51 protein-coding genes, 3 pseudogenes and 1 riboswitch (2 of these 55 running past the window's edge) are annotated in these 57,671 nt (G+C 30.7%); of the genes and pseudogenes, 42 read left to right on the forward strand and 12 right to left on the reverse strand.

Annotated elements, in window-relative coordinates:
• The 4 genes from MY490_RS09510 to MY490_RS09525 all read left to right on the forward strand — a co-directional run.
• Window positions 1–1,807 carry the 3' portion of an ABC transporter ATP-binding protein gene (locus MY490_RS09510; RefSeq protein WP_248268966.1) on the forward strand. The gene continues 428 nt to the left of window position 1, outside the view, so the window shows 1,807 of its 2,235 coding nt (coding positions 429–2,235); its start codon lies off the left edge, out of view; it ends in the stop codon at window positions 1,805–1,807.
• The gene (locus tag MY490_RS09515; protein ID WP_432707050.1) at window positions 1,804–3,678 is read left to right on the forward strand and encodes an ABC transporter ATP-binding protein; all 1,875 of its coding nucleotides are present in this window, start codon (window positions 1,804–1,806) and stop codon (window positions 3,676–3,678) included. The genes MY490_RS09510 and MY490_RS09515 overlap by 4 nt, the downstream gene beginning before the upstream one ends.
• A 125-nt stretch (window positions 3,679–3,803) precedes the next feature.
• Window positions 3,804–4,331: a hypothetical protein gene (locus tag MY490_RS09520; RefSeq protein ID WP_248268967.1), complete on the forward strand. Its 528-nt coding sequence runs from the start codon at window positions 3,804–3,806 to the stop codon at window positions 4,329–4,331.
• Window positions 4,332–5,564, forward strand: coding sequence for a DEAD/DEAH box helicase (locus MY490_RS09525; protein WP_248268968.1), 1,233 nt, complete (start codon window positions 4,332–4,334; stop codon window positions 5,562–5,564). It abuts the gene before it with no gap.
• A gap of 38 nt (window positions 5,565–5,602) precedes the next feature.
• Here the strand turns inward: MY490_RS09525 and MY490_RS09530 are convergent, their stop codons facing one another.
• Window positions 5,603–6,547, reverse strand: coding sequence for an MBL fold metallo-hydrolase (locus MY490_RS09530; RefSeq protein WP_348983788.1), 945 nt, complete (start codon window positions 6,545–6,547; stop codon window positions 5,603–5,605).
• A gap of 167 nt (window positions 6,548–6,714) precedes the next feature.
• Between MY490_RS09530 and MY490_RS09535 the strand changes: the two genes are divergently transcribed.
• Complete coding sequence (locus tag MY490_RS09535; RefSeq protein WP_248268970.1) at window positions 6,715–7,197, forward strand: glutathione peroxidase; 483 nt, start codon at window positions 6,715–6,717, stop codon at window positions 7,195–7,197.
• Between the two features lie 158 nt (window positions 7,198–7,355).
• Here the strand turns inward: MY490_RS09535 and MY490_RS09540 are convergent, their stop codons facing one another.
• The gene (locus MY490_RS09540) at window positions 7,356–9,584 is read right to left on the reverse strand and encodes an alpha-galactosidase (RefSeq protein WP_248268971.1); all 2,229 of its coding nucleotides are present in this window, start codon (window positions 9,582–9,584) and stop codon (window positions 7,356–7,358) included.
• Window positions 9,585–9,987: 403 nt separating this feature from the next.
• On the opposite strand from MY490_RS09540, the gene MY490_RS09545 reads away from it, so the two are divergent.
• The 14 genes and pseudogenes from MY490_RS09545 (at window position 9,988) to MY490_RS09610 (ending at window position 22,574) form a co-directional block, all read left to right on the forward strand.
• On the forward strand, window positions 9,988–11,613 hold the full coding sequence (locus MY490_RS09545; RefSeq protein ID WP_248269349.1) for a DUF6044 family protein: 1,626 nt from the start codon (window positions 9,988–9,990) through the stop codon (window positions 11,611–11,613).
• Between the two features lie 25 nt (window positions 11,614–11,638).
• Window positions 11,639–12,616, forward strand: a complete 978-nt coding sequence (locus MY490_RS09550; RefSeq protein ID WP_248268972.1) for a glycosyltransferase family 2 protein — start codon at window positions 11,639–11,641, stop codon at window positions 12,614–12,616.
• Window positions 12,617–12,618: 2 nt separating this feature from the next.
• The gene (locus tag MY490_RS09555; RefSeq protein ID WP_248268973.1) at window positions 12,619–13,056 is read left to right on the forward strand and encodes a GtrA family protein; all 438 of its coding nucleotides are present in this window, start codon (window positions 12,619–12,621) and stop codon (window positions 13,054–13,056) included.
• Between the two features lie 538 nt (window positions 13,057–13,594).
• Window positions 13,595–14,242 carry an HD domain-containing protein gene (locus MY490_RS09560; protein WP_248268974.1) on the forward strand — a complete coding sequence of 216 codons (648 nt, stop codon included), beginning with the start codon at window positions 13,595–13,597 and terminating at the stop codon, window positions 14,240–14,242.
• The gene (locus MY490_RS09565; RefSeq protein ID WP_248268975.1) at window positions 14,239–16,128 is read left to right on the forward strand and encodes an ABC-F family ATP-binding cassette domain-containing protein; all 1,890 of its coding nucleotides are present in this window, start codon (window positions 14,239–14,241) and stop codon (window positions 16,126–16,128) included. Before MY490_RS09560 ends, MY490_RS09565 begins: the two co-directional genes overlap by 4 nt.
• 164 nt (window positions 16,129–16,292) lie before the next feature.
• Entirely contained in the window at window positions 16,293–16,682 is a 390-nt protein-coding gene (locus MY490_RS09570) for a single-stranded DNA-binding protein (RefSeq protein WP_248268976.1), read from the forward strand.
• A gap of 55 nt (window positions 16,683–16,737) precedes the next feature.
• Window positions 16,738–17,892: a conserved virulence factor C family protein gene (locus tag MY490_RS09575; RefSeq protein WP_248268977.1), complete on the forward strand. Its 1,155-nt coding sequence runs from the start codon at window positions 16,738–16,740 to the stop codon at window positions 17,890–17,892.
• On the forward strand, window positions 17,892–18,320 hold the full coding sequence (locus MY490_RS09580; RefSeq protein WP_248268978.1) for a BrxA/BrxB family bacilliredoxin: 429 nt from the start codon (window positions 17,892–17,894) through the stop codon (window positions 18,318–18,320). The genes MY490_RS09575 and MY490_RS09580 overlap by 1 nt, the downstream gene beginning before the upstream one ends.
• A 212-nt stretch (window positions 18,321–18,532) precedes the next feature.
• Window positions 18,533–19,324 carry a class I SAM-dependent methyltransferase gene (locus MY490_RS09585; RefSeq protein WP_248268979.1) on the forward strand — a complete coding sequence of 264 codons (792 nt, stop codon included), beginning with the start codon at window positions 18,533–18,535 and terminating at the stop codon, window positions 19,322–19,324.
• A gap of 23 nt (window positions 19,325–19,347) precedes the next feature.
• Window positions 19,348–19,845 (forward strand): annotated as a pseudogene (gene thyA, locus MY490_RS09590) (thymidylate synthase); the annotation flags it as partial.
• A gap of 332 nt (window positions 19,846–20,177) precedes the next feature.
• Window positions 20,178–20,477: a thymidylate synthase gene (gene thyA, locus MY490_RS09595; RefSeq protein WP_432707051.1), complete on the forward strand. Its 300-nt coding sequence runs from the start codon at window positions 20,178–20,180 to the stop codon at window positions 20,475–20,477.
• The gene (locus tag MY490_RS09600) at window positions 20,474–20,956 is read left to right on the forward strand and encodes a dihydrofolate reductase (protein ID WP_248268980.1); all 483 of its coding nucleotides are present in this window, start codon (window positions 20,474–20,476) and stop codon (window positions 20,954–20,956) included. Before thyA (MY490_RS09595) ends, MY490_RS09600 begins: the two co-directional genes overlap by 4 nt.
• A gap of 110 nt (window positions 20,957–21,066) precedes the next feature.
• Entirely contained in the window at window positions 21,067–21,723 is a 657-nt protein-coding gene (locus MY490_RS09605) for an FMN-dependent NADH-azoreductase (protein ID WP_129688791.1), read from the forward strand.
• Between the two features lie 143 nt (window positions 21,724–21,866).
• Window positions 21,867–22,574, forward strand: coding sequence for a lysophospholipid acyltransferase family protein (locus MY490_RS09610; protein WP_248268981.1), 708 nt, complete (start codon window positions 21,867–21,869; stop codon window positions 22,572–22,574).
• A 35-nt stretch (window positions 22,575–22,609) separates the two neighbouring features.
• Here MY490_RS09610 and trhA read toward each other — a convergent pair.
• Window positions 22,610–23,235: pseudogene (gene trhA, locus MY490_RS09615) on the reverse strand (PAQR family membrane homeostasis protein TrhA).
• A gap of 205 nt (window positions 23,236–23,440) precedes the next feature.
• Here trhA and iadA point away from each other — a divergent pair.
• The 4 genes from iadA (at window position 23,441) to MY490_RS09635 (ending at window position 27,399) form a co-directional block, all read left to right on the forward strand.
• Window positions 23,441–24,607 (forward strand): beta-aspartyl-peptidase, encoded by a 1,167-nt coding sequence (gene iadA / locus MY490_RS09620; RefSeq protein WP_248268982.1) that lies wholly within the window; start codon window positions 23,441–23,443, stop codon window positions 24,605–24,607.
• A gap of 295 nt (window positions 24,608–24,902) precedes the next feature.
• Window positions 24,903–25,973, forward strand: coding sequence for a BMP family lipoprotein (locus MY490_RS09625; protein WP_248268983.1), 1,071 nt, complete (start codon window positions 24,903–24,905; stop codon window positions 25,971–25,973).
• 152 nt (window positions 25,974–26,125) lie between these two features.
• Complete coding sequence (locus MY490_RS09630; protein WP_025672166.1) at window positions 26,126–26,311, forward strand: twin-arginine translocase TatA/TatE family subunit; 186 nt, start codon at window positions 26,126–26,128, stop codon at window positions 26,309–26,311.
• Between the two features lie 245 nt (window positions 26,312–26,556).
• Window positions 26,557–27,399 (forward strand): DegV family protein, encoded by an 843-nt coding sequence (locus MY490_RS09635; protein ID WP_248268984.1) that lies wholly within the window; start codon window positions 26,557–26,559, stop codon window positions 27,397–27,399.
• Window positions 27,400–27,444: 45 nt separating this feature from the next.
• On the opposite strand, the gene MY490_RS09640 is transcribed toward MY490_RS09635, so the two are convergent.
• Window positions 27,445–28,398 carry an MBL fold metallo-hydrolase gene (locus tag MY490_RS09640; protein WP_248268985.1) on the reverse strand — a complete coding sequence of 318 codons (954 nt, stop codon included), beginning with the start codon at window positions 28,396–28,398 and terminating at the stop codon, window positions 27,445–27,447.
• A 170-nt stretch (window positions 28,399–28,568) separates the two neighbouring features.
• On the opposite strand from MY490_RS09640, the gene MY490_RS09645 reads away from it, so the two are divergent.
• Window positions 28,569–29,153, forward strand: a complete 585-nt coding sequence (locus MY490_RS09645; protein WP_282439853.1) for an SCO family protein — start codon at window positions 28,569–28,571, stop codon at window positions 29,151–29,153.
• A 709-nt stretch (window positions 29,154–29,862) separates the two neighbouring features.
• On the opposite strand, the gene MY490_RS09650 is transcribed toward MY490_RS09645, so the two are convergent.
• Complete coding sequence (locus MY490_RS09650) at window positions 29,863–30,348, reverse strand: Hsp20/alpha crystallin family protein (RefSeq protein ID WP_248268986.1); 486 nt, start codon at window positions 30,346–30,348, stop codon at window positions 29,863–29,865.
• A gap of 155 nt (window positions 30,349–30,503) precedes the next feature.
• Between MY490_RS09650 and MY490_RS09655 the strand changes: the two genes are divergently transcribed.
• From MY490_RS09655 to MY490_RS09670, 4 genes are all read left to right on the forward strand, one after another.
• Window positions 30,504–30,989 (forward strand): GNAT family N-acetyltransferase, encoded by a 486-nt coding sequence (locus MY490_RS09655; protein ID WP_248268987.1) that lies wholly within the window; start codon window positions 30,504–30,506, stop codon window positions 30,987–30,989.
• 330 nt (window positions 30,990–31,319) lie between these two features.
• Window positions 31,320–33,233, forward strand: a complete 1,914-nt coding sequence (locus tag MY490_RS09660; RefSeq protein WP_248268988.1) for a hypothetical protein — start codon at window positions 31,320–31,322, stop codon at window positions 33,231–33,233.
• Window positions 33,223–35,094, forward strand: a complete 1,872-nt coding sequence (locus tag MY490_RS09665; protein WP_248268989.1) for a hypothetical protein — start codon at window positions 33,223–33,225, stop codon at window positions 35,092–35,094. The genes MY490_RS09660 and MY490_RS09665 overlap by 11 nt, the downstream gene beginning before the upstream one ends.
• 374 nt (window positions 35,095–35,468) lie before the next feature.
• A complete protein-coding gene (locus MY490_RS09670) occupies window positions 35,469–36,026 on the forward strand; it encodes a hypothetical protein (RefSeq protein WP_248268990.1) in 558 nt (185 codons plus the stop codon).
• Between the two features lie 45 nt (window positions 36,027–36,071).
• Here MY490_RS09670 and MY490_RS09675 read toward each other — a convergent pair whose 3' ends face one another.
• Window positions 36,072–36,263, reverse strand: a complete 192-nt coding sequence (locus tag MY490_RS09675) for a hypothetical protein (RefSeq protein WP_248268991.1) — start codon at window positions 36,261–36,263, stop codon at window positions 36,072–36,074.
• A gap of 137 nt (window positions 36,264–36,400) precedes the next feature.
• Complete coding sequence (locus tag MY490_RS09680) at window positions 36,401–36,862, reverse strand: MerR family transcriptional regulator (RefSeq protein ID WP_248268992.1); 462 nt, start codon at window positions 36,860–36,862, stop codon at window positions 36,401–36,403.
• A gap of 503 nt (window positions 36,863–37,365) precedes the next feature.
• Here MY490_RS09680 and MY490_RS09685 point away from each other — a divergent pair.
• Complete coding sequence (locus tag MY490_RS09685) at window positions 37,366–38,706, forward strand: hemolysin family protein (protein ID WP_248268993.1); 1,341 nt, start codon at window positions 37,366–37,368, stop codon at window positions 38,704–38,706.
• A 63-nt stretch (window positions 38,707–38,769) separates the two neighbouring features.
• Here the strand turns inward: MY490_RS09685 and MY490_RS09690 are convergent, their stop codons facing one another.
• On the reverse strand, window positions 38,770–39,159 hold the full coding sequence (locus tag MY490_RS09690) for a YueI family protein (RefSeq protein ID WP_248268994.1): 390 nt from the start codon (window positions 39,157–39,159) through the stop codon (window positions 38,770–38,772).
• Window positions 39,160–39,469: 310 nt separating this feature from the next.
• Here MY490_RS09690 and MY490_RS09695 point away from each other — a divergent pair, with 310 nt between their 5' ends.
• The 4 genes from MY490_RS09695 (at window position 39,470) to MY490_RS09710 (ending at window position 45,461) form a co-directional block, all read left to right on the forward strand.
• Window positions 39,470–40,591, forward strand: a complete 1,122-nt coding sequence (locus MY490_RS09695; protein ID WP_432707052.1) for a histidine kinase N-terminal domain-containing protein — start codon at window positions 39,470–39,472, stop codon at window positions 40,589–40,591.
• Window positions 40,592–41,020: 429 nt separating this feature from the next.
• Entirely contained in the window at window positions 41,021–41,476 is a 456-nt protein-coding gene (locus tag MY490_RS09700; RefSeq protein ID WP_248268996.1) for a helix-turn-helix domain-containing protein, read from the forward strand.
• Between the two features lie 198 nt (window positions 41,477–41,674).
• Complete coding sequence (locus tag MY490_RS09705; RefSeq protein ID WP_248268997.1) at window positions 41,675–44,221, forward strand: DUF2339 domain-containing protein; 2,547 nt, start codon at window positions 41,675–41,677, stop codon at window positions 44,219–44,221.
• Entirely contained in the window at window positions 44,196–45,461 is a 1,266-nt protein-coding gene (locus MY490_RS09710; protein ID WP_248268998.1) for a DUF3999 domain-containing protein, read from the forward strand. Before MY490_RS09705 ends, MY490_RS09710 begins: the two co-directional genes overlap by 26 nt.
• Before the next feature lie 386 nt (window positions 45,462–45,847).
• Here MY490_RS09710 and MY490_RS09715 read toward each other — a convergent pair whose 3' ends face one another.
• Window positions 45,848–46,603, reverse strand: a complete 756-nt coding sequence (locus MY490_RS09715; RefSeq protein WP_248268999.1) for a DUF4397 domain-containing protein — start codon at window positions 46,601–46,603, stop codon at window positions 45,848–45,850.
• 238 nt (window positions 46,604–46,841) lie between these two features.
• Window positions 46,842–46,944: riboswitch (purine riboswitch) on the forward strand.
• 32 nt (window positions 46,945–46,976) lie between these two features.
• Here MY490_RS09715 and ade point away from each other — a divergent pair.
• On the forward strand, window positions 46,977–48,698 hold the full coding sequence (gene ade, locus MY490_RS09720) for an adenine deaminase (RefSeq protein ID WP_248269000.1): 1,722 nt from the start codon (window positions 46,977–46,979) through the stop codon (window positions 48,696–48,698).
• Between the two features lie 512 nt (window positions 48,699–49,210).
• Entirely contained in the window at window positions 49,211–49,438 is a 228-nt protein-coding gene (locus MY490_RS09725) for a hypothetical protein (protein ID WP_248269001.1), read from the forward strand.
• Window positions 49,439–49,674: 236 nt separating this feature from the next.
• Here MY490_RS09725 and MY490_RS09730 read toward each other — a convergent pair whose 3' ends face one another.
• Entirely contained in the window at window positions 49,675–49,899 is a 225-nt protein-coding gene (locus tag MY490_RS09730; protein WP_248269002.1) for a hypothetical protein, read from the reverse strand.
• 172 nt (window positions 49,900–50,071) lie between these two features.
• Window positions 50,072–50,302, reverse strand: a complete 231-nt coding sequence (locus MY490_RS09735; RefSeq protein ID WP_248269003.1) for a hypothetical protein — start codon at window positions 50,300–50,302, stop codon at window positions 50,072–50,074.
• 345 nt (window positions 50,303–50,647) lie between these two features.
• On the opposite strand from MY490_RS09735, the gene MY490_RS22315 reads away from it, so the two are divergent.
• The 3 genes from MY490_RS22315 (at window position 50,648) to MY490_RS09745 (ending at window position 52,869) form a co-directional block, all read left to right on the forward strand.
• Window positions 50,648–50,704, forward strand: a complete 57-nt coding sequence (locus tag MY490_RS22315; protein ID WP_432707069.1) for a hypothetical protein — start codon at window positions 50,648–50,650, stop codon at window positions 50,702–50,704.
• A gap of 129 nt (window positions 50,705–50,833) precedes the next feature.
• Window positions 50,834–52,189 carry an NAD(P)/FAD-dependent oxidoreductase gene (locus tag MY490_RS09740; protein WP_248269004.1) on the forward strand — a complete coding sequence of 452 codons (1,356 nt, stop codon included), beginning with the start codon at window positions 50,834–50,836 and terminating at the stop codon, window positions 52,187–52,189.
• 29 nt (window positions 52,190–52,218) lie between these two features.
• Window positions 52,219–52,869: a histidine phosphatase family protein gene (locus MY490_RS09745; RefSeq protein ID WP_248269005.1), complete on the forward strand. Its 651-nt coding sequence runs from the start codon at window positions 52,219–52,221 to the stop codon at window positions 52,867–52,869.
• 81 nt (window positions 52,870–52,950) lie between these two features.
• Here MY490_RS09745 and MY490_RS09750 read toward each other — a convergent pair whose 3' ends face one another.
• Window positions 52,951–53,904 carry an LCP family protein gene (locus MY490_RS09750; protein WP_248269006.1) on the reverse strand — a complete coding sequence of 318 codons (954 nt, stop codon included), beginning with the start codon at window positions 53,902–53,904 and terminating at the stop codon, window positions 52,951–52,953.
• 404 nt (window positions 53,905–54,308) lie between these two features.
• On the opposite strand from MY490_RS09750, the gene MY490_RS09755 reads away from it, so the two are divergent.
• From MY490_RS09755 to MY490_RS09770, 4 genes and pseudogenes are all read left to right on the forward strand, one after another.
• On the forward strand, window positions 54,309–55,880 hold the full coding sequence (locus MY490_RS09755; RefSeq protein ID WP_248269007.1) for an L-lactate permease: 1,572 nt from the start codon (window positions 54,309–54,311) through the stop codon (window positions 55,878–55,880).
• A gap of 201 nt (window positions 55,881–56,081) precedes the next feature.
• A complete protein-coding gene (locus MY490_RS09760) occupies window positions 56,082–56,210 on the forward strand; it encodes a YjcZ family sporulation protein (RefSeq protein WP_088010572.1) in 129 nt (42 codons plus the stop codon).
• A gap of 205 nt (window positions 56,211–56,415) precedes the next feature.
• Window positions 56,416–57,420 (forward strand): annotated as a pseudogene (locus MY490_RS09765) (KamA family radical SAM protein); the annotation flags it as partial.
• Window positions 57,421–57,530: 110 nt separating this feature from the next.
• Window positions 57,531–57,671: the 5' end (the start) of a recombinase family protein gene (locus MY490_RS09770; RefSeq protein WP_248269008.1), read on the forward strand. Its footprint extends 1,446 nt past the window's final position; only the first 141 of its 1,587 coding nucleotides appear in the window; its start codon is at window positions 57,531–57,533; its stop codon lies beyond the right edge, outside the window.

Raw genomic sequence — 57,671 nt, forward strand, 5'->3', positions numbered from 1 at the left:
AGTAAGTCATGCACAAACTAGTAGTACGCCGCGTTCAAATAATATTAATTTAACAAAACTATATGAGTTGCAACCACTGTTTGATAAACTTCCCAAAAATGTGATACTAAATGCGCATAATAAAGCACTTTCATCAGATAAAACCTTACTAACTCAAAGTGGTATTCTGATGACGAAAGCATTTTATACTGAACTAGGCGTTAATTTACATAAAGTAGGAAGTTTATATATCGTTAAAATAGGATTGATTATGATTGCGATTGCTTTACTTGGAGGAATAGCAACAGTCTTAGTCAGCTTTTTGTCCTCAAAAATTGCCTCTGGTGTTGCTAGAAATTTACGTAATGATGTTTTCAAAAAAATTGAAAGCTTTTCAAACAACGAATTTGATAAATTTTCAACGGCATCTCTGATTACAAGATGTACAAATGATGTAATGCAAATTCAAACTCTTTTAATGATGGGGATCCGCATGCTTTGTTACGCACCAATAATGGGGATTGGTGGAATCATAATGGCGATTAATAAATCTGCTTCGATGAGCTGGATTATTGCATTAGCTGTTATCGTTCTACTTTCTTTAATTATTGTAATCATGACAGTTGCTATTCCAAAGTTTAAATTAATTCAAAAGCTAATCGATAAGTTAAACCTTGTTTCAAGAGAAAATTTAACGGGCTTGATGGTAATTAGGGCTTTTGGAAATGCTTCACATGAAAAAACGAGATTCCAAGAGGTAAACAGCGAATTAACAAAAACGAATTTATTTGTAAATCGAATCATGACAATGATGATGCCTTCAATGATGTTGATTATGAATGGTTCATCACTTTTAATCATCTGGGTTGGTGCCCACCAAATTGCTAAATCTAATATGCAAGTTGGGGATATGATTGCATTTATGCAATATGCAATGCAAATCATCACAGCATTTTTAATGATTTCAATCATGTTTATCCTTGTCCCTAGAGCTGCAGTTTCTGCGACACGTATTTCAGAAGTAATGTCTACTGATGTATCAATTAACGATCCAGAGCTTAATAAAAACTTTGTAGCAGATAAAAAAGGATTTGTTGAATTTAAAAATGTTTGTTTCCGATATGAAGGTGCTGAAAATGATGTACTAAATAATATTTCATTTGTTGCTAAGCCAGGACAAACAACTGCTATTATTGGTCCAACTGGTTCCGGAAAATCCACAATTGCAAATTTAATATTACGTTTTTATGATATTACCAAAGGGGAAATCTTAGTTGATGGTGTAGATCTAAGGGAAGTAAAGCAAAAGGATTTACGCACTAAAATTGGTTATGTACCTCAAAAAGGACTTTTACTAACAGGGACAATTGCTTCCAATTTAAAATACGGAAATAAGAATATTTCTGGTGAAGAAATGGAAAGAGTAGCCCAAATCGCTCAGGCTAGTGAATTTATCTTTCAAAAAGAAGGGAAATTTGATGCTGAAATTTCTCAAGGTGGAGATAATGTTTCAGGTGGTCAAAAACAAAGAATTTCGATCGCTCGGGCTTTAGCAAGGAAACCCGAAATTCTTATTTTTGACGATAGTTTCTCTGCGCTTGATTTTAAGACGGATTTTGCTCTAAGAAAAGCGTTAAATGAAGAGATTAAATCCACTACGATGATCATAATTGCCCAACGTGTAAATACGATCATGAATGCAGAGCATATTGTTGTATTAGATAATGGTAGGATTGTAGGTCAAGGTACTCATAAAGAACTTCTGAACAATTGCCCTGAATACTTAGAAATTGCTTCATCGCAGTTATCCAAGGAGGAATTAGCATGAGCAATTCTAATAAAAATACTTTTCAAAATCGGGACAGTGGTCGTGGGCCCGGTCAAATGTTTGGACGAAGTATCCCAATGGCGCCAGGGCAAAAAGCGAAAGATTTTAAAGGTTCGATGGCAAAATTGATGAGTTATTTAGGTGCGCACAAAAAGACAATTGTTTTTGTCTTTATACTAGCAATTATTTCAACTGTTTTTACAATACTAGGGCCAAAAATTCTTGGTAAAGCGACAGATGAAATTTTTTCTGGTGTCATGAAACAAATTAGCGGTAGTGGAAAAATTAACTTTGGAAAAATAAGTGCTATTGGTTTATGGTTAATCGGTTTATATGTATTAAGCTCATTTTTTGCATATCTTCAAGGCTATGTAATGAGTGGTGTTACAATGAAGGTAACTTTTAAGCTTCGAAGTGATATTAATGATAAAATTCATAAATTACCTTTAAGCTATTTTGATCAAACTAGTCACGGTGAGGTTCTTTCTAGAATTACGAATGATGTTGATACAATTAATCAAACATTAAACCAAAGTTTAACACAAATAATTACATCAATTACCTCGATTATAGGTATAACAATCATGATGATTTCGATCAGCTGGCAACTCACTTTAGTTGCGCTATGCATATTACCTCTTTCAATGGTATTTGTCATGATGATCGTTAAAAAATCTCAAAAACATTTTATTAACCAGCAAAAATATTTAGGGAAAGTAAATGGTCATGTAGAAGAGATGTTAGGAAATCATGTTTTAGTAAAAGCATTTAGTGGTGAAGATGAATCTACAAGAGCTTTTAGTGAATATAATGATGAGTTATATAAATCGGCATGGAGAGCGAATTTTCTATCGGGACTTATGATTCCAATCACTGCTTTTATTGGAAACATTGGCTATGTTGCGATTTGTATATTAGGTGGATATTTTACTGCAAATGGATCAATGACAGTTGGAGGAATTCAAGCTTTCATTCAATATGTTCGTTCATTTACGCAGCCAATTTCACAAATTGCTAATATTTCAAATATACTTCAACAAACTGCAGCAGCTTCAGAAAGAGTATTTGAATTTTTAGAAGAGAAAGAAGAAGTATCTGAAGTTACAAATGCACGATCAATTAAACAGAATGAAGTTACAAGTGAAGTTCGCTTCAATCATGTTGCTTTTGGTTATACACCTGAAAAAATGATTATTCATGATTTTAATTTAGTCGTTAAACCTGGCCAAAAAATTGCAATTGTTGGGCCAACTGGAGCTGGCAAATCAACAATTGTCAATTTAATAATGCGGTTTTACGATGTAAATAGTGGGGAAATCACGATCGGTGGACATAACATAAAGAATTTTAAAAGGGATGAACTTAGATCATTATTTGGAATGGTTCTGCAAGATACTTGGCTATTTAATGGTACAATTGCCGATAATATCCGTTTTGGAAGACTTAATGCAACAGATGAAGAAGTTAAAAGTGCCTCTATTTCTGCTCAATCCGATCACTTTATTAGAGCTTTGCCTGATGGATACAATATGATACTTAACGAAGAAGTGAATAATATATCCCAAGGTCAAAAGCAACTGATCACGATTGCTCGTGCAATTTTGGCAGATCCTCAAATATTAATTTTAGATGAAGCAACAAGTAGTGTTGATACGAGAACTGAAGAACTCATTCAAAAAGCAATGGATAATTTAATGGTAGGAAGAACAAGTTTTGTGATTGCGCATCGCCTTTCGACGATAAGAAATGCAGATTTGATTCTTTGTATGAAAGATGGCGATATTATTGAACAAGGTACGCATGAGGAATTAATTGAAAAAGAAGGTTTCTATGCAAATCTTTATAATAGCCAATTTGAGATAATAAAATAAAAATTGATCCGATAAAATTGAATCAAAATGATTTTATCGGATTATTTTTTGTGTGGTTCGTTTATTATGACACATACTAGGAAATAAGCGAACTTAGGAATCTATTGAATAAAGGAGTTTAGATAATGTTTGATCCGACCGCTTTTGATAATATGAAGGTTATAATAGAAGGGCTCTTATATGACAAAGATTTAGAAGGAGAATATGAAATCACTGATCGAAATGACTTTGTTAATCTTTCCAAAATGGATCGATTATTCTCAATTCGATTTAAAAAATTAAACAAGACGACAAAGACAACAAGTTGCACATTTTCAATGAGTACATCAGCTAGTGATTTATATAATGAATTAATTAATGGAAATACTGAAGTAGGATGTTATATTGAAATTGAATTTTCTTTTCCTAAACCATTAGAAATCGAAATCATTCAAAGAAGTCTACTTTTATTTCAAAATAAGACAAATGAGCAATTCACTCCATTTTATAACATTAAACACTCTATTTTAGATAAAAATATGATTGAATCGTCAGTTAACATAAAATTTCAAAATAAAATGACCGAAGATGACTTCGATCTAATAGAAGAATTGGTACATATTACAGAAATAATGTTACAATGGTACGATGAGCAAATATTAAAGGAGATTTAAATGGAACATTTTCAATTATCAGAACAAACAATCTTAAAAATAAAAGCAAATAATATTACGAAATGGACAGCAGTTCAAGAGGAAGCAATCCCAGCGATTTTAGATGGGAACGATGTCATAGCGCAATCTCCGACAGGTACTGGTAAGACTCTTGCATATGTTTTACCTCTAATTAATAAGGTTGATGAAATGGAAGAAAATCCTCAAATTATGATTATGGCTCCAACTCGTGAACTTGTAATGCAAATTTTTCAGGTTGTTCAAGACTATACACAAAATACGAATATAAAGGCAGCTTCAATTGTTGGTGGAGCGGATATAAAACGTCAGATTGAAAAATTAAAACAAAAGCCTAAAATTATCGTTGGTTCACCGGGGAGAATCTCACAATTAATTAAACAGAAAAAATTAAAAATGCATTGTGTTAAGACAATTGTATTTGATGAAGTAGATGAATTATTAAAAACAGATGATCAAAAAGATTTACCGCAAATTGTCAAAGCAACGATGAAAGATCGCCAACTAGTATTTTTATCTGCAACAATAACACCAGCAGCAATGCAATTTGCAAAGGAAACAAGTTCAAATCTAAAAGAAATTTCGATTGAACAAAGCTTGGAAGGAAATATAATTCATGGTTTTATTCCTTGTGAAGAAAGAGAGAAGCTAGAATTACTTAGAAGAATTGCTTCTGTTCAAAATATGAAAGCTATCGTATTTAGTAATGAACCATTTAAACTTGAAGGATACGCTTCTAAATTAAATTTTAGAGGAATTAAAACAGCGGTACTGCATTCAAAACTAGGGAAAATGGAAAGAAGTCGAGTTTTAAATGATCTTCAAATCGGTAAAACTACTTTACTATTTTCAACTGACGTAGCAGCACGAGGTATCGATTTACAAGATTTACCATATGTCATAACACTTGATGTACCAGAAAAAGTTGAACAATATACTCATCGAAGTGGTCGTGTAGGAAGAATGGGTAAACAAGGAACTGTTATAAACTTAGTAACACCTCGAGAGAAAAAGAATTTATTTAGCTTAAGAGGAACGCAAAAATTGTTTTTTGAACATCTAACGGTTTCGCATGGTGAAATACAAAAAGTCGAAATGAAAGAAAAACAACTGAATGAAAATCAATCAAAAGAAAAAAGAACGAAACCAGATTCAAATCAAAATAAAAAACCTTTTTCAAGCAAAAATAAACCAATGAAAAAAATTAAAAAATAAAACAAACTTCAGCCAAGTGGCTGAAGTTTTTTGTTTTGTTAATTTTGATCCATAGCTAGTACTAATCCCATAGCTGAAACTTCTAAATCTAACTTAATAATCTGGAAAACTGGGTGACTCTCATCTATATTCTTATTTTGAAGATCTTGCTTTACTTCATTATATAATGCTGCTGACAAGATCCTGCTTTTATCATAAAAAGATTTTTCTTTATTATCATCAATGGAGGAAGTAGTTAATTTTATAAAACGATCTAAATATAGTTTTAAAGAATCATATACCAAATTTGTATCTCTAGTTAATCCATAATGACCGAAGCAGATAGCATCTGGATTATACGCTTGAATTTTTCGAGATGAACTTAGCGTTGCTTCGTATGAAAATTGATTAGGCGATGTCGATGGTAAAATAAACGTACCTATTTCTTTTTGAAGCTGTGGATAATAAATACCTAATGTATCTCCTGTATACATAAATCTACTAGAAGAATCGAAAATTGAAATATGATGATTTGCATGACCTGGAGTATGCAAAAATGTTAGTTTGCGATTTTTACCAATAACAAGCTCCTCACCATCGGCTACCTCATAAATTTTAGTAGAGTCAATTGGGAGAATTGGTTTAAATAAACGATCAAAATCCTCACCATAAACTTGTTTTGCACTCGCAATTAATTTTGTCGGATCTTCTAAATGCCTAGCTCCCTTTGGATGGACATAAAGAGTTGCATTAGGACATTTTTCCATTAATAATCCAGCGCCACCTGAATGGTCTAAATGAATATGTGTTACGATAACATGTTTAACTCTGTCTAATGAAATTTGTAGCTCTTTTAAACCTTGTAATAAATACTCGTGGGAAGGACTAGCACTCGTTTCAATGATTGTAATATCTTCCTCTAAAATAATATAGCTACCCGTTCGTTCCTGAAGCGATAAATCATATAAATCAATTAAATATGTATTAAAGCCTAAATCTTGCATACCCATACCTCCATTCTTTTGTTAAAAGGTGAAGAAAATAGTTTAATTAAACTATAATTTAAATACTAATAGGTTTGGAGGTTTTTTTCAAAAAATAGTAATTAGAATAGACTTTTTCATGGAAAATAATTACTATTAATATTATAAGGAAGTAGGAGGAATGTGAAATGAGTATTTATGATTTTGAAGTCAAAGATAGCAAAGGCGAAGAAGTATCTCTTTCAAAATATAAAGATAAAGTGATAATTGTTGTAAATACTGCAAGTGCATGTGGATATACTCCTCAATATAAAGATTTACAAGCATTATATGAAGAATATAAAGAAGAAGGATTAGTAATTCTTGGTTTTCCATGTAACCAATTTATGAATCAAGAACCAGGTTCAAATGAAGAAATTCAAAGTTTTTGTGAATTAAATTTTGGTGTAACTTTCCCTATTTTCGGAAAAATTGATGTAAATGGTGACAAAGCAGATCCACTATTTAAATATTTAAGCTCAGAAGCTCCTGGTATTATGGGGTTAAAATCAATTAAATGGAATTTTACTAAATTTATTATTGATAAAAATGGTGAAGTCATTGAACGATTTGCTCCTCAAACAAATCCTCAAGAGATGAGATCGACTATTGAGAAATTATTGAAAGCTTAAGAACCTTCATTTGTTGAATGGTCTTAAGACCATTTAAAAACGCTTGTTTTTATCGCACATCTGCAAGATTTGCTTCTCGTAAAGACAAGCGTTTCGATTGGTCAATATTTCTACTATTTCGAACTTCGTCAGAGGACATTAAGGACGAGTTTGTACATTTAATCAGGACAAACAAGATGAAAGATGCAAGATTGGAAATCACCTGCTCGTTTTGCAATTTTTTTATTGGCGCCATTAAATTCGAGTGGTAAGGGGATTCCGTTTTCCATTAATTCGTTTCCATAAAAAGTGAGATTCGTTGTGTTTAGAAAATATTTCTTATTTGGATTTAAACCTGTCAGTTTTAAAGTCTGGGACTTCATTGGGTTTGGGCTTGCTAATATTTTGTACCAACCTATAATGGCTTCATTTTTATTTTTACTTATTACCATCCAAGCTACTTCGTTTTCCTTAAAAGGATCAAGTAAACGATAAAAATCTCCTTTCATAATCAACGATTGGTGATGTTTGTAAAATTGTATTTGCGATTTAATTTCTGATTTTTCTTTTTCAGTAAGTATCAAAGGATTTAATTCGTAACCAAATGTTCCAAAGAATGCGACATTAGCTCTAATTGATAATGGGGTATTACGAAATGTTTGATGATTAGGTGATGCTGATACATGTGATCCGATGCTAGAAATTGGGTATGGTAGTGAGGTACCGTATTGAATTTTTAATCGTTCAATTGGGTCTGTATTATCACTTGCCCATGCTTGGGGTGCATAAAACAATAAACCAGGATCAAATCGACCACCACCGCCAGCGCATGATTCAAATAACACATTTGGAAAATCACTTACTAGTCGTTCATATAATTCATACACACCTAAAATATATCGATGAAAAAATTCATCTTGCTGATCATTAGCTAACTTCATAGAATAAGCTTCAGTAATATTTCGATTCATATCCCATTTTATATAGTCTAAATTTGTATTTTTTATAACATCTGCCATTTTTTTATAAATGTGATCGACAACATCCTTTCTCGAGAAATCTAATACTAATTGATGTCTTCCTAAAGAAACCTGTCGATTAGGTGTATGAATAATCCAATCAGGATGATTTTTAAATAAATTACTATTTTGACTAACCATTTCAGGCTCAAACCAAAGACCAAATTTTAAACCTAACTCTTTAATTTTATTGGCAAAATGATCTATTCCTAAAGGGAATTTTTCAGTATTTGAATACCAATCGCCTAGAGAGCTAGTAGCATTATTTCTTTTACCAAACCATCCATCATCTAATACAAATAATTCAATCCCAAGTTTTTTTGCTTCTCTTGCGATTTGAAGTAAAGATTCTTCATTAAAGTTGAAATAAGTGGCTTCCCAATTGTTTATTAATATAGGTCTTTCATTATTTTTCCACTTACCACGAATTAGGTTGTTTCGATATAAATCATGATAAGTTTGACTCATCCCGTTCATACCTTTATCAGAATACACCATCACTACTTCAGGGGACTGAAAGTGTTCGTTTTCAGATAATTTCCAAGTAAATCGAAACGGATGAATTCCCATCGTAATTCTAGTCATATCATAATGATCAACCTCAGCTTGAGCAATAAAATTTGAGCTATAAACTAAATTAAAACCAAATACATCACCATTATTTTCTGTAGTCTCTTTTCTTCTAAGGGCAAGAAATGGGTTATGTTGATGTGAACTTGAACCACGTAAACTCGATATGCCTTGTGTACCCATCACTAATTGACGTTCATTTAAATGTCTCTCTCTAGACCATGCACCACTTAGTTGAATCATAATGAAATCAAAATCAGGAAAATCAATAGATACACTCATAAAACGTTCTAAATAAAAAGGTTCCGAACCGTGGTTACAAATATAAGCACTTCTAGTAATAACAGACAAATCTTTAAAAATTGTATAGCATAAGACTAATTCAGCATTAAGTGTTGAGTCCTCTAGAACAATCTGAATTGTTTCTGCATCTTCTTCATTTTCTGTATAAGTAGCAGGTAAACCATGTAAAATGGGTTTCCCTTTTGTAATTGTATAATCTTTATAGATAAAGCTAGTAATATGGCTACCGTTTAACTGACGAATACTTAATGCCGGTTCTCGATAGTCAGAGGTGCCATATACGGGATATTCCTGTCTGATTGTTTCAAGACTAATTGATCGATCAGCATAATAATAAGAAGTATATGTTGTAGCACTATTGTCATTTTGGATATGAGTAAAATTTGAATGAATGTCAATCGCTTTTCCAAAATACAAAGACCCAAGATGACCATTTTTCATGACATAAAATACATAACTAATTCTTCCATTTGTTAGATGAAACTTTTTTTGTTCGTCATCCACAAAAATCAGCATGATTGCACCTCTAGTACATGATTTAATGACTTCTAAAAACTATTTATATACTATTAAAGAAATTAGCCTAATCAAATTTTTATGCACATTATTAAAATAATATTTATTACTTATTGTAAATTATAGGAAAATTTAAATGAAATTTTAGTCAAATTTTCATCTGATTTTCAGAAAAGAATTTTAATATTAAATGGACATAGCATTAAGCGTCTATTAAACGAAATCTTTATCATTAATGATAGAAGTGAGAAAAAGGTTGGAAGGATCGAACTCTGGCGAACAAGAGAGGGGAATTTTAATCAGTAATCCAAAAACTAAAAATAAACAAAGTGGTGTAATAAATTTGAAATTATTTAAACAATTAAGCCATGAAAATAAACATTTAATTATTGCAACAATTTTAATGATCATTTATGTTTCTCCTCTATTCCTATTAGGGGAAAATGCTCATATTAGAGTACATGATAATTTAGATTCAAATATTGCATGGTATAAAACACTTAGAAACTCAGGACAATTATTTGGTAAATTAAATTCTACAATCCCACAGATCATTAATGGATTGCCAAGAAATGCTTATGGAACGGAATTTAGTGGTATACAGTGGTTAAATAATCTCTTTGCGCCAATGCTGGCCTATTCAATAGGTCAGACAATTACCAGAGTCTTTGCGTTTCTTGGGATGTATCTCTTGTTAAAAAAGCATTTTATAACATCAAAAGAAAATTACTTAATTAGAGTATGGGTCTCACTTGCATTTGCACTAACACCATTTTGGCCGTCTGGAATGCTAAGTACATTGGGGATGCCACTAGCACTATGGGCGTTTCTAAATATAAGAATTGGAAAATATTCCTGGATAGACTGGATTACTCTTATATTATTACCCTTCTATTCTAGTTTTGTATTAGGATTCTTTTTCTTTTTAGTAATGATGGGATTGCTATGGTTAAGAGATGTATTTGTAAAAAAGAAAATCAATCTAGTGTTCTTTTTAAGTATTTTATTAATGACTTTAATGTATTTAGCAATCGAATATCGCCTTGTATTCTCACTAGTCATTCCATCTGAACCAACAAGTAGAAATGAGTTTTTAAGCTCTACATTGGGTTTTTGGCATACGATTCGATTAGTATTTAAGAATTATTTTTTAGGACATACCCATGTTTTAACACTTCACACTCTAGTCATTGTACCTTTATCTTTTATTGTATTCTGGACTTTAAGAAATAAAAAAAGAGATAGTATTGAAAAAAGATTTCTATACTTATTTATTCTTAATTTTTTATTATCCGTTTGGTACGCCTTTTGGTTTTATAAAGGATGGAAGCCAGTAAAAGAACAATTTCAACTTTTAAATACGTTTAACTTTGCTAGATTTCATTTTTTAAGACCTTTAATAATCTATTTAATGTTTGCTGTTGGAGCCTATCTTCTTTGGTTAAAGGGAAAAGGTTGGCAAAAGTTTGTAAAGATTTGTTTAGTAGTTCAAGTAATTGTAATGTTTTGTGCTAATGAGGAAATCGTATATCGAGTAGCGGGGAAACCATCATTTAAACAATTTTATGCTGTAAATCAATTTAATGAAATCTCGAAATATATTGGAAAACCTAAAAATAGTTATCGGGTTGCAAGTATAGGCATTCACCCATCGATTGCTCAGTATAACGGTTTTTACACGCTCGATACGTATAATAATTTTTATTCGTTAAAGTATAAGCACCAATTTAGAAAAATAATTGCCCCTGAACTTGAAAAAAGCCCGTTGCTTGAAAATTATTTCGATCATTGGGGGGGGAGATGCTACCTATTTGTAGCTGAACTAGGTAAAAATTATGAATTTAAAAAGGACTCAAACGTAAAAATCCATCATTTAAATCTAAATTTTAATGAATTTAAAAAGATGGGTGGGGAATATATTTTTGCGGCTGTCCCAATTGAAAATGCTAAAAGTAATGGTCTTAGATTGATGAAGATTTTTAATGATCATAATTCTGCATGGCGCATCTATCTATACGAAGTAAAATAACCACCTTAAAAAGGACGTGATATCCATGATACCTTTATTAACGATTGTTGTACCTTGTTACAATGAACAGGAAGTCTTTGAAGAAACAGCTTATCAACTCACTTACTTACTTGAAGAATTAATATATGATTCTCTTATTTCTGATGATAGTAAAATTCTATTTGTAGATGACGGAAGTAAGGACCGAACATGGGAATTAATAGAAGAGGAAAGTAACGAGAATCAATTTGTTAAAGGATTGAAGCTTGCTAAAAATGTAGGGCATCAAAATGCACTCATTGCTGGGCTTGAAATTGCAAACAAGCAATCCGATTGTGTAGTTTCAATTGATGCGGATTTACAAGATGATATTAATGTGATTCGTAAATTTGTAGAAAAGTATTTAGAGGGATTTGATATTGTTTATGGCGTACGAGATAGTAGAGAAACAGATACTTTCTTTAAGCGTTCAACAGCGCTTGGATTTTATCGATTCATGGGGAAAATAGGAATTAATCTGGTTCCAAATCATGCTGATTTCCGATTAATGAGTAAACGGGCATTAGATGAATTATTCAAATATAAAGAAACAAATTTATTCTTAAGGGGACTAGTACCTCTTGTAGGTTTTCCTTCAACTAATGTTTATTACGATCGAAAAGAAAGATTTGCGGGAGAATCAAAATATCCATTAAAAAAGATGCTATCGTTTGCGTTTGACGGGATCACTTCATTTAGTATAGCCCCGATTAGATTTGTCTCACTGCTGGGGTTTTTATCCATCTTATTTAGTTTATTAGCAGGTGGCTATGCAATTGTTCAACATATATTAGGGAATACGGTTAGTGGATGGCCATCACTTATGGTCTCAATTTGGTTTGTTGGTGGAGTTCAATTATTGGGTATTGGAATGATCGGTGAGTATATTGGAAAGATTTATCACGAAGTTAAAAATCGACCAAGGTATGCAATTGAAACAGATTTATATACAATGACGCATACTGAACTAGTAAATAAGGGGTAAAGATGAATAAGACATTTTTCCGTTTTATTGCAGTAGGAATTGCAAATACAATTGTAGGATTATCATTCATTTATTTACTACTTCATTTATTTGGTTTATCTTATTGGATTTCAACATTTATTGGAAATTCTTTAGGCGCATGTATTAGTTATATTTTAAATCGGAATTTTACATTTAAAAGTCAAGGCTCAGTAAAAAAAAGTATTCCAATGTTTATCATTGTCATTTTAACTTGTTATTTTATAGCATTTGATCTTGGTGCTAAAATAATTGAATATCTTTTTAATTTACAGGATTTTATATCTCAAAATTTTAAAAATGACTTAGCTGTCTTAATTAGTTCTGGGTTATATACGATTTTAAATTATTTTGGTCAAAAATTACTTGTTTTTAAAAATAAAAATATGAATAAAAAACAACTCGAAAACGAAAGAATGTGAACAAAATGAATATTTTAGTACTTGGCGGAGCTCTATATTCATGTTGAAGATTTAATGAATGTACATTTACTCGCACTTAATTACCTTTTTAATGGTTGAAAAAGTGATATTTTTAACCTTGGAAATAATAAGGGATATTCAGTATTATAAATAGTAGAAGCAGTTCATCGAATAACTAAGAATCCAATACCATATAAAATCAATTCTAGAAGAGGAGGTGCCCCAAATATTCTAGTTGCTTCTTTTAGAGAAAGCTAAATAGTTTTAGGATGGACAGTAAAGAATGAAGACATCGATTTGATTATTAAAGCTGCTTGGAAATGGCATAAAACGAATCCAAATAGATTTAAGAACAAATATACGACTCAATATAATTAGATTTCTAAATTTATATAAAATCATAATTTTGTAGAAACACCTAAAACCTTCACTTTAAGTGAAGGTTTTTTCGTAAATTTAATTCCCACTTAGCCTATTAATGTTTTTCGGAGAAAGAAAAATGATATAATATCACTAGTCGATTTATGGGGGTACGAGTATGAATCAGCATGAAATCATATTACAATTAGAAAATTATGTTCGAAATCTTCATCAAGGTGATAGTTCTGGACATGACTGGCATCATATAGACCGTGTTAGAAACTTAGCTGTACATATTGCTAAAAAAGAAAATGCAAATCAATTCATCGTAGAATGTGCTGCATTAGTTCACGATGTAATAGATGATAAATTACATGATGATCTTGAAGTTCAAAAAATACAATTAGAATCAATTCTAAATGAATTATTAAATAGTAATGAAGATGTAAAATCAATTTTGTACATAATTGAAAATATCTCCTATAAAGGAGGTAATGGGGTTATTCCAACTTCTTTAGAAGGTAAAATTGTACAAGATGCTGATCGTTTGGATGCAATTGGAGCAATTGGTGTTGCTAGAACGTTTGCATACGGAGGTAAAAAAGGTCGTAGTATGTATAACCCTGAGTTTAAAATAAGAGATAACATGACGATTGAAGAATATAGAAGTGACAAAAGTTCTTCGCTACATCACTTCTATGAAAAAATATTAAAACTAAAAGACTTAATGAATACAAAAACAGCATTAGAAATGGCAGAAGAAAGACATTTATTTGTAGAAAAATTCATCGATGAATTCATGAAAGAGTGGAATTTTAAAATATGAAGATTTTAAGTGTAGAGAATTTAATTAAAACTTATGGGGAAAAAACTTTATTCGATAAAATTTCATTTACCGTAAGCGAAGGGCAGAAAATTGGATTATTAGGTATAAATGGAACTGGTAAATCGAGTTTATTGAAAATTATTGCAGGTGTCGAGTCAGCTGATGATGGAAAAATTACGACTCCAAAGGATTATGTAATAAGTTATTTGCCTCAACATGAAGACTTTGATAAAAAACAAACGATTCTTGAAGCAGTATTTGAGAGTGATGATAAAGTAATGGTTTTAGTAAAATCATATGAAAAAACTTTACAAGCACTTGGAGAAGATCCATCTAATCAAGGATTACAAAATGAATTACTAAAATTACAAGCTGAAATGGATTCATTAAATGGTTGGGATTTAGAAGCAAATGCAAAGACAATTTTATCTAAATTAGGGTTATCAAATTTAAATTTAGATGTTTCATTACTTTCAGGTGGTCAGAAGAAAAGAGTAGCCCTAGCAAAAGCATTAATTCATCCATGTGATTTATTAATTCTAGATGAGCCTACGAACCATTTGGACTATGAATGTATCGTTTTTTTACAGGAATACATAAAAAGACTACAAAATGCAGTATTATTTGTAACCCATGATCGTTACTTTTTAGATGAAGTTACTACAGCACTATTAGAGCTTTCAAATAGTAATATCTATCGTTATGAAGGAAACTATCAGTATTATATTGAACAAAGAGCTGCTCGAGAAGAGCAAGAGTCAGCTACTAATGAAAAAAGAAATAATTTATTTAGAAGAGAATTAGCTTGGATGCGTAGAGGAGCAAAAGCTCGAACAACTAAGCAAAAAGCTCGTATTCAACGATTTGATGAGCTTTCAGGTAAACTCAACAATCAAGAAAAAGTGGAATTAGAGATGAACTTTCAACAAACTCGTTTAGGTAAAAAAGTTGTTGAGTTTATTAATGTTGATAAGTCGTTTAATGAGAAAACGATTTTAGATAATTTTAACTTACTTTTACTTCAAACTGATCGAATAGGAATAATTGGTGAAAATGGTGCGGGTAAAACAACTTTATTGAAATTGCTTGTTGGAGAAGAACAAGTTGATTCTGGTGAAATTGAAATTGGGCAAACAGTAAAAGTAGCATACTATACTCAAATACAAGAAAATATGAATCCAACGATGAGAATGATTGATTATATTAAGGAAGAAGCAGAAGTCATTCATACACCAGATGGAAAAACAATTTCAGCTTCACAAATGCTGGAAACATTCTTATTTCCTACCCAATCTCACGGAGTACAATTGGGCAAACTTTCAGGTGGCGAAAAAAGAAGACTATATTTATTAAGGCTCTTAATGACTGCTCCAAATTTATTATTACTTGATGAGCCAACGAACGATTTAGATATTGATACTTTAACGGTTTTAGAAGACTATATTGAGAATTTTAGTGGAGTAGTAGTTACCGTATCACATGATCGCTATTTCTTAGATAAAGTTACTAATAAATTATTAATTTTCGAAGGTGAAGGAAAAATTTCAACTACTTTAGAAAGCTATACGGATTATTTAGAACGACAATCAAACGAAAAACGTGAAGTTGAAGCTGTAAAAGAGCCAATTGAAAAACCAGTATATCAAAAAGAACAAAAGAAAAAGCGATTAACTTATCAAGAACAAAAAGAATGGGATAGTATTGAATCTGAAATTGAAAAACTGGAAAATGAGATTGAGCAACTAAATGAAAAATTACAAGGCGTAGGCTCTAATTTTGATGAAGCTTATAAACTTTCGAAAGATATTGAGGAAAAAGAAGCACAACTTGAACACAAAATGGAGCGTTGGTCAGTTTTAAGTGATTTAGTGGAAAGTCTAAAGTAGAGTATTAATTTTGAGTTTTGGATGATGATGTCATTTTACTACTTAAGTTTTTTTATCTCATAATGAAATTTTTAAAATAAAAGTTTATTTAAAATACCATTTTCCTTTTTTTACGAACTTACAATAATTTTGTATTGTAGAAAAAAATAAAGGAGATGGTAATAATGATAAACAATGTTGTATTAGTAGGTAGATTAACGAAAGAGCCCATTTTACAAACTACACCGAATGGAAGGAAAACAACTTTTATTAATATTGCTACAAATGTTTATTCAGATTATCTGAAAAAAACGAAAACGAACTATGTTTCAGTAAAATTATGGGGTCCCATTGCTGAATATGCTACTAAAAAAGCAAAAAAGGGGATGGAAGTTTCTATTGAAGGAGTTATAAAAACTTCAAGTTATGTAAAGGAATCTGAAAAACCTATTTATGTGACGGAAATAATAGTTGAGAAATTTCACCTTTTTACTCGTCGAACTGAAGAGTTAACTCACAACGCAATCGAATCTAGAACAAATGACTTTGAAGAATTTGTTAAGGCGTTACAATAGTGAGTTTTTCCTCTTTTTGATAGAATGGACTAAATAACAAGAAGAGGAGATAAAGATGAAAATTAAGTCAATTGAACCAACACCAAGTCCTAATACAATGAAAGTGTTATTAAATGAAGAATTGCCATCAGGAAGTAGAAATCATTATTCTATTGATAATATTGACAAGGCACCATTAATAATTCAAGAAATATTAGGAATAGAAGGGATCAAAAGTGTCTATCATGTAGCTGATTTTATTGCCATTGATCGAAAGTCAAATGCAAATTGGCAAACCATTTTGCTTCAAGTCAGAAATGTATTTGGTGAAGAAGTAAATGATGAATCTACTAATGAAACGATAATTGATAGTCATTTTGGAGAGGTACAAGTATTTGTTCAAATGTATCATAATATACCAATGCAGTTGAAATTAATTGTAAATGGTGAAGAACAAAGAGCAGCTTTACCTCCTTTCTATAAGGAAGCAATTATGAAACTAACAACATCTGCATCAAATGTAGTATTTGAAAGACAGTGGATTGATTATGGCATTCGTTATGGTGAATTAGCAACAATAGAGAAAGAAATTATTGATGAATTAACGGCTATTCACACTGAAAACGACATAAAGAATATCGTCAATGAAGTGATGAAGAATGATGAATCGAATACTGAGAAAAAAGAAGTTCCTAAATTTGAACCTTTTACTGCAGATATTTTTGAAGAAAAAGATTGGAAAAAAAGGTATGCGAGATTTGTAAAAATCGATCCTACCCTTGAAGACCTACCATTACTAGAAATCGCATTAAAAGATGAACATGTTTCAATAAGAAGATTAGCTACAGCTTATTTAGGTATGTTAAAATCAGAATTAGTGTTACCTTATTTATATAAGGCTTTAAAGGATAAGGCAGTTGGTGTAAGACGAATTGCTGGAGATTGTCTATCAGACTTAGGATTTGAAGAAGCCATGCCAGCTATGATTGAAGCATTAAAAGATCCTAGTAAATTAGTTAGATGGCGTGCAGCAATGTTTCTTTTTGAACTAGGTGATGAAAGTGCAATTCCAGCATTAAAAGCTGCATTAGAAGACCCAGAATTCGAAGTGAAATTACAAGTTCAACTTGCTTTGCATCGAATTGAGAATGGTGAGGAAGCACTTGGTTCAGTTTGGAAACAAATGACTGAGCGTAATAAAATAGAAAATGACAAAGGAGAAACAAACTAATGAATGCATATGATGAGTACATGAAAGGGATCGTAAAGCCAATGAGAGAGGAATTAACTTCAAATGGTTTTACAGAATTAACTACTGGGGAAGAAGTCGAGTCATTTATGAATGATTTAAATGATACTGCTTTTTTTGTAATCAATTCAGTTTGTGGTTGTGCTGCTGGACTTGCTAGACCTTCTGCAGTTCAAGCTGTTATTGAATCAGAGAAAAAACCTGCAAATGTTATGACAGTGTTTGCTGGACAAGATAAGGAAGCTACTGCAACATTAAGAGAATATTTAGCTGACTTCCCACCATCTTCACCTTCAATGGCAGTATTTAAAGGTAAAGAGGTAGTTGGATTTATTCCTCGTGAACAAATCGAAGGGTCAACTCCTGAAGATATTAAAGCAAGAATTCAATCAATATTTGCACAAATGTAAAAAGAGGATTTTTCCTCTTTTCAGTGTATAGACTAAATCCAAAAATTTGACTTTCAGACTGTTTGCTAGCGCTTGTCTTTTAGGTGAGGAGCGGAGTTTACCTTTACGCGGTAAAGAGCTCGGTAGACAGGTGAAGCAATTAAGAATGATGAGCGTTTGGCGGGCAACTGAAAAGAGGATTGTTCCTCTTTTTTTCTTAATTAAGGAGACATATGATTATAACAACTTGTCTAAGACCAGATGTTTATTTAGAAAAGGAAGCAGAGATAATTGCTTCAGACTTAAATGGACAGCTAATCCTCCGTAAAGAATTTAGCATTGAAGAAATCTATGCTAAATTTAAAAAACCTATACTTGTTATTAGTAAAAATAGATTAGAATGGTATGAGGATAGCCAAGCTATTCCATACTTTTTTCACCCGAACTCCTCAGTTTTTAGAATTAGACGTTTGATAAAGGGCGAACATGATCCATTTTGTGACGCTTGTTTATTAACAAAAGGTGATTATCTATTAGACTGTACACTTGGAATGGCTTCAGATAGTATCGTTGCAAGTTACGTTGTAGGTGAGCAAGGTAAAGTGTTAGGCTTAGAGAAAAACCAAATTATTGCTTATCTAACTAAGAAAGGTTTAAAAACAAATAAACAGAACATTTTAGATTGGTCGAATATCATTAACAAAATTGAAGTGATAAATATAGATTATAAAACGTATTTAAAGACACTACCAGATCAATCTTTTGATATCGTTTATTTTGATCCGATGTTTGAAAAAAATATTGAAACCTCCTCGGGTATTGCAGCATTGAAAAATTTAGCATCATATGATGACCTAACATATGAAGTAATCAACGAAGCTAAGCGCGTTGCAAAAAAAAGAATAGTGTTGAAAGATCATTTTAGAAGTGAAAGATTTAAAAAATATGGATTTAATCAATTAATTCGCAAATCATCAGAATTTCATTTTGGCTATATTGAAATTAAAGAAGAAGATCAGCATTAACAATACATAATTAGGAGGTCAATATGAAGCAATACTTAGATTTATGTAAACACGTATTAGAAAATGGCATGAAAAAAACAGACCGTACTGGAACAGGAACAATTAGTACATTCGGTTATCAAATGCGATTTAATCTTCAAGATGGCTTTCCTTTAGTAACCACAAAGAAAGTTCATTTAAAATCTATTATTCATGAATTATTATGGTTTTTAAAAGGCGACACTAATATTCAATACTTAAAAGAAAATGGTGTTCGCATTTGGAATGAGTGGGCAGATGAAAATGGTAATTTGGGCCCTGTATATGGGGAACAATGGAGATCATGGAAAGCTGCTGATGGCTCAACAATTGATCAAATTACTGATGTAATTAATCAAATAAAAACAAATCCAGATTCTCGAAGATTGATTGTTTCTGCGTGGAATGTTGGAGAACTTGATAAGATGGCATTAGCACCATGTCATTGTTTTTTCCAGTTTTATGTAAATGATGGAAAACTTTCTTGTCAGCTTTATCAGCGTTAATTCTGAGCGCCTTTACAGAGTAATCTGTACCGATAACCTTGCTAAACGGGGAAACTCTTAAATAAAGACAATCCCGTGCTAAATTTATTCTTTGTTGGTGGTATTATGAAATAGTAATCTGGATTGTTTAAAATTATTAATTCCCAAATTTCATAATTACAAAGAATCATAAATGCCTAACGACTATCCAATTATGGAGTAGGGTGCAAGTGATTGGCACCCGAAATGCAAGGGACCTTTATGAGGTCGTGATATAGTCTCATCTGCATGGTGACATGTAGCAGTTCTTTTTAAGAACGGACCAAGCGTAACGAACTTGGTTGAAGATTTTGTCAGCTGACATTTTTTTAGGAGTTCCATTTAATATCGCATCATATGCACTATTAACAATGATGATTGCTCAAGTATGTGATTTAGAATTAGGTGATTTTGTACATACATTTGGAGATGCTCATATCTATACAAATCATCTTGATCAAATTAAATTACAATTAACAAGAGAGCCTCATAAATTACCAAAAATGAAAATAAATCCAGAAATCAAAGACATTTTTGAATTTAAATACGAGGATTTTACATTAGAAGATTATGAATGCCATCCTGCGATCAAAGGAGTAGTAAGTGTATGATTGCTGCATTAGTTGCGATGTCAGAAAACAAAGTAATCGGCTTAAATAATAAGATGCCTTGGCATCTTCCACAAGAGCTTGCTTATTTTAAGAAAGTAACTACTGGGTATACAATTATTATGGGAAGAAAAACCTTTGATTCGATTGGTAGACCACTTCCAAACCGAGAAAATATCGTTGTAACAAGACAAAAGGATTTTCAAGCAGAAGGTGTTACAGTCATTCATGACGTTATAAGTTATATTGAAGAAAATAAAAATAAAGATTTATTTATTATTGGTGGGGCTGAAATTTTTAATTTAACATTCCCTTATTTAGATACACTTTATATTACGGAAATTGAACATAACTTTGAGGGTGACACTTTTTTCCCTGATTTTTCAAAAGAAGAATGGAATGTTAAATCTGTTTCTGATGTACAAGTCGATGAAAAATCAAAAATTAAATTTAGATATTTTGTTTATGAAAAAAAGTGTTGACATCTTGAATTAGAGATATTATCATGAGGTTAAGGGATTAAACAATCCCTTGATTTTTAAAAATAAATCTCGAATTAAAGATAAATGAAACTGAGAGGAAGATGTTTAAGATGAAAAAATTACTTTATATTACTGCAAATCCAAATGCAATTGAAAATTCATTTGGTCTATCTGTAGGGGAAGCATTTATTAATGAATACAAAAAAGCAAATCCTGAAAATGAAGTTGTTCATTTTGATTTATTCAAAGAAAATGTCCCTATGTTAGATGGAAATGTATTTGATGCATGGGGCAAATTAGGAAACGGTACTGCTTTTGAAGAATTAAGTGCTGATCAACAAGCTACTTTAGCTGCTATGAATCGTAACTTAGAAATTTTCACTCAAGCTGATGAGTATGTATTTGTTACACCATTCTGGAACTTTAGTTTCCCATCAGTTGTAAAAAACTTTATTGATAATATCTCAATTGCAGGTAAAACATTTAAATATACTGAAAATGGTCCAGTTGGTTTACTTGAGAATAAAAAAGCATTACACATCCAAGCAAGCGGTGGCGTATATTCAGAAGGTCCTGCAGCTGGAATTAATTTCTCTAGCCCATACTTAACAAGTATCTTAAACTTTGTAGGTGTTACTGATGTAACTACATTATTCGTAGAAGGTATGGCTGCAATGCCAGATAAAGCACAAGAAATTAAAGCTAATGCAATTGAAAAAGCTAAAGTTCTTGCTGCAGAATTCAGTGGGGCAAAAGTTTCGAACTAAAGATTCACTATATTAAGGAATCGGCAAATAAAAGCCGATTCTTTTTTGATTGTCGTTTATTAAATAATCAGGATGGATAATACTTTTCAAGTGGTTGGGCATTTTGTATAATAATTAACATACTCAATTATCGGAGGATTAATATGTTTCGCACAATATTTGCTGCAACACGCATTGTAGTTGGTGTAATTGAAGCAAAGCTAAAATTATCATCAGTTAAAAAAATACCAAAAGATTTACCTGTACATGAGCAAGACCGTATAATGCACCAATTTCCTGATTATTTCGGGAAAATGATGATTGGCTGTACTGGTAGTAAGGTAAAAGTTGAAGGGATCGAAAATATTCCTAGAGACGAAGGAGTCCTATTTGTAAGTAATCATCAAAGTAATTTTGATATTCCACTATTATTAGGATATTTAAATAAGCCGATTGGATTCATTGCAAAAATCGAATTAAAAAAACTACCTATTGTACCAGACTGGATGGAACAAATGCATAGTGTATTTATGGACAGAAGTGATCGAAGACAATCACTTAAAGCTATAAAAGAAGGCGTTGATAAACTTAAAAATGGCCATTCATTAGTTATTTTTCCAGAAGGTACTCGAAGTAAGGGTAGTCAAATGGGTGAATTTAAATCAGGGAGCCTACATTTAGCAACGAAATCAGGGGTTCCAGTTGTTCCTGTTAGAATTGAAGGGACTTATAATATTTTAGAAGCTAATGGTAATCGTATTAAACCAGCAAATGTTACACTTAAAGTATTTCCACCAATTTATCCTGAACAAATTGGAATCACAGACGCTAAAGAATTAACTAACTATATTAAAGAGATTATTGAATATTAAAACTAAAAGCGCTCATTTAAAATGAAGCGCTTTTTTTAAACAACAAATTTAAATATACAAAAATACATAGATGCACTACCTAATAATACAAATAAATGCCAAATAGCATGACTATATGGCCAACGTTTGACTAGAAAAAAAATTGTGCCAATCGAATAAAATAGTCCTCCTAATAATAAGTAGAAAAATCCTATGCCAGATAATCCTACATAAATAGGCTTAATTGCAAACATCATTAACCAACCCATAATTAAATAAACAATAGTTGAAAATAATTCAAACCTATTAACATATATAAATTTAAAGATTACACCTGAAACGGCCAAGCCCCAAATAATTGTTAATAAGGACCAGCCAATCCTACCCCTTAATGTTACGAGTAAAAATGGAGTATAAGTTCCAGCGATTAATAAATAAATTGCCGAGTGATCTAAAATTGTAAACAGTCTAATTAACTTTGGGTCTCTAACGCTATGAAGTAATGTTGAGCAAATATAAATAACAACATAGTCAAACCAAAGACTGTAAAGGAAATTAAATGCAATGGTGTCCCTTTATGCATAGCTTTACTAATTAAATAATATAGTGCTGGGATGCTCATTATTGCACCAATCCCATGAGTAATAGCGTTTGCTAATTCTTCTTTCATTGCTCTACTCATAAAAATGCCTCCTATGTTAATTGAATCATTTTTATCCATGAGAGTATTATGAACAAAACTAGGGATTTAATGTTTTCAATATTTAATAGCTGGATGTATATTTTGATCGATCATTTTAAAAAGTTACTAAAATGCAAGAATGATTCATAAAAAAGACAGATATGGTAATCTGAATTAAACAAAATTATTCTAAATGGAGGTATATATGTTACTCATAAAAAATGGTGAAATCTTTACCCCAAAGTCAATAGGTAAAAATGATATTTTAATTTCGAATGAAAAAATTGAGTATGTCCATGAAGAAATAAGCATTACCTCATCTTCGGTTCCTTTACAAATATTTGATGCAACTGCCTACTATATTGTGCCTGGCTTCATTGATGCTCATGTGCATCTTATTGGTGGAGGAGGTGAAGGTGGATTTAAAACAAGAACACCAGAATTATTGTTGTCTGATTGTATTAAAGGAGGCATCACCACCGTAGTAGGAGTAATTGGTACAGATGGAACAACAAGAACAATGGCCAGTCTACTAGCTAAATGTAGAGCATTAGAAGAAGAGGGAATTACTTCATTTGTCTATACGGGCTCTTACCAAACACCTGTCAAAACGTTATTTTCTAAAATTGAGGAAGACATCATCTTAATTGATAAGATTATCGGTGTAGGAGAAATAGCAATTTCAGACCATCGATCATCTCAACCGACAAAGGAAGAATTTGCAAGAATAGCTGCACAAGCTCGAAATGGGGGCTTGCTTTCAGGAAAGTCCGGGGTTGTAAATGTACATATTGGAGATAGTAAAAAAATGTTATCAATGATCGAGGAGGTTGTTGAAGAAACCGAATTACCAATTACTCAATTTTACCCAACACATATTAACCGCAATAGCTATTTATTTGAAGCAGGAATTAACTTTGCTAAAAAAGGAGGGTTTGTTGACTTTACAACTAGCTCAATCCCTCACTTTTTGAATAATGGTGAAGTGAAATGTAGCGTAGCATTGAAAAGAATGCTCAATTCAGGTGTAAGCATTGAACAAATCACGTTTACATCTGATGGACAAGGTAGTCTACCAGATTTTGATCAAAACGGAATACTCAGAGGCATGAAGGTTGGAAGAGTAAGCAGTTTATATAACGAAGTAAAAGACGCAATTTTAATTGAAGGCATCAAGATTGAAGATGCAATTAGCGTAATCACTAAAAACCCAGCTAATATATTAAAATTACAAAAAGGACAAATCAAAAATGGATACGATGCAGATTTAGTCTTACTAAATAAAGCCACGCTAGAAATCGAAGTAGTTATTTCAAAAGGTAAAATGATGATGCAAGATAAAGAAATATTAGTAAAAGGAACATTTGAATGAATATAGCTTAATTGATAGAAGAATAGGAATTACTAATTATTCCTACTTTTCTAATTCGAGAGCGAGCATCCTTTTGTGGAAATCAACAAAACTTAACTCCTTTTACGTAAATTTGAAAAATAAATAATAAGAATGCTTTTCAGCAACGTGAAAGCAGGAGGTATATGTACTTCCTGCTTTTAAAAATATTCGATCCAATAACCCTCAATTTCCTAATCCCTCTTTTTTTCAACGAATAAAACAATAATCGAAAATTCATACTAGAAATAATTGTATTCGAATGAGGTGAATGATTTTGTATATAAAAAAGACTGCATTAATCTTAATTTCGATAATTGCAGTCGTCATTTCGGCTTGCAGTAATAATCAAGAGTCTAGTAATACTTTCAAAATTGGGATTATCTCCAATTCAAATGATAAAAATGATAGTTATTTAAATTCAATTGCTATGAAAGGAATTACTAAATTTGCAAAAGAGGAAAATTTACAAAAAGATAAGAATTATAAATACATTACAACAAGTAGTAAAAAAGGTTTTGGAAAAAAAATTACTAAAATGGCTGAAGAAAATTATGATTTGATTATTGGAATAGGTAATAATCTAACTTCTGTATTGAATAAAGTTGCAGAAAACAATAAAAGTACAAAATTTGGTGTGATTGATTCAAGAGTTGACCAACCAAATGTAATTAGTATTAATTTTACTGAACAAGACGGAAGTTTTTTAGCAGGTGTAATAGCAGGAATGAAAACAAAAACAAAAAAAATTGGATTTATTGGTGGAGAAGACAATGAAATTATTAACAGATATAAGTATGGATTTATTTCTGGTGTAAAATCAGTAGATAAAGAAATTGAAGTTCTAACAGCGTATTCAAATACCTTTAATGACTCTAAAATAGGTTCAAGAATAGCAAATGACTTTTTGATGAAAGACGTTGATATAATTTTTCCTGTAGCGGGTTTAACAAGTAAAGGCGTGTTTACTGCTGCAAAAAAGATTAGGAGATCAAATCAAAGGGAAGTATGGGTAATAGGGGCTGACCGTAATGAGTATAAACACGGATTACCTGAAAACGTAACTCTTATTTCACTTGTGAAAAAAGTTGATCAGGCAGTATATGATTTGGCTAAACAAACAAAATCGAATGAATTTCATGGTGGTAAAACGTTAATTTATGGTTTAAATGAAGATGGTATAAAATTAATACTAGCGGATAATAATGTTGAGGACCCAATTTTAGTAAAAGTTAATGAATATAAAGATAAAATTCAAAGTGGTGCTTTAGTAGTACCTAGTAACAAAGAAGAGTATTTACAGTTTAAAGAAAAATTAATTTTATCTAATAACAATAATGTGAACTGATAACATTGTTATGTAAACTAAAACTAAATAAGTTATTAAAATTTATTAAAATTCCTTGAAATTATTTGACGAATGAACAAATTTTTGACAATATTACTATATAAGGAAAGTTTGGTACTTACTTATTAATAGTGGATGGAAGTTGGGGGAAAATAATGGCTAACATAGGCTTTCCAGGTTTAATTTTAATTTTAATTTTAGCATTAATTATATTTGGACCAAAAAAATTACCTGAAATCGGAAGAGCATTTGGTGATACACTTAGAGAATTTAAGCGTTCTACACAAGGATTAACAAATGATCTTTTAGAAGACAAAGACGAAAAGAACGGCAAATAAATCAGTAAAAGACTCGGTATAAGTACCGAGTTTTTTTTTGAACATTCTCCATCTATCTATTTTATTCAAAAGCCTCATCTTATTCATCATTAACTTTAAACTCTCTCTTATGTCAATAGGATTTTCAAACAATTATTGAAATTTTAATGGAACTTTAATATTTACTGTTAACTTAGAGTAAAAATGATATAATGAATTTGCTTTGCAAATTTTGTAGAATTTTAGAGAAGAAAGATGTGAATAGATTGGCAAACATTAAGATTGTAACCGACTCAACGGCCGACTTATTAAAAGAAGAAATTGAAAATTTAAATATAACAGTCATTCCTTTAACAATTCAAATAAATGGTGGAACATATTTAGATGGGGTTAATCTATCTCCAAAGCAATTTATTGATGAAATGCAACATTCAGTTGAATTGCCAAAGACATCTCAACCTGCTGTAGGAACATTTATGGAAACATTTGAAAAATTGACAGCCGATGGAAGTAAAGTCATTTCAATTCATTTATCTAGCGGTTTAAGTGGTACTTATTCAACCGCATGTGCAGCTGCAGGGATGGTTGAAGGTGATGTAACAGTAATCGATTCAGCTTTTATTACAAGAGCAATGGCTTTTCAAGTCATTGAGGCAGCACAAATGGCTGAAGAGGGATCCACAGTTGAAGAAATAGTTAACCGACTTACGGAAATTAAAAATAGTACGTATTTATATATCATGGTAGATACGCTTGAAAACTTAGTTAAAGGCGGAAGAATTGGAAAGGGTAAAGCCTTCATTGGGTCATTACTAAATATTAAACCGATTGCATCACTTGAAGGTGGAGTTTATTCTCCAGTTGGTAAAGTTCGAAGCCATCAGCAAGTAGTAAAAACATTAACTAAATATTTTGAACAAGACACACTTGGAAAAACGATAAAAGGTGTAGGAATTGCACACGCAGATGCTACTGAACTTGCAGAGAATCTTAGAAAATCAATACAACAGCTAACAAACCTTGAATTAGATGAAACTGATTATACAACTCCAGTAATTAGTACACATACAGGAAAAGGTGCTATAGGGTTTGTTTTTTATGCTGAATAGATTTTATATTCAACATTTTATTTTTTAACATAACAAAGAAGAAGCTTAATAAATAGTGGCTTCTTCTTTTTTATTTCCAACGATTGAGGGGTGAATTGTTTCACCAAGTAATGAAATTTTAAGCTTTTCAGGTTTAATTTTTTTCCTTTTCCATTCTGAACATAATCGCTCTAGAGCCTCAAAAGGAGTATCATCTGCAAGTTTAAATGTTCCATAATGCATTGGGATAAATAACTTTGCCTTTAAATCTAAAAACGCTTGAACAGCTTCTTCAGGCGACATATGGTTGTGTTTCATAAACCATTCAGGTTCATATGCTCCGATTGGAATAATTGCTGTATCAATTTTAAACCTTTTACCGATTTCTTTGAAACCTGAAAAATAAGCACTATCACCTACGTGATATATACAGTCATTGGACGTTTTGAATACAAATCCACCCCAATGTGACTTATTCCTGTCAAATAAAGTTCTCTTCGTCCAGTGCTGAGAAGGTACAAATGAAATATTGATCCCTAAAAAGTCTTTTGACTCCCACCATTTCATTTCATGAACGTTGTTATAGCCTTTACTAATAAATTTTTGTTTCAAGCCGATCGGTAAAATAAATCGTGTTTTTTTAGGGAAATGTCGCAATGTATTAAAATCTAGATGATCATAGTGACCATGAGAAATACAAATTATGTCAATGGGAGGTAATTCTGATATAAGTATTCCTGGTTTCGTCAATCGTTTTTTTAAAGCCATTTGATTAGCATAAACAGGGTCAGTTAATATATTGACTCCTTTTATTTGTATTAAAAAAGTCGAGTGTCCAATCCATGTAATTGTTGTTTTATTACGATTTTCCTTTAAATAGGAGATTTTTTTATGACTACATTGTTGAATTACACTACTATAATCCTTTTTTGTCTTACTTCTTTCGATTCCGCATTTGATAAAATCTTTAAAAGTTTTACGATAACTCGTGTCTAAATTTTCATATTTTTTATTTGGCATTATCAGTCATCCTTTCAAGATTCTTTATCAATATGTTTAGTTTAACTTTATTTTGTAAAAGTATCATTTGAAAAATTTTAAATATATATGTCAATTAGTTTAAATTATTAGAAAGAAACGATCTGTTTTTGATACAATGGACAAGTACAATGCAACATAGGGGGAAAAGTATGAAGAGAAATACGGTATTTGTGACATTTATAATGATTTTTTGTCTTGCATTATTAAGTGGCTGTGGAAATAAAATTGATAATCCTTTAAATTGGGATTTAGAAAAATTTACATACACTAACCAGGACGGTAAAACTTTTGGGACAAAAAATTTAAAAGGAAAAGTCTGGGTAACAGATTTTATATTTACAAGTTGTGAAACAGTTTGTCCGCCAATGACAGCAAATATGGCAAAACTACAACAAAAGGCTGCAGAGAAGAAGTTAAATGTAGACTTCATCTCATTTAGTATTGATCCTGAAGTTGATACGCCACAATTATTAACTACATTCGCAAATAAATTTAATGTTGATTTTAGTAATTGGAATTTCTTAACGGGATATTCTCAAAAACACATTGAAAAATTTGCATCTGAAAATTTTAAAACGATTGTTAAAAAACCTGAAAACAATTCACAAGTAATCCATGGTACTAAATTTTATTTAATTGATCAAAATGGAAAAATCGTTAAAGATTATAGTGGTGTAAGTAATGTGCCATTTGATGAGATTTTATCTGATATTGAAACGTTGACAGGGAAATAAAGCTTGCGTTTAAGTAAAAGATTTTCAATTTATTTAATAAAAAACTGAGTTTCTAAAAGATACTCAGTTTTTTCATGCTGTTGAAAAACTACCTTGTCAATAAATTATCAAATTTTCGTAAAAGGAGGAGAGTGATGTTGACTTCCACTACATGGTGCTCGCTTTCCATGGGGCGAAACCTGAGCCTCCTCGGCAAGCCTGCGGGGTCTCAGCCTTCCCGCTAATCCCATAGGAGTCGATCACCCCTCCGTTCCAATCAACTTATTCAATCAAAAAAAGTCTGTAACAAATACTAGTCAAATAGCCTTTACTTAGAGTAATCTAACTGTTGTATATTAATCAGCTTGTAGATCAATTAATATCGAACAATTATTAAATCAAACTATAAAATTTGTTTCCTAAAAATAGCCCATAATATTTTTAACTTCTAAAAAAAATCATTACTAGTGTTATTGGAATAATGAAATTGCTCAAACACTTTTACATTTAAAACCATTAAAGATCATTCAAAAAATGCTAATTTATCATGATTGTCATTTAAAGTCCGTTTTCCCTATTGACGACTTTATATTTCAACATTCTCAAAAAACTGAGTTTCTAAAAGATACTCAGTTTTTTTATTTGAATTTAGTTAAATATGTTGCCTGTTAAAACACCGACATTCATCGGATTTATTTTTTTAGTTGTCGGTAATATGCAGTGTTACTTTTTAGTCTAAAAAGATTTGCTTTTGGTATTCAGGTAATTTTGTACCTTTTATGACAAGCATACCGTTTTCGTATGTTGCAGTTGCTGTTGTTGCGTTAATTGGGTAAGGTAATTTTACAATTCTTTGGGATTGGCTATAAGAATATTTTTTATAGGAGTAATTTGATTGATCGTTTTGTACTTCTGTAGTCGTGTCAGTTTTTAAGCCAATTGTTAGGATAGTTCCTTCAAGGTCCATATAAATTTGTTCTTTACTTACACCTGGCATACTTGCCTGAATGATTAATTCCTCACCGTTTTCAATAATCTCTACACCGATTGAGGAAAATACTCCATGTTTATGAAAGAATTTATCAATCTCATCAAAAAGACCTCTAATAGGTGACTGATCTATTAGATCATCCACCTTTTTTAAATAATGTTGAAGATCAATAGATGAATGACTTTGTTTTTCATCTTGAGCGTTGTTTTTTTCTTTTTCACTCATATTCATACCTCCTATCATTCCGACTAACGCAGTATATGTAAGGAGCCTAAACACTGTGCATGTTTAGATGGAAGGATTTTTTTATACGTATGTTGAAAATCAATTATTGTCATGTACAATGGATGGAAAGATAAAACGTGAGAAGAGGATTAAGAATGGAAATACTGCTTGCAACAAAAGAAGATGTACTCGAAATTGTAACAATATATAATGATGCAATTCTAAACACGACAGCAACATTTGATATGAAAATAAAAACAGAAGAAGAAATGCAAAGATGGTTTGCCAACCATAATGAGCTTTACCCAGTAATTGTTTCTAAAGAAAATGGTCAAGTAACTGGATATTGTTCACTCACACAGTTTAAGGAAAAAGATGCATATAAACATACGGTTGAACTTTCTGTGTATATTCATCCTGATTATCGACGAAAAGGACTAGCGAAGGCATTAATGACTGAGATGATTGAAACTGCCAAAAAATTAGGCCACTTTACAATTATTTCTTGTATTACTAGCGGAAATGAAGTGAGCGAAAGATTACATGAAAAATTAGGATATAAAAAGGTAGGTCATTTTTATAAAGTAGGCCAGAAATTTAATCAATGGCTAGATATTGTATATTATCAATTAATGCTATAACCCAAATACAAAACTTTAAAAGAATGGAGGCATTAGAAACACTCAATTTTATCTGGGAGATAGCTTGTAGATAAAGTACTAAATACTTGAATTTCAAACTAATTGCAAGCGCTTGTTTGTCACAGCGCGAAGCCTGGAGAGGAGCGGAGTTACCTTAGATGGTAAGGGCACTCAGATAGGCGAAGTAACAAAGAAAACAAGCGTTTGGCGGGTAGTATAACACTCAGGTTTACCTGGGTGTTTTTATTTGTAAAAAGGCCGTATTATTCATAATTTCTATACTATGAACGTAAAATGTAGGAGAAATGTCGGAAAGTGGGGGAAATGACTTTGAAATTGAAACGCGCATTGACCCAGAAATTAGCAAAAAAAATTCACAACTTTTTATTCCTTGGAAAAATTGTTACAGAAAGAGTAGTGGACCAAGAGAAGCAGAGCTTACTTTTCTATGAAGATGAAGAGCATATTCGTTTTTATGTAGAGTGCTTATCTCCAATTCCATCAAAGTTAAAAGCTAGTTTTTCAACTCAAGATGTTTTGTTTGTAGGGACAACTGCAAATAAAAATAATGAAAGTAAAATAAAACCACTAATTAAAAATAAGAAAAAAGATGACATAATTGAAGGATTAAAAAAGATTTTTGATTCTAAATTAGTCATGTTTCGGCTTGAATACGCAAATGAAGTAGTTACAGCAGATTTAGTTGAGTTTTTTGATGGGAAAAGGGACACTTCGTATCATCTCCTGCCTGTCATCGAACTTAGGGGAGAGGGAAAGCGTGAAGAGGTTGAAAACCGACTTATAAAAGGTTCTTTGCCAATTCATCTGCCAAAATATTTTAATGACTTTGATCAACCCGAATTTGTCTTTTATGAAAATAGACTATATGGCAATTTGTTTTTAAAATCGATGATGAATGATATTAGTTATCTAGAAAAACAAAATGAAGTTACATTTCAAGATTATGATGAAGATGAACTTAAAAAGTCCTTTATTCATTTGAATCATTTAATTTATTTTATTCCCGAAAAACAGTGGGAAGAGTTGTGTAAAAACTTTAAAAAAGAATGCAAAGAACTTATTTATACGCAAGATTTTACTGAGAAACAAGCTTTTCCAATTGAATGGAGTAATGATACTGAAAATGCTTTTATAGAACGATTTTACCAAAATTGTTTGCAGCAAGGTTTGTTATACGAAAAAAAAGATATTATTAATTTTCATATATGTTGTAAATTTCAGGCTCTAACAATTTTAGGTGGTGTAAGTGGTACTGGTAAATCTCAATTAGCACGTATTTATGGCGAAACATTAGGGCTTGAATTTGGCAAGGAGTTATTATTTGTTCCAATATCTCCATCTTATCGTGAACATTATGATTTATTGGGTTATTTAAATCCGACTACTGGGATTTATATAGACTCTGAGACGGGATTAACCAAATTACTGATTGAGGCTGAACAATTTCCACACAGGATGTATATGGTGATCTTTGATGAAATGAATCTTTCTCAAATTGAACATTGGTTTAGTAAATTTTTATCAATTTTAGAAATGCCTCAGGATAAGAGAGTGATTACTTTATTTCATGATCATAACGTGGTTATTAACCAATATTATAAGCCCAAAGTAAGAATAGGTAATAATATTATTTTTGTTGGAACAGTTAACTTTGATGAAACTTCAAGTGAGTTTTCTTTAAGACTGTTAGATCGTGTAAATATAATTTCACTAAGATCAACTTCATTCGTAAATTATGCAGAAAAGATGAATAATGAAAATATTTATGATACGGTACCACAAATCTATATTAATGCAGAAAACTATAGTAATTGGACAAAGAAAACTTTAAGTGCATCTGAGCTTACAAGTGATGAATTAAAGTTTTTTGATGAGTTTAATAAAATAGTGGAACAGTCACTAAGTGAGCGAATCATCTCTCCACGTATGATGAAAGATTTATCAAATTATTTGGCTAACATACCTACTCTTCCTTCCCATATTCAATTCGAACGAAAAGAAGCGATCGATCTCTTTGTTAAGCAACGCGTATTAACGAAAGTAAGGGGATTATTTGCTAATTTAGAAGAATTAATTGGTACAGGTGAAGGGAATGAGCAGGAAGGGCTATTAAATATGGTCATGAAATCAAATTTAGGTAGATCTATTTCTGACTTTGAGTATTCTATTAAAGAATTGAAAAAGAAAAGAAAGCAGCTGGAGATTGATGGATATGTCAACTAATAATAGTCCAGAAATTTTTGAACCACTTTATCTCCCATTTACGATTGCAATTCTTGTCGGAACTAGGGGGAAAGAGGAAAAAATATCTCTTGATGCACTTACAATGAACCCAAAAGAGGCTTACTTATTTACCTATGAAATACAGGAATTAAAAAGATTTTTATTTCAAGTCGATGGTGAGTTTGACGGTAATATTACGTTCGTTTGGAATAATCTTTATCATTTTCAACAAGAAAACCTGGATGATCAGCAGTTTATTTTTACAGCTGAAAAAAGAAAAATATTAATATATGAACATGGTAAAACCGAGAATGCTTATCCTTGGAGATGCGGTTATTATGAATTTTGTATTATTTATCAAGAACAACAATTTTATGGAATGATAAAAATAGTACCAAAAAATTTAGATTATGATCAATTAGAGTGGATGCATTCAACATTAAATCAACAAATAAATGGAATAATGAATGACTCGCAATACTTTAAAAAATCTTCTGCTTCATTTACTCAAAATGGAACAATGTATTTTTGGCCGATTATTCGATTTATCGAGTCAAATGAAGAAAGACTACTAGTTGCAATTCAGCAGTTTATTAGTAAATTGAAGCGGAAACAAAAAAAGGAATATGAATTAAAAAGGCAGGTCAAAAAATTAGATTTTAATACAATTAGATGGACCTTATTGCATCCAGCCATTTCAAATGCAACTAATTTAACAATGCAACCAGTTGTTCAAGAAGAAAATTATATCGATGAGATAAAATATGCTAAACATAAAGTTCGTAAATTTCTACTTACAATTGAAACATTATTAACCTTTGTAAAATATGAATTAGTAAAAGACAAAAATAAAATGGACCAAATCGATTTTCAAGTGAAGGATATAGAAAAAATGATGCAAAATGTAGTTGGGAACGGCTCAATTACTGATCGAGAAAAAGCTAAATATAGACAGTCAAAAATGTTAAAAGAGCTAGAATTAGAAAAATTAACTAAAAGTGTTTCAGAAAAAGAACGCATTACGAATTCTTTGGAAAAACTTTATGAAGTCTATTTTAGAGAATATACAATTGGAATTTTTCGTATAGCGACGGATACTGATGCTTCAAAATATCCAACTAGTCCATCGAAAGTATTTTTAAATTTTATTCATTCCTTAAGCTTGTTTGATAAAAAAGTAAAGGAATACGGAAAAAAACAAATGCTTTTACCCGTATATAAGCCAACTTTTTTACTGTATGAATATTTTGTCTTTTTCTCATTATGCGATATTTTCTTAAAGTTAAATTTTAAAAATGATTCTGAACCATTAGCTGAACAGATTTTAATGCATATTAAAGACGATGAGTTAATGGATGGAGCATTTGTGTCACTTGAAAATAAAAGTTGGATCATTAATTTAGTTTATAACGAAATTATCGAAGGAAGTCCGCAAGTATCACTGTTAAAAGGAACAAACTTTTTTAGTGGTGAAGAGTCGAAAAAACCGGATATAAGATTAGATTTTTATCGAAAAAAAAATAAAGAATATGTTGCTTCGATCATTTTTGAAATTAAATATAGTCCAATGTTTAATATTTATCAACCAGTAGGGAATACAAAGGCAATGGAACAAATGTATAAATACTGGGGACTTAAATATGTTGAACGTGTTAATGGAAAAATGACATATGTGCGAAAACCGATCAACGAAGTGATTTGTTTATATCCGGGTAGTAATGTTCATCGTAAAGTACTAGAAGCGGGGTGTGGCACTTACATTCAGTTTTATCCTAAGAAAAAGGGCGAGGATTTTTATGAACTAGTAGGTGAAAGAGAGTTAGTAGAAATAATAAACAGAACACTTGAAGAACTTAAATAGTTCGATTGTAATAGAAACTTTAATGTATAAAGCCGACCAAACAAAATTCATGTGCCCTTTACCAAACGATGGCATAGGGCAAATTTTTTTTTCGAGGATGTTTTTTTAAAACTTTCAATATCGTATGAATCTATACTAGAAAACTAATTATGAGATAATTTTGATTTCACAAAATATACATATTTAGTTATGTAAGCGTTGCCAAAAGCTAAATTTTACCATACAATAGAGCCATATATAAACAGGCCAATAAAATATTTTTTTAACAAAATAACTAAATAGAATTAAATAGACAATATTAAAATTTGGTATAAACGTTGTTTTTTAGACGTAAGATAAGAATATTTATATAGGAATTTTAGGGGTGAGTGAGAGTGTTTCGTGTTATTCATACAAAAGAAGAGAATAATTTATTTAACGAGCTTTGGGGAGATTTTTGTGAAGAAAACGAAATACCTTTCTTAGTAAGAAGTAATGAAGTTACTCGTTATGGAATTTGTAATTCGGATAAAAAGTTAATTGGTACCCTCGAGTTTAGTAAATATAATATTGAAAATGAGGCCAAAAATAAATATTATTATAATTTTTCCGAAAACAAATATATTAAATATATTCAAAATGAAGAAATCTATGAAATTGGTAAATTATTAATTACAAGGGAAAATAGAGGTAAAGGATTTTTTAAACAAATTTTACTTGCGTGTTATGATCATGCCAATCATTCTAACGCTGATTGGTATATTGGTACAATAAATAAAAGACTATATATGTTTGCTAGAAGTGCAGGATTTAAAATTTTACCGATTGATGAATATTTCGAAATAAGTGATGATATTATTGCTGTACCATTTTTGTTGGATATTAAGCATGCTATTAAGTTATTAAAATATTCAAATGAATTTAAAGAAATATTAATGTATTATGATAAGTAATCACGAAAAAACTCAGGGATAAACCTGAGTTTTTCAATTTCCATACTATTCTTGTCCAAGAGTACCTGCTGCCTGAGTCGTTTGATTATAAGCTGTTTGACAAGCTTGAAGCGCTTGTTCGATTTGTTCATGGTTATGGGGTTTTTCAACTGTTTCTAATGCAGATTGAAGACATTCAATTGCATGTTTAAGTTCAGTAGATGCATCCTGAGTATATTGTCGCGCATTTTTTTGCATGGATATTCCTCCTTTCATACAAATTTATTTTGACCAACTTTCATTTTAGTATGTAAAAAAACGTAGAAGAAAATTCTTCTACGTTTTTAAATGAACGCCAAACAATTGTATCCTTCATTACCACGTTTGACTTTGAACTATCCGAATATCGATAAAATTGCAAATCGTTTTTTCGGTTTAAATGTAATAATCTTTTTTTGATCCTCTAAATCCGCTTTTAATAAGGTCAATTGTTCATTTAATTGTTCTACCTGATTTTCAAGTTTAGCAACTACTTTCTTTAAATCTTCAATTTCACATCGATGTTCCAAAATCTGTACTGAAACGACTTCATTTGCTTTTGTTTCAACTTTTTCTTCAAGTTGAATTAATTTTTGAGTTAATTCTTTTATTATGTCAATATGATCAATGTCATTTTGTTTTGGTTCAATCGTATGCATCGAAGCTTCATAAATTTCTTTAATTTGTTCGATTTGTTCCTCTGTAAATAAATATCCATTATGTGTTTTCTCTACTTTTAAATTTCCTTTTTTTAAAAAAAATAATACTTTTTTATTTGTTAATTGCAATTGTTCTGCCACTTGAGAAGTTGTATACATACGCTATTCCTCCTCTAAATAATTTATATATTAAAAATTCTTTATTAAACTGTACATTCCTTTGAGGTTGACAAAACTAGTGTTGACTCGGCAAAAGTTCTTAAAATATTTTGAATAAATAGGTTCTAAACAGTCAAAATAGCTGAAAATGTAAACTTAATTACTTTTGTATTGTTTTTTATCGAAACTCGGTTTTTTACAGTATCTTTAGGGAAAATATTCTACTAATTTTAGAATATAAAGTAGAGAAATAGCATATAATGCAAGACACTGATTTGAGAAGGAAAATAGAAATAAGGTAAAGAATGGTAATAAGAGGGAAGGCATATTGAATGTTAAAACAAGAAATGTAAAACTCTTCTAAAATCATTTCAATCCTGATTTAAGAATGCCAAAATAAAAAAATTGATAACAAATTATTTAACTGAATATACTAAGATAAGCCTAATTTAAAAATATTATTATGAAGATAGCCTTCACTTCCAATTGGAGGGATGACTCAATTGTTTGGAATTGGTACTAAGTTATTATTAGTTGTTGTATTAATTGCATTTACTGCCTTTTTTGTTGCATCAGAATTTGCAATTGTAAAAATTAGAAGTTCTAGAATTGATCAGTTAATTGGCGAGGGAAATAAAAAAGCAAGATCTGTAAAACGAGTAATAACACATCTCGATGAATATCTTTCAGCTTGTCAACTTGGTATAACTGTTACAAGTTTAGGACTAGGTTGGTTAGGTGAACCAGCTGTCGATGAGTTATTGCATCCATTACTTGACGATTTGCATTTACCTACTGCAGTAAGCGGCACGATCTCTTTTTTACTAGCCTTTGGAATAATTACATTTATTCATGTTGTAGTTGGTGAATTAGCTCCTAAAACAATCGCAATTCAAAAGGCTGAACAGATTACATTAACGTTTTCTCCAGCTTTGATACTTTTTTACAAAATTACTTATCCGTTTATTTGGTTGTTTAATAATTCAGCAAGGATGGTATTAAAAATATTTGGACTTCCTCCTGCTTCAGAACATGAAGTTGCTCATTCAGAGGAGGAATTAAGAATTCTACTTTCTGAAAGCTATAAAAGTGGCGAAATAAATCAATCTGAATTTAAGTATGTGAACAATATATTTGATTTCAATATGCGAGTAGCAAAAGAAATAATGGTTCCTCGAACGGAAATGGTTGCAATTGACTTACGAGAAGCTTTTCATGAGAATATTCATTTTATGAGTACAGAAAAATATACGCGTTTTCCTGTTGTAGATGGAGATAAGGACCATGTCGTTGGTTTAATAAATTTTAAAGATGTTTTTACTGATTTTGTTCTTCATAAAGGGGAAGCAGAGGTAAAAACACTTGAACAATATATTAGACCAATCATTCAAGTTATTGAATCAATATCAGTTCATGATTTACTTGTTAAAATGCAAAGAGAACATATACATATGTCGATATTAGTTGATGAGTACGGAGGTACATCTGGCTTAGTAACAGTTGAAGATATTTTAGAAGAAATTGTTGGAGAAATTCGAGATGAGTTTGATGTTGATGAGAAAGAAGATATAAGTAAAGTAAGCGAAAATAAATTCATCATTGCAGGTAAAGTTTTAATTGGTGAAATAAATGATGTTTTTAGCTTAGACATTGATGATACAGATGTTGATACAATTGGTGGATGGATTTTAACTGAAAATTTTGATGTGCAAGAAGGAGATTCGATTAACTATCTTAACTGTACATTTAAAGTCCTTAAGTTAGACGGACATTATATAAAATCAATTGAATTAACACGGGAACCGATTAAAAAACCTGAACTTGAAGAAGAAAGCGCAACTTAAATTGAAAAAACAATTGAGCTGCGCTTTTATCCATATTATAAGAAATTTCACATACCGAACTTTTTAAAAATTAGTTGACTTATAAAGCTCATCTTTAATAAATATTTCATTTTTATCAATTGCGTCATTATGCGTAACAACAAGCCCAATCGGAGTAGGGATGGGTAAATTATTGACTAGTGAAAAGGGAATATTTTTTTTCTTTGCCATTAAAAGATATTTTGAAATTGTATTATAAGGCAGTGTACCATTTAATAATAAAGTAACATTTTTCTTATTGATTGATTTTTCAACGATTGGATAAATTGAATTTGCCATCACTTGACTTGTTGTTAACGCAATTTCAATTCTTTCGCGAATTGTTCCTAAAAAAATATTTCGTTCTTCAATTTTTATTTGCTTTTCGCCATAGATACCTTTAATTAAATAATCTTCAACTTTATTTCCAGCCATTGAAATACCTACCTTCAGTTTATTAATTTAATTGTATCTAACATTATTCTATTCTACATACCATATTATTGACATTTTTGTATACTTTTAGTTTTATTATTACTTAAACTAGTGACAGTCGTAAAAGTTCAGGTGCAAAATAAAATGAAAGAAATATTCATAAATTAAATTACAATTTTGCAGAATATTGTAAAAAATATAACTTTGTCGTAATAAATTCGACAAATTTTTATTTTTTTACTTAACGAATATTTAAAAATTTGTTACTATTTAATTAATAGATATTTATTTGGAGGTGTTCCTTATTGATATGTCAATAGAGAGTAGGTATAGCACTTTCATAAAGGAAAGTATGCCTACATTAACAAAGAATTGGGTCGCTCAAGCGGTAATAAGCGATAATGATCCATTTAAATCCGAGATTATCATTAATGGAACTAAATTGATTGACTTTACATTATTATTTATTGAGGGCAAGATAAATGAGGATCAAGTAAAAGATTTGGCACATAAAATTGCACTTGAACGAGCTAAAGCAAGTGCTAACATCGGAGATTTTGTGTATAACTCGAATATAGGTAGAAGTGAACTATTTAAACATTTGTCAGAATTTGAAGAAAGTATTAGTCTACTTCAGCCACTCATTAATAAAATTAATTACGTTTTTGACCAGTTTATTTATTTTACTGTAAAGCAATATTCATATCTCATTACACAAGATATAGAAGAGAAAAAACAATTTATTGATGAGACTCACAAAGAGCGACTTACAATTTTAGGACAAATGTCTGCTAGTTTCGTTCATGAATTCAGAAATCCACTTACTTCAATTATTGGATTTGTAAAATTACTTAAAGGAGATCATCCACAATTAAAATATTTAGACATCATAGATCATGAATTGCATCAATTAAATTTTAGAATTGATCAATTTCTTCATGTCTCGAAAAAGGAACATGATCAAATAGTGGAATCCTTTTTAATTAATGATTTATTTAAAGAAATAACAGAATTCTTATATCCGAGTATTGTCAATTCGAATGTCGTTTTACAAGAAGGAATATCTCAAAAAATATACATACCAGGTTTCAGGAATGAACTACGTCAAGTTTTACTTAATATATTAATGAATTCAATCGATGCCTTGGCTGAGAACGATGGTCAAAAAACGATTCATTATCAAGTTTCAGATTTAGAGGATATGATTGAAATTCAAATAAGAAATAATGGGCCTAAAATTAGTGAAGAAAGTATACGGACAATTTTTGAACCATTCGTTACGACAAAAAATCATGGTACTGGAATTGGCTTATTTGTATGTAAGCAAATTATTGAAAAACATGATGGCAATATTAAATGTTTTTCTGATGATGAATGGACAGCATTTTACATAACGTTGCCAAAAGAGGCATTAAAAAACTCGGATGATTAGTCCGAGTTTTTTTATTTTTATAATGTATTTGTATATTGTTAGCTTGTTTAACGAGGATAATTTGAAATTCTATGGAAAAAGTTAAAATTCCCCCAAATTACAGAAGTCGGTATGACCTGTATAATTAACTTAACCTATTGCTGAATCTGATAATGGTTAAGGTGAATAAGGAAAGCATAATTCGAACATAAAATAGTAAAGAAACGTTAGGTAATTATCTTTAAAGGATCTTCGAAAAAGAAGATCCTTTTCTTCAACCACTACTCATGATGTTTAAGACTGTATTCTGAAAAATTTTAAAATAATAAATAAACGCATTTATTTACAAGAATGTTCATATAGTGTAATATTACACTAAAAGTTTTTAAGGGTAACTTTTTGAACTAAAACACATCATCGCCTTGAATCTTTAATTAGGAAGTGATTAATATGGATAAAGATAAACTAATCGAACTCATCTCAAAAAATGTAAGATTGATTCGCCTAGAAAAAGGGTATTCGCAAGAAAAAATGGCAACTGTTCTTGGAATTTCAAAAAAAACGCTCGTTCAAATTGAAAAAGAACGAACATCATTAGGATGGACAAATACAGTTGCTGTCTGTGCTTTGTTCAAGGATAGTATGATTTTAAAGAATTTTTTTGGTGATGAACCGTTTGAGGTAATTGAAACACTAGCACACGATGAAATGTATACTCCAAAATTTAAAACACTTGGAGGGAAACTGTTTTGGCATGAAGTTGAGAAAAAAGGCATCTATCGTGTTCAACAAAATGTAATTAGTCAACATTATCGTATTTTAGATGATTCAGACTACCGATGGTATAGTTCGTTTGATCAGGAAGATGTAATGAATCGCCTTTCTGAATTAGCAAACAGTCAATAGAGACCTTAGGAAGATGTTAATTGAACAAAGAAACAATTATCCACAGTTGTTATCTCAATTATTTTAGTTTTAATAGTATTTAAGTGTTATCACACTACTAAAAGTGAAATAGTATATACCGGTAGTGTTATATAAAAAGTAATATTTTGTTTTCTTTTTATAATTTATATCATCTTCGAAAACAAGGAGGAGGAAATGATGGATGAGTTTAAAGACAGGTTAATACTCTTGAAAGATAGTCAGAATGAGTTGATGAAGGAGTATCTGACCTTAATTGAGCAGTATGAGTCAAATGATTTGATTCATGAAAATCAAACTTTACGAAAGTATTACGAAGAGTATAAGCTTCAATTGTCTCAATTACAGGAAAAGTATGATCAAAAATCAGAAGAGAATGTTAAATTACGAAATTCATTGATGGAGCAAATTCTTGATGAGAAGCTCAATATTATTAAAGTATCTCGGAAGAAATTAGAAACTTATTTTGAAGGAAGAACAAAAGAATATAATAACCGCTTAGATGCGTTTGAATTTGATGCAAAACAAAAAATCAGGCGTCTATTTGAAAGGGCTTCCATTGAGTTAGAAGTAGAAAAAGATGAGTTTAGAGCGAAGCTAAGGCAAATTTCCTCAGAATTAGATCAAAAAATTATTTTGCATCGTGAGCAAATAGCAGAAGAAGAGAAAACGCTAATCGGTAATGTCAAAAATGGTTTAGACCAATTTTCTTCAGAAAAAGTAAATGAAGAAATAATTCAAAAACGAATAAAACAAAATCAAATCGAAATGAAAATCGGTTTGAATTGGATCAATAAACTTGGAATTCTCCTAATTATATTAGGGGTTGGGGCTGCATTTAAATATTCATATTCCACTTGGTTTAACGGCTATATGAAAGGGAGTATATTTTTCCTGCTTGGGGCAGTAATGCTGGCAGGTGGTGAAGTGTTTTTCCGAAAGCAAAAACAGACGTTTGCCTTAGGACTTTTAGGAGGCGGAATTTCGGTCTTATATGGATCGATTTTTTATAGTTATTTTTTATTACATATAATAGACATTTATGTAGGATTGTCTTTATCTATTTTAGTTTCTTTAACCGCAGTACTTTTATCATTAAGATATCATTCAAGGACTATTTGTTCACTTGGACTAGTAGGAGGTTATCTTCCATTATTTTCATATATGTGGACTTTTGGCCTCCACGGAAATGTTGTTTACACAGCGATGGGTTATCTTTTTCTATTAAATCTTTGCATATTGTTAGTTTCATTTAGAAAACGTTGGACGATTGTAAATTACATTAGTTTTTTATTTAATACACCTTCTTTAGCTGCATTAATATGGTTAGCTGATAATGAATCAATTAGCATATTGTACTCAATCATTACATTCTTAATGTACCATGGTATCACTTTATTGTATCCATTTAAATACAAATCAAAGCTTACTAGACTTGACGTTGTATTATTGTCTTTAAACACAGTGACTAGTTGCGGTTTATTATACTTCCTATTTGACGAAGCGGGATTAAAGGACTTAAGAGGCTTATTAGCACTTATTTTTAGTCTTGTGTATATAGGTTTGGGAAAATTCATCGAGAAAGTCATGAAGAAAGAAAAACAAACGATGTTCTTATTTTATGCGACATCACTTACATTTGCTATCTTAATGATTCCGTTCCAGTTTGGAATCCAGTGGTTATCTATAGGATGGCTTATTGAGGGGATTCTGTTAAGCCTTTATGGAAGTATTTATAAATTCAAGCAACTAACTAGAGCTGGTTGGGGCATATTCCTTCTATGTATTGGATCATTTTTTGTTATTGATATCGGAATGAATGTATTACTAGATATTAACAATGATTATTTTGATTTTAAATATAGTGCGATTATTATTGGTATGTCGATTCTTACTTTATTTTATGCGATACGACAAAATCGAAGTGATGTACCACTTTTCTCTCGACCGATCGAGTTAAATGTAATTACTTGGTTTAAATATTTTACTCTAGTTAATATATGGTTTTATTTAATGTATGAGATTGAAAATGTATATAGCAAAAATGTATCTGATCAATTTACACATTATTCTTTTTATCAAGGGTTACTAGTAGCATTTATTACGATTGTATTTGCATATATTCTTACTAAAATGAAAGTCCTTTATGACAGTATTGTGAAGTATTATTGTTTATTCCTATACATGATCGGGTATTTAATTTGTATTTATGTAACGATTCAATTCCCGGCATTGAAGGAAGATTTTTCAAAAAATACATTTGTCGAATATCTTGCCTTAGGTATATTGATTGGTGTTAATATTTTCGTGTTTTTCAGCAGTCGGGACTTCTTAATTGCATATATTCGAAGACAATTTAAAAGTAGTGAATTGTATCCTTTAATTTTAGGAATCTACTTAATAGGAATCCTTACAGTATTCATAAATATACAGCTTCAATTAAATAATGTAGGATTAGCAATTAGTTTATTATATTTATTGCTAGCAATTTCTTATATTTTGTATGGCTTCCGTAAGCGATATATGTATATTAGAAGATTAGGTCTTGGACTAACTCTTGTATCAACAGGAAAGTTAATCTTTTTTGATTTATCTTTTCTATCTTCGGGAAGTAAGATAATCGCATATTTCAGTTTCGGTTTTGTACTTATTGGCGTGTCATTTATTTATCAAAGAGTTTCATCAAGACTGGGGGAGCAGCATGGTCAAGTTGATTCGAAAAATTAGTTTAATTGCTAGTATTTCTTCTTTGGTTTATATGTTACCCGTCTTTACAGTTATCGAAGCAAAGGATAAAAGTAAGGATTGGCATTTTTCCAAGTCAATTGATATACCAGATAATAATAAATACCAATCATTTTTTTTGGATGAAGAAGTATATGCCGGAGCAGATGAGAATTTAAATGACCTTCGAATCGTAAACAGTAAGGGGCAGTTTGTTCCATTTTATATAGAAAATGGCTATAAAGAATCGCAGGAGCAAAACATAGTCTATTCTTCAACCTTAGTGAATACGGCAAAGAAAGATCAAAATACGATCTTGGATTTTCGTATCACCCCAATAAAAGAAAATGAGGATATTCAAGGAGATACACTACTGATCGATTTGCCGAATATAGATTTTTTAAAGCATGTAGAAGTCTATGGTAGTTATGATGGTAATCTGTGGGAGTATATAAAGAAAAATGACCTGTACCGGACTGATCGATTAGAAAATAAAATAATTAATCTTGGCACTGTCCATAAATATAGTTTTTATCGAGTAAAAGTGCTAGATAATGTTGAAAATCTGATTTTTAAACAGCTACATTTAGTTCATAAAACTTACGATTTTAAATGGAATGATTATAAGAAAACTAGTAATCCCACTTTTAAAATTAAAGAGGTTTCTAAGCTGACGGATATTGAAATCCAGAATAAAAATAGGCTTAAAATCAAGACAATAATGCTGGACGTTGATAATAATTTTACTAGAGCTTATTCTGTATTTGACCCGAAGGATAATGAAATTCAAGTTGATGGTAAAAATGAAATCTATCACATTAATTTTAAAAACGTTCAAATTAACGATACTACGATCACAGCAGTAACTCCAATTACGCAGCCATATTTTACAATAAAAATTAATAACGAGGACAATCCACCATTGGATATAAAGGGAATAAAGGTCGAATATTTTTTGGATAAGATTATATTTGAGGACCAAAGTACTGGGCCATACAAGTTGCTTTATGGGAACGATCATGTAGAAGCACCAAAGTATGATATTGAGAACTTCAAACAGTATATTCAAAAAGAAAATTTGGCGTTAGGGAAATTAAAAGAACAAATGATTGTCTCGCCTATCGTAGACTCTCAAAAACCTCGGTGGTTTCAAACGAAAATTTGGTTTAATGCAATTATAATTGCGGTGTCACTAGTGCTTATTGTTTTTCTTACAATAAAGATGAGCAGACCCAAAAAATAAAATGATATTAAAAGAAACAACTTTAGAACGACTACTATAGGTCGTTCTTTTTTATTAGCTACATATAACTGGAATAAATTTACACACCATACAATGTTAATTTCGCAATTACTTCTAATGAGTATGTTCATTATTAGTGGAATTGATAAATTGTTGGGTGAGGACAAAAAAATGAAATTAATGGGAGCAAAGTACTTTGTAGCTCCGATTTTTAATGCGTATATTGTCTATACAAAATATAACAAAAGGGACTATAACATATATGAACTGGAGCATGAATCGTTAAACAGGATTGTCTAATTTTGACAATCCTGTTTTTTATCAACAATTTAAAATAAAAGGGCTACCTATCTCCTGCCGTTAATTCCTTATCGGTAATAATAATTCTAAAATAATATAATAACTTCAAATTTGGGGTTCTCTTCAACACACCCTACTGAAATTAAATCATATACTATATTTTCTTCAAACTTTGATTTATAAAGAGGAAATATGATCGTTTTCGTACCTGTTAATCGTATTTCCAAATTAACCGTCATAGGGGATATAGGCAGATATTCGGAGGCTTTTGCGTATGGGACATTTGGGAAAACAACGTCGCCTTCACCAGCCTTTACTGCAAAATCTAGATTTGGAGAATTAGGAGATAGATTAATAAAACGAATTTTAGCTTCTTCTTTATGCAAGGAATGATTATCCATATATGAAAACAGGGAGATTTGGTCTAATTTATGTCCAATAGCCATCGTATAATTTTGTTCTGCGAGTAAAGATATTTGTTCTGAATGAATTGGTTTTTGATCATTCGTTTTAAAAATTTCAACTAAGTGTTCCCCTGATGGTAAAGTTAAATAGTGAGATGATTCTTTAAAAGTTAAATTCGAAATAAATTTAGTACGATTAATATAAATGTCTAAGCTTATTTTTTTAGGTAAAACATTAAGGAGTCTTATAAAAGCTAAATTTTTTTTTATTATTTTGTCCTGTTTATAACTTATGGGTGATTTATTATTTATTAGCCTTTGGAACGAATCAAATTGAATATAATTAACTTGGAACAAATTGTTTTCTTTTTTTGAATAGGATGAAAAATGATTAAAAATATTTGGGTTTATTCGATTTTTTTGTACGACTTTGTTCAAACTACATACCTCCTATGATTACCATCCTACAATCCCATTTAAAATAGTATTCATTAACAAGAATATTATGAATTATTTTATATTTAAAACCATTAAAATAGTTATTGCTTTTTAGAGTCAAAATTTAATAGAATACTATCAATATAGTTTTTTACAATTAAATAGTAGCTAATTAAGTTCATTCACTTTAAATTAAATGATTCAGTAAACTTGTTTTTCTAGTCTGAGTCAATAAAAATAAAGAGATTCTTAATACGCTCGTATAATTTTGGAAATAACCGGTCCAAAAGTATCTACCAAGCTGCCGATATAGTTTGACTACGAGAGATATGACATAGCATATTCTCTCCTAAATATTTAGGAGGAAACAAACATGAACTTACATGAAATGAAATCGTCAACAAAAGCTGAAAAGGCTGATTTTTTAATTATAAATGGGAAAATAATAAATGTTTTTTCGAAAGAAATAATAGAAGATTCAATTGCAATTACAAATGGAATAATAGTTGGAATAGGTGATTATGAAGCTAATGTAGTAATAGATGCTGAAGGAAAATATATATCACCTGGCTTTATTGATTCCCACGTTCATATTGAATCATCAATGGTTTTACCTAGTGAATATGCGAGAACTGTACTACCACATGGAGTAACAACTGTTATTTGCGATCCACATGAAATAGCAAATGTTTCTGGAGTGGATGGAATTAAAATGATGTTAGACGCTTCAGAAAATATTCCGTTAGACGTAAGAGTTATGTTACCGTCATGTGTACCTGCAACTTCTTTAGAGCGTGGGGGAGCCATACTTTATGCAGAACATCTAGAGCCTTTTATGACACATCCAAGAGTACTTGGATTAGCTGAAGTAATGGATTATCCTGCAGTTATGTCGATGGAAAAACAAATGATTGATAAATTAAAATTAGCTCACGCTTATCAAAAGCCGATCGATGGTCATTTAGCTGGATTAACCAAAAATGAAATAAACACATATTCGTATGCAGGTATTTCAACTGATCATGAATGTACAAATGTTCAGGAAGTAATGGAAAGACTGAGAGCAGGGTTATATGTTGCATTTAGAGAAGGGTCCGCTGCAAGAAATCTAAAGGATTTATTACCTGCAGTAAATGATCGAAATGCACAGCGAATTATGTATTGCACAGATGATAAACATTTAGACGATATCATGAAAGAAGGTTCGATTGATTTTTGTATTCGAACAGCAATCAAATATGGAATTGACCCAGTGACTGCCTATTCAATGGCAACATTAAACCCAGCAACATGCTATGGTTTAAAACAAAAAGGTGCAATTGCTCCAGGGTATGAAGCAAGCTTTGTTTTTTTAAACGATTTAGAATTAGTAGAAATTACGGACGTTTGGTGTAAAAATGAGTTTATCGTTAAAAACAAAGAAATTAGTAAACTTATTAAAAATGAAGAGTCAAATTTAATTGATTCAAAAGTAAGCTTAGGAGATCTAAAAATTGAAGATCTTGAATTAAAAACAGACTCTAAAACGCTAGCAAATATAATAGAAATTAATCCGAATAGTATAGTAACAAACCATTTAAAAGAAAAATTATCAAGTGAATACACTACTCATTTTATTCCAAGTGTCGCCGAAAACTTATGTAAAATAGCAGTAATAGATCGCTACCATTCTGAAAAAGAGATTGGTCTAGGAATTGTTAAAGGTTTAAATTTAATTGACGGAGCAATCGCTACAACCATTGCTCATGATTCACACCAATTAATCGTTGCTGGTATGAATGATCATGATATGTACCTTGCCATTAAAACAATTGAAGAAATGAACGGTGGAATAGTCGTCGTATCATCTGGAAAAGTAATTGCCAAATTATCCTTACCGATAGGCGGTTTAATGAGTAATAAATCTGCTGAAGAAGTAGAAGTAGGTTTACATCAAATTGAAAAATCATTACTTCAAATTAGACCAAACAATTCATTTAACGCTTTTTTAACATTAGCATTTCTAGCGCTGCCTGTTATTCCGAGTATAAAACTAACTACTAAAGGTTTATTTAATGTAAATGAATTTAAATTTATTCCAGTTTTTCCGAGTTGATCAATATAATGAAATGAAGACTCCTAATACAGGTGTCTTTTTTTGTTAAATAAATATAGGCGAAAGGTAAAAACTTGTATTTAACGAAGGAAAATGAATTTTTTATAGGGGAGTATATTGATTGTCAGATGTGACCTTTAAACAATCTCATTAATTTTAGAGAACTCATTAAATGGTTGATTCATTTTAATACCTCATAAAATTTTTGTTTTCTTTCTTAAAAAAGAATACCAATATAATAATTCATCAAACTTATGGTATAAATCACAAAGTAAAAACAAATAAAAAATAATACTATTAATAAATTATTTCAGTAAGTAAAGCAAACAATAAAATGACTCAAGAAAAATACTTGAGTCATTTAACTATATTGAATTCATTTTTCAAATTGAAGATTGTTCTCGTATTGATGGTTAATTTAAATTAAAATACACAAAATTTTAAGGATATACTTATATTAAGGCAGTAAAATATTTATGACGATCAATTCTAAAGGGTAGGGAGAGATTGAAATGGAAGATAAAATTGATTTTTCAGAAAAAATACATATAGGTGAATTAATTGCTGTTTCTAATGTTTACGGTTTAACTCCATATACGCTTCTTTTAGAGCTTGAAAAAGGTAATATTGAAGTTTTCCTTTCGATAGATGAATTTAACTCAAAATACAGTGACAATACAGATTTGGACTGGTGTCAATTGAATAACGGTAAAGTTTTTTCTAAAAAGATTGAGGAGTAAAACGTTAATTGTTTGGAATTTTGTAAATTAAATACAGAAATATGTACATTGAAATTATTTTCATTACTTTAAATGTTTTTATACCTATGGATTCAGGTTCATCCATCTAATAATTTATCTAAAGTGGTAAAAATTATAAGAGGTAAAAGAAAAGAAATGTACGAAACATAATTTGATTGCTTCAGAGCTTATCATTTTTTTATTTGATAGAATTTTATGTAATACTAAATAATTTTTTAACTTCTTTTATTTAATACGATTTCTCCGAACATAGCCAATTGATCGTTATTTAAATTATCCCTATCTATATTTGGTAGAACAACTGATATCAGAAAATTAACTTCGCTGTTTAACCGAGTGATCTCTTCTAATAAATGAATTTGTATTCCTTTCATTTCGTTGATTACCTCAAGATACAAATCTTCTTTATTACAATTCAATTCATTATTTTTACTGCTCATATCAAACACCTCCAAAGAAAATTATTCGTTGCAAAGGCTTCAATATCCTTTATACATACTGCTTTTTTAATTTTGAATTTTTTTAGGCATTTTACATGCATTAAAATAAAAAAACTCAGCCAATCATTTTAAATTTTGGCATGAGTCGGATTATTTATTATATACAACTAATTCATTCCCCAATATTATCTTCAAACCACTCTTGTAGCTCTTTTAATGATGTAAAGGAGAAAATTTCTTCTCCGTTTTGACCGTTATCAATACCGGTGTTCCCTCTTAAAGTAATTTGTCCTTCATCTCCAGAAATTAAAATTGCATAGGGGTGGTTTATGTTTATATACCTTGCATCTAAATCATTATCAATCCAATTCTTACTATTCAAAAATGCTTCGAAATGCTCCATTTATATTCCTCCTGTCGGTGATATTGTTCCTATTTTTAACAAAAAATAGTCCTAAAAAAATATGGGAAAAATTGGGGTGACAATATAATGAATCATGATCCTATGATCGGATGAATGTTGCTTTCGGTCATTACTTATTGAGATTAGCCAATATGAAACTGCTGGAATTCTTTGTCACAATTTCATAGTTTCTGTAATATTACCCTTTTTGAAGAGAGGTTTCAAAATTTAAAAATAAACGATAATTGAATGTATAGGACAAACTTGGTTCCGGGAAGGCTTAAAAGTAAGGAGGCGGTTAGTATAATTACTTTCGAAGTTTTATCACTGATGATTAGCTTTGGTATGTTTGTGATCGCCATTTTAGAGTTTAAAGATAAGGATAAGAATAAAAATTCTTAGAACACGCTAGTTAAGGCGTGTTTTTTTTTTTCAGATAATTTCTGTCAAATAATATTTAGGGATTTCACTTAAAGTATAGTAACTATTGTACAATTAGATTAAGAGAAAAAATCAAGAAGGTGAAAAAAGATGTATGATATTACAATTATCGGTTCAGGTGTAAGTAGCATTTTTTTAGCATATACATTATTACAATCAAATCAAAAAGTATTAATTCTTGAAAAAGGAAGGTCTTTAGAGGAAAGGGCCTGTGCTATAGACAAAGGCGGAATATGTAATTGCGATGTTTGTGGAAAATATTATGGCTTTGCAGGACTCGGTAAATCAGAAGGGAAATTTAACTATTCAAGTAATTTTGGAGGAGAATTAGCTCAAAAGGTAGGCAGAGAAAATCTTGAACAATTAATGAAAGAGGTTGACGATTTATTATGCCTTTTTGGAGGAGATTCTGTACAAAAATATTCGACTGTAAATGAAATTTTGGCTAAAAAAGCCGAGGATTGCAATTTACATATGATAACGACTGAAGTTAGACATCTTGGTACGCGTCTTTCAACTGAAATTTTCGAACGACTATATCATGAGCTAACTAGTAGGATTGATATTCGTTTTGAAGTTGATGTTAGAGATATTAAAAAGGAGAACCATCGATTCTATTTGGATACTAACTTAGGAAAATTTGAATCTAAAAACGTAGTATTTGCAACTGGTAGATCAGGAACAGAATGGTTAAATGAACAGTGTGCTTTCCTTGGAGTTAAACAAGGTAGAACTCGTTTAGATTTAGGGATTAGAGTTGAAATGAAAGAACAACAGCTTCGTTCAATTTTACAAGATACATTCGAAACGAAACTCGCTTTTGAATATGATGAATTGATTTCAACTACATATTGTATGAATCCAAAAGGAAGAATCGTTCGAAAGTTTCAAGAAGGATTAGTTATGCCTGATGGACAAAATTTTAAGGAAAAAGAAACAGGAACAACTAATTTAAATTTTACTTTATTCACACCTAAATATTTTACATCACTGAAAGAAGCAAATCTTTATGCCAATAAAATTATAGGGGAAATAAATAATGGCTTAGATCGTATCGTCGTTCAACGATTAGGTGATTTACTAAAAGGTGAGCCTACAACTAATGTGAAAATGGAAAAAAACAGTATAAAGCCAACATTAGATGCCGATTGCGGTGACCTTAAAAATGAAGTTCCGAATTTATATTTGAATATTTTACAAGGATTTTTGAATCAATTGGAAGAATTTATAGGAGAGACAATTGATGAGGATACACTTCTTTATGGAATGGATGGAAAGTTTTATTCACCGATTATAGAAACCAATTCAAACTTTCAAACGAGTATAGAAGGATTATTTGTAATTGGAGATTGCTCCGGAGTTACCCACTCGTTATCTCAAGCAGCGGCTAGTGGGATTTATTTAGGTAAGGTTTTGGCAAATAAGGATCAATATTGTATTAACTAGATTTTAAAATTCACATTGTGGGTGATTAGATGAAAAATAAAATTCATTTATATTTAATTAGACATGGTGAAACTTATTTAAATCGTTATAAAAGAATGCAAGGATGGGCAGACAGTCCATTAACAGAAGAAGGAAAACTAGTAGCCATTGAATGTGGAAATAGATTATCAGATATCCAGTTTGACCGTGTATATACTAGCGATTCTGGTAGAACTGTTGAAACGGCAGAACTAATTTTACAGCAAAACAGTTATGAAATTCCTGTAATTAGAAAATCAAAAGCCTTCCGAGAATCCTTTTTTGGTAGTTTTGAAGGAGAATTCTCAGCAGTTGCTTTAGGTAAAGTTGCAAATGATCATGGCTATTCTTCCTTTAGGGAACTATTAAGGAATCGATCTTTAGAGGATATTACAAATTTTATTAAAGAGTCTGATCCATACCATCATGCCGAGAACTACTCCGAGCTTTGGAATCGAATTGAAAAAGGGCTAAATGAACTAATTAATGAAAATAATAAAAATGATGAGAATGTATTAATTGTCACTCATGGAAATACGATTCGTAATATAGTAAAAAAGTTTTCAGAGGAATTTAATATCGAATTAGAAATAAAAAACGCTAGTATCACAATCTTGGAATACTCATCTGATACTTATAAAGTTATTTCTTTTAATCAATGAAAATGCAAAAATCAGAATAAGATAAAATAAACAAAAAAGAGAAGGATTACAACCTTCTCTTTTTTTGTAAAGTTAAATATATCATTTATTTTTCAACTTTTTATTACTATTTTTACTATTTATTACTGGTGCAGGTGCTTTAAAAAATTGCTTAATGGTTTGTCTGTTCTTAGAAAAGTTTAATTTTAGTACTGCCCCTGAATGTTCAACAGTTTCGTTTGTAAAGCCAGCATTTACAGGAATACTTAAGCGATCAATTTTTTCAATTGGCTGAGAAAAGGCAATGGAAACAAGCGAAAGTATTTCATCTAATTTTAAGTCAGTTGAAACATATTTTGTTGTTTCGTCTAATAAAAGAGGTACTCTAGCGATTCCACCAAACGTATTTAACTTTTCTTTAACGGCACTTACGACTTTTAACAATACTTCTTGCTGTCTTTGAACTCTGCCAAAATCATTATCATGATCATGTCTAAAACGTACGTATTTTAAGAGCTGTTCACCATGTAGTTTATTTTTTCCAGGTTTTATTTTTAAGTTCATATCATTAATGATTGATTGACTAACATTTACTGTTATACCTTCTGGAACAAGTGTATCTACAATCCCAACAAAACCTTTAAAATCGATAATAACCGTATGGTCAATTGGAATACCGAGATTATTATAAATTGTTTCTTTTAATAGTTTTTCTCCACCTATATAATAGGCCTGATTAATTTTTCCGTAACCATACTTATATCCTTTAATTTTAACGTATGAATCCCTTAATATTGATGCAACTTTTAAAGTCCGGTCTTCAACATTATATTGAACTACTGCAATACTATCTGAACGTGAGTTTTTTTCACCCCGAGAATCAACTCCTATAACAAGGAAAAATAATGAGTTTTTTAAAAGTTTATTTTTAAAGCTCATTTTTTGCTCGCTTATTGGATTTAATTGGCTTTGGCCATGATTTGATGGTTTAATTTGACAACTGGTCAAAAGGAAAACAAGAAAAGAAAGAAGGCATATTCGGAAGAACTTTGACATGAATCTATTACTCCTTCTATTTGTTAATTAGTCTATTTATGTATTTTAGTTTATATTTCCCCTCTATTATTTTGAAAATACATAACAAAAAAAAGAAAAAAGAGATATACCGTATTTTCCCATAAATGGAAATAATAGTTGATTGTTATGAAATAGTTCTTAATATAAAATATAGTTTGTTAAATAATCCACAATTTGGAATAAAGAAATTAGCAAAATGCTTTATTTTTTTGTAACTGTATGTGAAGTTTTTCACATTATGAGTAGTTCATTTGAAATAATATTAATCATTTCAAATGGCAATATTAAAAATAATTATGTTTGTGAAATTATTTACCAAATAATAGGTTGAATGCTAGATTTTTAATGTAAAATCTAAGAACCTAAACAAAGGAGTAAATCAAATGTTAGTAAATAGTTTTAATCCATTTGATAATCTTGCAATTTCTGCACTAGTAGCGGCTGTACCGATTCTTTTATTTCTTTTATGCTTAACAGTATTAAAAATGAAAGGTATTTATGCAGCGTTATTAAACCTTGGAATTACGATTATAATCGTACTAACGATCTTTAAATTACCAATTGGTGAATCAATCGGAAGTATTACCCAAGGAACCATACAGGGATTATGGCCAATTGGTTATATCATTGTTATGGCTGTGTGGTTATACAAAATTACAGTAGAATCTGGGAAGTTTGATATTTTACGTAGCAGTATAGTGGGTATTTCGAGTGATCAACGGATTCAGTTTTTATTGATTGGTTTTTGTTTTAATGCTTTTCTTGAAGGGGCAGCAGGTTTTGGAGTACCGATTGCTATTTGTGCGGTATTATTAGTTTCAGTCGGTTTTAAACCATTACAAGCAGCTATGTTATGTTTAATTGCGAATGGTGCATCTGGTGCGTTTGGAGCAATTGGAATACCAGTGGGAATTATTGATACATTTGGATTACATGGTGTAACTTCAATGAAAGTTTCAATCATGACTGCACTAACATTACCGATTATTAATTTTACGATTCCATTTCTGTTGATTTGGTTAATCGATGGATTTAAAGGAATTAAAGAAATTTTACCTGCAATTTTAGTAACGTCTGTTACTTATACAGTCTCTCAAGCAATTATGACAATCTTTTTAGGTCCAGAGTTAGCAGATATTATTCCTTCATTATTAACAATGGGTGTTTTAGCATTATTTCTTAAAAAATGGCAACCTAAAAATATTTTCTTACTAAATGAGAAAGAGTTTAAAACTGAATCTTATTCAATGGCTGATGTGATTAAAGCATGGTCACCATTTTATTTACTTACAATTTTCGTATTAATTTGGAGCTTAAAATCATTTAAAGGTTTATTCGCTGTTGGAGGTGCATTAGCTTCTACTGTAATAAAATTTGTTGTTCCAGGTTCTTCAATAAATGTCAGCATTGATCTAATCGGAGCAACAGGTACTGCAATACTATTAGCAGGGATAGTCACTATTTTCTCCTCTAAATCAATAAATGTAAGAAAAGGTTTTGCTCTACTAAAAAAAACAATCTCAGAATTTTGGATACCGATCATCATGATTTGTGCAATTATTAGTATCGCGAAATTGATGACATACGGAGGATTAACAAGTGCTTTAAGTCAAGCAGTTGCACACACTGGAGATGCATTTCCATTCTTATCTCCAATTTTAGGATGGATTGGGGTATTTATGACTGGTTCTGTCGTAAATAACAATACTTTATTCGCTCCAATTCAAGTTTCAGCAGGTAATATTTTAGGTACAAATCCTTCCTTATTAGTCTCAGCAAATACTGCAGGTGGGGTAATAGCAAAACTAGTTTCACCTCAGTCAATCGCAATCGCAACAGCTGCAGTAGGCGAAACAGGTAATGAATCAAAATTAACAAAAATGACTTTAAAATATAGTTTTGGATTACTAGCATTTGTTTGTATTTGGACATATATATTATCATTTATTTATTAAGCTTTTAGAGTCTTGAGATAATTTTTCTCAAGACTTTTTTATTTCTTAAAGTTGATTTTATAAAAATTGATTACTCATTCATAAACCTATAAGTTTAATAATGCTGAACGAAATATAGTCAAATGCCTATGTAACAAGGATTGTGAACCTTACATATACTTTATTGTGATTTCTAAAAGTTAAGTGAAGGAGGCAATCTATATGAAGGGTTATTCACCTTACTACGGCGGAGGCTACGGTTGTGGCTGGGGATGCGGCGGAGGATTTGCGTTAATCGTTGTATTGTTTATTTTATTAATTATCATCGGTGCATCTTTTGTAACTTGCTAAAAACTATTGAGCGTCAGCCACAGATACCGACTAACGATTAGTTAGTCGGTTTATTTCATTTTACACAGAATTCATACTGTTTTTTTAAGTCTTACTCTTTTCACCAACTTTTTAATAAGTGCATATAAAGAAGTAGGTATATAACTAGAAACTTTTACTTAATCTAGTAAATTTAAATTGTCCTAATAAACAAGGAGGACCATAAATGAAAAATCAGCTTTATAAACCTCAAAGACATTGGAAAGATATTCCTCTATGGAAAGATGTAACGGATGAACAATGGAACGATTGGTTATGGCAATTAACGAATACAGTCAGAACATTGGATGACTTGAAACAAGTGATTGATTTAACAAAGGATGAAGAGGAAGGGGTAAGAATATCAACAAAAACAATTCCATTAAATATTACTCCATACTATGCTTCATTAATGAATCCAACCGATCCACGCTGTCCCATTAGAATGCAATCTGTACCAATTAGTAAAGAATTAAATAAAACAAAATATGATTCGGAAGATCCACTAGGAGAGGATGATGATAGTCCAGTTCCTGGATTAACTCATCGATATCCAGATCGCGTGCTTTTTTTAGTTACAAATCAATGTTCAATGTATTGTCGCTACTGTACAAGACGTCGATTTTCAGGTCAAATTGGTATGGGAGTTCCCAAAAAACAATTAGATGAAGCGATTACCTATATACGTGAAAATGAAGAAGTAAGGGACGTACTTATTTCAGGTGGAGACGGATTATTAATTAATGACAATATTTTGGAATATATTTTAAAAAATTTAAGAGCAATTGATCATGTGGAAATTATTAGAATTGGTACAAGAGCTCCCGTAGTATTTCCGCAAAGAATTACTGAAAACTTATGCGAAATATTAAAAAAATACCATCCTGTATGGTTAAACACACATTTTAATACGAGCATTGAAGTAACCGAAGAAGCAAAAAAAGCATGTGAAATGCTTGCAAATGCTGGCGTTCCAGTTGGGAACCAATCAGTTATTTTAACAGGGATAAATGACAGCGTACCAATTATGAAAAAGTTAATGCATGACTTAGTAAAAATAAGAGTCAGACCATATTATATTTATCAATGTGATTTATCAGAAGGAATTGGTCATTTTAGAGCACCAGTTGCAAAAGGGTTGGAGATTATTGAGGGGTTACGAGGGCATACTTCTGGTTATGCAGTACCTACTGCATTTTTTTAATGCAGTACTTTTTATTTCATTGTATTATTATTTTTATACTAAATTTTGTGCGGATTTAACGTCTTACACAATAAAATAATTAAGAGGGGGGAGAACTTTTGAATATCTTAGAAAAAAGTAATATTGCTAGCAGCATAAACAACGTTGCCATTTACTTAAGAATATCTCAAGAGAAGAAAGGAGAAAATGCAGACACATTACTCAACCATAGAACCATGTTAATGGAATATGCTAAGGAA

Origin of the sequence: Gottfriedia acidiceleris (genome assembly GCF_023115465.1) — a bacterium.
GTDB lineage: Bacteria > Bacillota > Bacilli > Bacillales > Bacillaceae_G > Gottfriedia > Gottfriedia acidiceleris_B.

Coding starts and splice junctions, on each gene's coding strand:
- MY490_RS09515 (WP_432707050.1), top strand. CDS start 1,804: ATGAGCAATTCTAATAAAAATACTTTTCAAAATCGGGACAGTGGTCGT.
- MY490_RS09520 (WP_248268967.1), top strand. CDS start 3,804: ATGTTTGATCCGACCGCTTTTGATAATATGAAGGTTATAATAGAAGGG.
- MY490_RS09525 (WP_248268968.1), top strand. CDS start 4,332: ATGGAACATTTTCAATTATCAGAACAAACAATCTTAAAAATAAAAGCA.
- MY490_RS09530 (WP_348983788.1), bottom strand. CDS start 6,547: ATGCAAGATTTAGGCTTTAATACATATTTAATTGATTTATATGATTTA.
- MY490_RS09535 (WP_248268970.1), top strand. CDS start 6,715: ATGAGTATTTATGATTTTGAAGTCAAAGATAGCAAAGGCGAAGAAGTA.
- MY490_RS09540 (WP_248268971.1), bottom strand. CDS start 9,584: ATGCTGATTTTTGTGGATGACGAACAAAAAAAGTTTCATCTAACAAAT.
- MY490_RS09545 (WP_248269349.1), top strand. CDS start 9,988: ATGATCATTTATGTTTCTCCTCTATTCCTATTAGGGGAAAATGCTCAT.
- MY490_RS09550 (WP_248268972.1), top strand. CDS start 11,639: ATGATACCTTTATTAACGATTGTTGTACCTTGTTACAATGAACAGGAA.
- MY490_RS09555 (WP_248268973.1), top strand. CDS start 12,619: ATGAATAAGACATTTTTCCGTTTTATTGCAGTAGGAATTGCAAATACA.
- MY490_RS09560 (WP_248268974.1), top strand. CDS start 13,595: ATGAATCAGCATGAAATCATATTACAATTAGAAAATTATGTTCGAAAT.
- MY490_RS09565 (WP_248268975.1), top strand. CDS start 14,239: ATGAAGATTTTAAGTGTAGAGAATTTAATTAAAACTTATGGGGAAAAA.
- MY490_RS09570 (WP_248268976.1), top strand. CDS start 16,293: ATGATAAACAATGTTGTATTAGTAGGTAGATTAACGAAAGAGCCCATT.
- MY490_RS09575 (WP_248268977.1), top strand. CDS start 16,738: ATGAAAATTAAGTCAATTGAACCAACACCAAGTCCTAATACAATGAAA.
- MY490_RS09580 (WP_248268978.1), top strand. CDS start 17,892: ATGAATGCATATGATGAGTACATGAAAGGGATCGTAAAGCCAATGAGA.
- MY490_RS09585 (WP_248268979.1), top strand. CDS start 18,533: ATGATTATAACAACTTGTCTAAGACCAGATGTTTATTTAGAAAAGGAA.
- MY490_RS09600 (WP_248268980.1), top strand. CDS start 20,474: ATGATTGCTGCATTAGTTGCGATGTCAGAAAACAAAGTAATCGGCTTA.
- MY490_RS09605 (WP_129688791.1), top strand. CDS start 21,067: ATGAAAAAATTACTTTATATTACTGCAAATCCAAATGCAATTGAAAAT.
- MY490_RS09610 (WP_248268981.1), top strand. CDS start 21,867: ATGTTTCGCACAATATTTGCTGCAACACGCATTGTAGTTGGTGTAATT.
- iadA (WP_248268982.1), top strand. CDS start 23,441: ATGTTACTCATAAAAAATGGTGAAATCTTTACCCCAAAGTCAATAGGT.
- MY490_RS09640 (WP_248268985.1), bottom strand. CDS start 28,398: ATGCCAAATAAAAAATATGAAAATTTAGACACGAGTTATCGTAAAACT.
- MY490_RS09645 (WP_282439853.1), top strand. CDS start 28,569: ATGAAGAGAAATACGGTATTTGTGACATTTATAATGATTTTTTGTCTT.
- MY490_RS09650 (WP_248268986.1), bottom strand. CDS start 30,348: ATGAGTGAAAAAGAAAAAAACAACGCTCAAGATGAAAAACAAAGTCAT.
- MY490_RS09655 (WP_248268987.1), top strand. CDS start 30,504: ATGGAAATACTGCTTGCAACAAAAGAAGATGTACTCGAAATTGTAACA.
- MY490_RS09665 (WP_248268989.1), top strand. CDS start 33,223: ATGTCAACTAATAATAGTCCAGAAATTTTTGAACCACTTTATCTCCCA.
- MY490_RS09675 (WP_248268991.1), bottom strand. CDS start 36,263: ATGCAAAAAAATGCGCGACAATATACTCAGGATGCATCTACTGAACTT.
- MY490_RS09680 (WP_248268992.1), bottom strand. CDS start 36,862: ATGTATACAACTTCTCAAGTGGCAGAACAATTGCAATTAACAAATAAA.
- MY490_RS09690 (WP_248268994.1), bottom strand. CDS start 39,159: ATGGCTGGAAATAAAGTTGAAGATTATTTAATTAAAGGTATCTATGGC.
- MY490_RS09695 (WP_432707052.1), top strand. CDS start 39,470: ATGTCAATAGAGAGTAGGTATAGCACTTTCATAAAGGAAAGTATGCCT.
- MY490_RS09700 (WP_248268996.1), top strand. CDS start 41,021: ATGGATAAAGATAAACTAATCGAACTCATCTCAAAAAATGTAAGATTG.
- MY490_RS09705 (WP_248268997.1), top strand. CDS start 41,675: ATGGATGAGTTTAAAGACAGGTTAATACTCTTGAAAGATAGTCAGAAT.
- MY490_RS09710 (WP_248268998.1), top strand. CDS start 44,196: ATGGTCAAGTTGATTCGAAAAATTAGTTTAATTGCTAGTATTTCTTCT.
- ade (WP_248269000.1), top strand. CDS start 46,977: ATGAACTTACATGAAATGAAATCGTCAACAAAAGCTGAAAAGGCTGAT.
- MY490_RS09725 (WP_248269001.1), top strand. CDS start 49,211: ATGGAAGATAAAATTGATTTTTCAGAAAAAATACATATAGGTGAATTA.
- MY490_RS09730 (WP_248269002.1), bottom strand. CDS start 49,899: ATGAGCAGTAAAAATAATGAATTGAATTGTAATAAAGAAGATTTGTAT.
- MY490_RS09735 (WP_248269003.1), bottom strand. CDS start 50,302: ATGGAGCATTTCGAAGCATTTTTGAATAGTAAGAATTGGATTGATAAT.
- MY490_RS09740 (WP_248269004.1), top strand. CDS start 50,834: ATGTATGATATTACAATTATCGGTTCAGGTGTAAGTAGCATTTTTTTA.
- MY490_RS09745 (WP_248269005.1), top strand. CDS start 52,219: ATGAAAAATAAAATTCATTTATATTTAATTAGACATGGTGAAACTTAT.
- MY490_RS09750 (WP_248269006.1), bottom strand. CDS start 53,904: ATGTCAAAGTTCTTCCGAATATGCCTTCTTTCTTTTCTTGTTTTCCTT.
- MY490_RS09755 (WP_248269007.1), top strand. CDS start 54,309: ATGTTAGTAAATAGTTTTAATCCATTTGATAATCTTGCAATTTCTGCA.
- MY490_RS09760 (WP_088010572.1), top strand. CDS start 56,082: ATGAAGGGTTATTCACCTTACTACGGCGGAGGCTACGGTTGTGGCTGG.